General features: G+C 74.0%; 50 protein-coding genes (1 of these 50 only partly in view). 32 read left to right on the top strand and 18 right to left on the bottom strand.

Features of this window, described 5'->3' with window-relative positions; genetic code table 11:
- From ACFPZN_RS17650 to ACFPZN_RS17640, 3 genes are all read right to left on the bottom strand, one after another.
- Window positions 1-84, bottom strand: partial view of an SDR family oxidoreductase gene (locus tag ACFPZN_RS17650; protein WP_378283076.1) — the 5' end (the start) only. The gene continues 789 nt to the left of window position 1, outside the view; the window shows 84 of its 873 coding nt (coding positions 1-84); its start codon is at window positions 82-84; the stop codon falls past the left edge of the window.
- Window positions 85-147: 63 nt separating this feature from the next.
- On the bottom strand, window positions 148-2910 hold the full coding sequence (locus ACFPZN_RS17645) for an AAA family ATPase (RefSeq protein WP_378283075.1): 2763 nt from the start codon (window positions 2908-2910) through the stop codon (window positions 148-150).
- Window positions 2907-3572 carry a TetR/AcrR family transcriptional regulator gene (locus ACFPZN_RS17640; RefSeq protein WP_378283074.1) on the bottom strand — a complete coding sequence of 222 codons (666 nt, stop codon included), beginning with the start codon at window positions 3570-3572 and terminating at the stop codon, window positions 2907-2909. The genes ACFPZN_RS17645 and ACFPZN_RS17640 overlap by 4 nt, the downstream gene beginning before the upstream one ends.
- A 169-nt stretch (window positions 3573-3741) precedes the next feature.
- On the opposite strand from ACFPZN_RS17640, the gene ACFPZN_RS17635 reads away from it, so the two are divergent.
- The 20 genes from ACFPZN_RS17635 to ACFPZN_RS17540 all read left to right on the top strand — a co-directional run bounded on the left by ACFPZN_RS17635 (window position 3742) and on the right by ACFPZN_RS17540 (window position 26516).
- Entirely contained in the window at window positions 3742-4149 is a 408-nt protein-coding gene (locus ACFPZN_RS17635; protein WP_378283073.1) for an FAS1-like dehydratase domain-containing protein, read from the top strand.
- Entirely contained in the window at window positions 4146-4568 is a 423-nt protein-coding gene (locus ACFPZN_RS17630) for a MaoC/PaaZ C-terminal domain-containing protein (RefSeq protein WP_378283072.1), read from the top strand. The genes ACFPZN_RS17635 and ACFPZN_RS17630 overlap by 4 nt, the downstream gene beginning before the upstream one ends.
- Complete coding sequence (locus ACFPZN_RS17625; protein WP_378283071.1) at window positions 4565-5962, top strand: OB-fold domain-containing protein; 1398 nt, start codon at window positions 4565-4567, stop codon at window positions 5960-5962. The genes ACFPZN_RS17630 and ACFPZN_RS17625 overlap by 4 nt, the downstream gene beginning before the upstream one ends.
- 1 nt (window position 5963) lies before the next feature.
- The gene (locus tag ACFPZN_RS17620) at window positions 5964-7163 is read left to right on the top strand and encodes an acetyl-CoA acetyltransferase (protein ID WP_378283070.1); all 1200 of its coding nucleotides are present in this window, start codon (window positions 5964-5966) and stop codon (window positions 7161-7163) included.
- On the top strand, window positions 7160-8191 hold the full coding sequence (locus tag ACFPZN_RS17615) for an LLM class flavin-dependent oxidoreductase (RefSeq protein ID WP_378283069.1): 1032 nt from the start codon (window positions 7160-7162) through the stop codon (window positions 8189-8191). The genes ACFPZN_RS17620 and ACFPZN_RS17615 overlap by 4 nt, the downstream gene beginning before the upstream one ends.
- A complete protein-coding gene (locus ACFPZN_RS17610) occupies window positions 8188-9648 on the top strand; it encodes an amidase (protein WP_378283068.1) in 1461 nt (486 codons plus the stop codon). The genes ACFPZN_RS17615 and ACFPZN_RS17610 overlap by 4 nt, the downstream gene beginning before the upstream one ends.
- A complete protein-coding gene (locus tag ACFPZN_RS17605) occupies window positions 9645-10676 on the top strand; it encodes an LLM class flavin-dependent oxidoreductase (protein WP_378283067.1) in 1032 nt (343 codons plus the stop codon). Before ACFPZN_RS17610 ends, ACFPZN_RS17605 begins: the two co-directional genes overlap by 4 nt.
- 1 nt (window position 10677) lies before the next feature.
- Window positions 10678-12114 carry an aldehyde dehydrogenase family protein gene (locus ACFPZN_RS17600; RefSeq protein WP_378283066.1) on the top strand — a complete coding sequence of 479 codons (1437 nt, stop codon included), beginning with the start codon at window positions 10678-10680 and terminating at the stop codon, window positions 12112-12114.
- A gap of 68 nt (window positions 12115-12182) precedes the next feature.
- The gene (locus tag ACFPZN_RS17595) at window positions 12183-13160 is read left to right on the top strand and encodes an ABC transporter permease (RefSeq protein WP_378283065.1); all 978 of its coding nucleotides are present in this window, start codon (window positions 12183-12185) and stop codon (window positions 13158-13160) included.
- Window positions 13157-14068, top strand: a complete 912-nt coding sequence (locus ACFPZN_RS17590) for an ABC transporter permease (RefSeq protein WP_378283064.1) — start codon at window positions 13157-13159, stop codon at window positions 14066-14068. The genes ACFPZN_RS17595 and ACFPZN_RS17590 overlap by 4 nt, the downstream gene beginning before the upstream one ends.
- A complete protein-coding gene (locus ACFPZN_RS17585) occupies window positions 14065-15714 on the top strand; it encodes a dipeptide ABC transporter ATP-binding protein (RefSeq protein WP_378283063.1) in 1650 nt (549 codons plus the stop codon). Before ACFPZN_RS17590 ends, ACFPZN_RS17585 begins: the two co-directional genes overlap by 4 nt.
- Window positions 15715-15726: 12 nt before the next feature.
- Complete coding sequence (locus ACFPZN_RS17580; protein ID WP_378283062.1) at window positions 15727-17349, top strand: ABC transporter substrate-binding protein; 1623 nt, start codon at window positions 15727-15729, stop codon at window positions 17347-17349.
- The gene (locus ACFPZN_RS17575; RefSeq protein WP_378283061.1) at window positions 17337-18884 is read left to right on the top strand and encodes an AMP-binding protein; all 1548 of its coding nucleotides are present in this window, start codon (window positions 17337-17339) and stop codon (window positions 18882-18884) included. The genes ACFPZN_RS17580 and ACFPZN_RS17575 overlap by 13 nt, the downstream gene beginning before the upstream one ends.
- A complete protein-coding gene (locus ACFPZN_RS17570) occupies window positions 18881-19663 on the top strand; it encodes an SDR family NAD(P)-dependent oxidoreductase (protein WP_378283060.1) in 783 nt (260 codons plus the stop codon). Before ACFPZN_RS17575 ends, ACFPZN_RS17570 begins: the two co-directional genes overlap by 4 nt.
- Entirely contained in the window at window positions 19660-20583 is a 924-nt protein-coding gene (locus tag ACFPZN_RS17565; protein ID WP_378283059.1) for an SMP-30/gluconolactonase/LRE family protein, read from the top strand. The genes ACFPZN_RS17570 and ACFPZN_RS17565 overlap by 4 nt, the downstream gene beginning before the upstream one ends.
- Window positions 20584-20623: 40 nt before the next feature.
- Entirely contained in the window at window positions 20624-21109 is a 486-nt protein-coding gene (locus ACFPZN_RS17560; protein ID WP_378283058.1) for a cupin domain-containing protein, read from the top strand.
- Entirely contained in the window at window positions 21106-22173 is a 1068-nt protein-coding gene (locus ACFPZN_RS17555) for an LLM class flavin-dependent oxidoreductase (RefSeq protein WP_378283057.1), read from the top strand. The genes ACFPZN_RS17560 and ACFPZN_RS17555 overlap by 4 nt, the downstream gene beginning before the upstream one ends.
- On the top strand, window positions 22170-22928 hold the full coding sequence (cnbZ, locus tag ACFPZN_RS17550; RefSeq protein ID WP_378283056.1) for a 2-amino-5-chloromuconate deaminase CnbZ: 759 nt from the start codon (window positions 22170-22172) through the stop codon (window positions 22926-22928). The genes ACFPZN_RS17555 and cnbZ overlap by 4 nt, the downstream gene beginning before the upstream one ends.
- Window positions 22929-22959: 31 nt before the next feature.
- Window positions 22960-23853, top strand: coding sequence for an alpha/beta hydrolase (locus ACFPZN_RS17545; RefSeq protein WP_378283055.1), 894 nt, complete (start codon window positions 22960-22962; stop codon window positions 23851-23853).
- Window positions 23850-26516 (top strand): family 78 glycoside hydrolase catalytic domain, encoded by a 2667-nt coding sequence (locus tag ACFPZN_RS17540; RefSeq protein ID WP_378283054.1) that lies wholly within the window; start codon window positions 23850-23852, stop codon window positions 26514-26516. Before ACFPZN_RS17545 ends, ACFPZN_RS17540 begins: the two co-directional genes overlap by 4 nt.
- Window positions 26517-26542: 26 nt before the next feature.
- Here the strand turns inward: ACFPZN_RS17540 and ACFPZN_RS17535 are convergent, their stop codons facing one another.
- Both ACFPZN_RS17535 and ACFPZN_RS17530 read right to left on the bottom strand, forming a co-directional pair.
- Window positions 26543-28201: a thiamine pyrophosphate-binding protein gene (locus ACFPZN_RS17535; RefSeq protein WP_378283053.1), complete on the bottom strand. Its 1659-nt coding sequence runs from the start codon at window positions 28199-28201 to the stop codon at window positions 26543-26545.
- Window positions 28202-28286: 85 nt separating this feature from the next.
- The gene (locus ACFPZN_RS17530) at window positions 28287-28883 is read right to left on the bottom strand and encodes a TetR/AcrR family transcriptional regulator (protein ID WP_378283052.1); all 597 of its coding nucleotides are present in this window, start codon (window positions 28881-28883) and stop codon (window positions 28287-28289) included.
- 88 nt (window positions 28884-28971) lie between these two features.
- Here ACFPZN_RS17530 and ACFPZN_RS17525 point away from each other — a divergent pair, with 88 nt between their 5' ends.
- Entirely contained in the window at window positions 28972-29724 is a 753-nt protein-coding gene (locus ACFPZN_RS17525) for an SDR family NAD(P)-dependent oxidoreductase (protein ID WP_378283051.1), read from the top strand.
- Between the two features lie 21 nt (window positions 29725-29745).
- On the opposite strand, the gene ACFPZN_RS17520 is transcribed toward ACFPZN_RS17525, so the two are convergent.
- The 3 genes from ACFPZN_RS17520 to ACFPZN_RS17510 all read right to left on the bottom strand — a co-directional run bounded on the left by ACFPZN_RS17520 (window position 29746) and on the right by ACFPZN_RS17510 (window position 33485).
- Window positions 29746-31635 (bottom strand): potassium transporter Kup, encoded by a 1890-nt coding sequence (locus ACFPZN_RS17520; RefSeq protein ID WP_378283050.1) that lies wholly within the window; start codon window positions 31633-31635, stop codon window positions 29746-29748.
- A 66-nt stretch (window positions 31636-31701) separates the two neighbouring features.
- A complete protein-coding gene (locus ACFPZN_RS17515; RefSeq protein ID WP_378283049.1) occupies window positions 31702-32376 on the bottom strand; it encodes a response regulator in 675 nt (224 codons plus the stop codon).
- On the bottom strand, window positions 32373-33485 hold the full coding sequence (locus ACFPZN_RS17510) for a sensor histidine kinase (RefSeq protein ID WP_378283048.1): 1113 nt from the start codon (window positions 33483-33485) through the stop codon (window positions 32373-32375). Before ACFPZN_RS17510 ends, ACFPZN_RS17515 begins: the two co-directional genes overlap by 4 nt.
- Window positions 33486-33632: 147 nt before the next feature.
- Here ACFPZN_RS17510 and ACFPZN_RS17505 point away from each other — a divergent pair, with 147 nt between their 5' ends.
- The 6 genes from ACFPZN_RS17505 (at window position 33633) to ACFPZN_RS17480 (ending at window position 41317) form a co-directional block, all read left to right on the top strand.
- Window positions 33633-34553 (top strand): ABC transporter ATP-binding protein, encoded by a 921-nt coding sequence (locus ACFPZN_RS17505; RefSeq protein WP_378283047.1) that lies wholly within the window; start codon window positions 33633-33635, stop codon window positions 34551-34553.
- Window positions 34550-35311 carry an ABC transporter permease gene (locus ACFPZN_RS17500; protein ID WP_378283046.1) on the top strand — a complete coding sequence of 254 codons (762 nt, stop codon included), beginning with the start codon at window positions 34550-34552 and terminating at the stop codon, window positions 35309-35311. The genes ACFPZN_RS17505 and ACFPZN_RS17500 overlap by 4 nt, the downstream gene beginning before the upstream one ends.
- A gap of 101 nt (window positions 35312-35412) precedes the next feature.
- The gene (gene boxC / locus ACFPZN_RS17495; protein ID WP_378283045.1) at window positions 35413-37113 is read left to right on the top strand and encodes a 2,3-epoxybenzoyl-CoA dihydrolase; all 1701 of its coding nucleotides are present in this window, start codon (window positions 35413-35415) and stop codon (window positions 37111-37113) included.
- Between the two features lies 1 nt (window position 37114).
- Entirely contained in the window at window positions 37115-38533 is a 1419-nt protein-coding gene (boxB, locus tag ACFPZN_RS17490; protein ID WP_378283044.1) for a benzoyl-CoA 2,3-epoxidase subunit BoxB, read from the top strand.
- A gap of 16 nt (window positions 38534-38549) precedes the next feature.
- Complete coding sequence (locus tag ACFPZN_RS17485; RefSeq protein ID WP_378283043.1) at window positions 38550-40130, top strand: benzoate-CoA ligase family protein; 1581 nt, start codon at window positions 38550-38552, stop codon at window positions 40128-40130.
- Window positions 40127-41317 carry an aldehyde dehydrogenase family protein gene (locus ACFPZN_RS17480; protein WP_378283042.1) on the top strand — a complete coding sequence of 397 codons (1191 nt, stop codon included), beginning with the start codon at window positions 40127-40129 and terminating at the stop codon, window positions 41315-41317. Before ACFPZN_RS17485 ends, ACFPZN_RS17480 begins: the two co-directional genes overlap by 4 nt.
- 12 nt (window positions 41318-41329) lie before the next feature.
- Here ACFPZN_RS17480 and ACFPZN_RS17475 read toward each other — a convergent pair whose 3' ends face one another.
- The 4 genes from ACFPZN_RS17475 to ACFPZN_RS17460 all read right to left on the bottom strand — a co-directional run bounded on the left by ACFPZN_RS17475 (window position 41330) and on the right by ACFPZN_RS17460 (window position 44329).
- Entirely contained in the window at window positions 41330-42211 is an 882-nt protein-coding gene (locus tag ACFPZN_RS17475) for a PaaX family transcriptional regulator (protein ID WP_378283041.1), read from the bottom strand.
- Between the two features lie 191 nt (window positions 42212-42402).
- Entirely contained in the window at window positions 42403-43716 is a 1314-nt protein-coding gene (locus ACFPZN_RS17470) for an NYN domain-containing protein (RefSeq protein WP_378283040.1), read from the bottom strand.
- A gap of 212 nt (window positions 43717-43928) precedes the next feature.
- Entirely contained in the window at window positions 43929-44135 is a 207-nt protein-coding gene (locus ACFPZN_RS17465; RefSeq protein ID WP_378283039.1) for a hypothetical protein, read from the bottom strand.
- An 11-nt stretch (window positions 44136-44146) separates the two neighbouring features.
- Entirely contained in the window at window positions 44147-44329 is a 183-nt protein-coding gene (locus ACFPZN_RS17460) for a hypothetical protein (protein WP_378283038.1), read from the bottom strand.
- 87 nt (window positions 44330-44416) lie between these two features.
- Here ACFPZN_RS17460 and ACFPZN_RS17455 point away from each other — a divergent pair, with 87 nt between their 5' ends.
- Both ACFPZN_RS17455 and ACFPZN_RS17450 read left to right on the top strand, forming a co-directional pair.
- On the top strand, window positions 44417-44866 hold the full coding sequence (locus tag ACFPZN_RS17455) for a MarR family winged helix-turn-helix transcriptional regulator (RefSeq protein WP_378283037.1): 450 nt from the start codon (window positions 44417-44419) through the stop codon (window positions 44864-44866).
- Between the two features lie 71 nt (window positions 44867-44937).
- Window positions 44938-45672: a class I SAM-dependent methyltransferase gene (locus ACFPZN_RS17450; RefSeq protein WP_378283036.1), complete on the top strand. Its 735-nt coding sequence runs from the start codon at window positions 44938-44940 to the stop codon at window positions 45670-45672.
- Window positions 45673-45755: 83 nt separating this feature from the next.
- Here the strand turns inward: ACFPZN_RS17450 and ACFPZN_RS17445 are convergent, their stop codons facing one another.
- Both ACFPZN_RS17445 and ACFPZN_RS17440 read right to left on the bottom strand, forming a co-directional pair.
- A complete protein-coding gene (locus ACFPZN_RS17445; RefSeq protein ID WP_378283035.1) occupies window positions 45756-47270 on the bottom strand; it encodes a DUF11 domain-containing protein in 1515 nt (504 codons plus the stop codon).
- Window positions 47271-47395: 125 nt separating this feature from the next.
- A complete protein-coding gene (locus ACFPZN_RS17440; protein ID WP_378283034.1) occupies window positions 47396-49039 on the bottom strand; it encodes a prenyltransferase/squalene oxidase repeat-containing protein in 1644 nt (547 codons plus the stop codon).
- Between the two features lie 398 nt (window positions 49040-49437).
- Between ACFPZN_RS17440 and ACFPZN_RS17435 the strand changes: the two genes are divergently transcribed.
- Window positions 49438-49641: a hypothetical protein gene (locus ACFPZN_RS17435; protein WP_378283033.1), complete on the top strand. Its 204-nt coding sequence runs from the start codon at window positions 49438-49440 to the stop codon at window positions 49639-49641.
- Between the two features lie 102 nt (window positions 49642-49743).
- Entirely contained in the window at window positions 49744-51237 is a 1494-nt protein-coding gene (locus tag ACFPZN_RS17430; RefSeq protein ID WP_378283032.1) for an ABC1 kinase family protein, read from the top strand.
- A 93-nt stretch (window positions 51238-51330) separates the two neighbouring features.
- Here the strand turns inward: ACFPZN_RS17430 and ACFPZN_RS17425 are convergent, their stop codons facing one another.
- A complete protein-coding gene (locus tag ACFPZN_RS17425) occupies window positions 51331-51528 on the bottom strand; it encodes a DUF5988 family protein (protein ID WP_378283031.1) in 198 nt (65 codons plus the stop codon).
- A 317-nt stretch (window positions 51529-51845) separates the two neighbouring features.
- Here ACFPZN_RS17425 and ACFPZN_RS17420 point away from each other — a divergent pair, with 317 nt between their 5' ends.
- Complete coding sequence (locus ACFPZN_RS17420; RefSeq protein ID WP_378283030.1) at window positions 51846-52532, top strand: L,D-transpeptidase family protein; 687 nt, start codon at window positions 51846-51848, stop codon at window positions 52530-52532.
- 17 nt (window positions 52533-52549) lie between these two features.
- Here ACFPZN_RS17420 and ACFPZN_RS17415 read toward each other — a convergent pair whose 3' ends face one another.
- The 3 genes from ACFPZN_RS17415 to ACFPZN_RS17405 form a co-directional block, all read right to left on the bottom strand.
- Window positions 52550-53824 carry an oxygenase MpaB family protein gene (locus tag ACFPZN_RS17415; protein ID WP_378283029.1) on the bottom strand — a complete coding sequence of 425 codons (1275 nt, stop codon included), beginning with the start codon at window positions 53822-53824 and terminating at the stop codon, window positions 52550-52552.
- Window positions 53825-53903: 79 nt separating this feature from the next.
- Window positions 53904-54755 (bottom strand): hypothetical protein, encoded by an 852-nt coding sequence (locus ACFPZN_RS17410; protein WP_378283028.1) that lies wholly within the window; start codon window positions 54753-54755, stop codon window positions 53904-53906.
- A gap of 166 nt (window positions 54756-54921) precedes the next feature.
- The coding region (locus ACFPZN_RS17405) for a hydroxysqualene dehydroxylase (protein WP_378283027.1) at window positions 54922-56691 on the bottom strand (1770 nt) is incomplete at its 5' end.

Raw genomic sequence — 56691 nt, 5'->3', positions numbered from 1 at the left:
GCGCGCCAGCAGCAGCGCGTGCGCGCGGCCGAGCCCCCTGCCCCCGCCGGTGACGACGGCGACCAGACCATCAAGTGTTCCCATGCCGTCGAGCATGGTCGGAGCCGGCCGCCCGCTGACAGTGGGGAAAGCCCTACCCGGTAGCGGTCACGCGGCGCCGGTGCGGCCCGTGGGCTCGGCGTCGAGCATCCTCGCCAGCTCGACCCGGCTGCCGCAGCCGGTCCTGCTGTAGAGGCGGGTCAGGTAGGCCTCGACGGTCTTGACGCTCAGCCCCATCGCGGTCGCGATCTGCCGGTTCGGCTTGCCCAGCCGCACGAGTTCGGCGACCTGCCGCTCGGTGGCGGTGAGCCCGCCCGTCTTCTTCCGCGGCTTGGGCACCCGCAGGCCGCGCATGCGCAGCGCCGCGGCCGCGCGGCGGCGCCACGGCAGGGCGCCGAGACGGTGGAACTCGATCGCCGCCTCCCGCAGGTTCTCGGCGGGGTCCACCCCGGCCAGACCCAGGTACAGCCGGGCCCTGGCCTGCAGCGGCGCGAGCCGGTGCGCGTCGGCCAGTTCCAGCCCGGAGCGCAGCGGCGCCGTGTCACCGGTGGCGTGGCCGCGCTCCAGGAGCATGACGGCGCGGGTGTGGTGGTCCAGGGTGGACAGGCCCAGCCGGTCGATCTCGTCCAGCGCCGCGACCACCCCGCCGGGCTCGCCGTGCAGCGCCTCGGCCTCGGCGAGCCGGCACAGGACGCGCAGCAGGACGGTCCCGTGCAGCCCTCCGGCGGCCAGCCGGCGGCGCAGCCGGGACCGGGCCACGTCCGCGTCGCCGCTCAGCATCTCGATGTGCGCCAGCTCGGCGTCCAGCAGCCCGGCGGGCGCGCCGTCGTCCTGCGCCGCGCGCAGCACCTCCCGCGCGGCCGGCCAGGCGCCCCGCGACGACAGGACCGCCGCGTGGTGGAGCCGGAGCTGCTCCACGTAGGCGTTCATGCCGGCGGCGCGGAGCGGCCCCACGGCGGACTCGATCACCGTGACGGCCCTGTCCCAGTCGCCCAGGTGCACCGCGTTGCGGGCCTCCGCGACCACCAGGTCAGGGCGGTGGGCGGTCGCGCCCGTCAGCGCCGGCAGGTCCCGTGCCCGGTCGAGCGCCGCGGCGCACCGGCCCGTGTCGCCGAGCGTGGCGTAGCCGAACGCCAGCGCCGCGTACGCGCTCGCCCGCGCCGCCGGGGCGCCGTCCGCGGCGGCGGCCTCCAGCTCGGCGAGCAGCGTGACGATCTCGTCGCCGCGCGGCTCGACGCAACGCAGGTGCACCAGGTCGGCCAGGACGTGGATCCGCTCGCCGGCCGCGTCCCGGTCCGGCCCGGTCCGCCGCCGCAGGTGCGCGATCGCCTGCTCGGCAAGCGTGTCGGCACGGCCGGTGTCGCCGGTCGCCGCGTGGACGTAGGCGGCCTGCGACGTCAGCCGCGGGCTGCTGCGCTCGTGCAGCAGGGCCTGCTCCCGCGCCACCAGGCGCTTGGCCTCGGCGAGCAGGCCCTGCTTCATGAGCGCGCTGGCGAACAACGCCGCCAGCTTGGTGCGTTCGGTGCCGGGCGCGAGGTCGCCGAGCGCGTCCAGCCCGATCGCCGTCGCGGCACGGGGCTCGCCCGCCCGGATGAGCGCGCGGGCCGTGCGGACGGCCGTCCGGGCGTGCTCGGGGTCGCCCGGCGGGGTGAGCGCGAGCGCCCTGCGGAACCAGGGCAGCGCGCCGGCCGGGTCGTCGGCGCCCGCCCGCTCGCCCTCGGCGAGCAGCGCCGCGACGGCGTCGCGGTCGCCCACCCGCGCGATCTCCAGGAAGAGCCGCGCCACGTCGTGCCGCTGGTCCGGGTACTCCGGACGCGTCCGCAGCAGGTCGATCGCCGCGCGGTGCCAGCGCTCGCGGATCGCGGGACCGGTCTCGGCGCGCAGCGCCTCCCGCAGCACCCGGTGCCGGAAGCGGTACCGGCCGCCGCCGGCGGCCTCCAGGATCCCCTGGTCCACCAGGTCGTCGAAGCGGGCCTCGGCCTCGGCGTCCGCGACCCCCGCCAGCCGCGCGGTCAGCGGCGCGGTCGCGGCCGAGGTCGGGTCCAGGACGGCGAACGCCTGCGCGAACCGCTGTTCGGGCTCGCCCGGAGCGAAGAACCGGGCCAGCAGCGCCTTGCGCCGGGGGACCGAAGGCTCCGGCAGCTCCGGCGGCCCCTCGCCGCCGGGGCCCGCGGCCAGCAGCTCCTCGGTGACGCAGCGGAGCAGCGCCGGATTCCCCGCGGTGCCGGCGACGGCGGCCGCGATGAGCGGCTCCGGCGGCCCGCCCAGCGCGGCGGTGAGGTACTCGGCCACGGCACCGGCCGAGAGCCCCTCGACGGGCGCGATGGTGAGCAGGCCGGCCGCCGACAGGCGGTTGAGCACGGAGGTGATCCCGGTGGGGGAGTACGGCCGGGGCCGCGTCGCCGCCAGCATGCCGAGCGCCGGCCCGTGCGGGCCGCGCAGCGCCTCGCCGATCGCGGCGGCGCTCGCGTCGTCGAGCTGGTGCAGGTCGTCCACGACCAGGACGGCGGGGGCGCCGTCGGCCAGGTCCTGCAGCGCGTCGGCGGCGGCCGGGACCTCGCGGCCGGGCGGCGCCGCGAACGCCCGCCCGGCCTCCCGGAACCCGGCGACCAGCGCGCCCAGCGGGACGGGCCGCAGCAGCGGGTCGCAGCGCACCCGCAGCACGCGCAGGCCGCGCCGGGACGCCAGCGAGCTGGAACGATCCAGCAGGGCGGTCTTGCCGATCCCGGCCTCCCCGACGAGGGCCACGGCACCGCCCGACGACAGGCCGCCCTCCTCCAGCAGGCCGTCCAGCCACGCCAGCTCGGCCGCCCGGCCGACGAACAGGCCGTCCGGCGCGGCCGGCGGGGTCTTCGGTGCCTTCGATGTCATCGGAGGGTGCTCCTCTCGTCCGCCGGGAGCAGGAGGACCGCCATGGCCTGCCCGGCCAGCCGCCTCCGCAGCGCCTCGTCGGACATCGTGGTCCGCGCGCGGATCGCGTTGCGGCACATGCCGACCACCGAGGTCACCGCGAGCCGCGCGGCGGCCTCGGGCAGGTCGGGGCTGGCCTCGCGGAGCAGCGCGAGCATCCGTCCCCGGAACCGCCGGCTCGACGCCAGCACCCCGGCGCGCCCGCCGGTGTCCAGCGCGGGCATCGTGTCCTCGATCAGCAGCGCCAGGTGGCGGTGGCCGACGATGAAGGCGATGTAGGCCTCCACCAGCTCGGCCAGCGCCTCGCCCGGGGCGAGGTCCGGGTCGGTCCCGGCGTCGCCGGTCCGGCGGGCGAGCTGGTCGCAGCCGTCCTCGACGACGCTGGCCAGCAGCGCCCGCTTGGTGGGGAAGTGGCGGTAGACCGCCGGGCCCGTGACGCCCGCGGCCCGGCCGATGTCGTCCACGGTGGTGGCCGCGTAGCCCTTCTCGATGAACAGCCGCGCGGCGTGCCGCATCACCAGCCGGCGCCGGACGCCGTGCCTGCGCGCGGCGCTCTCCGGCACCTCGGCGGCGTCCTCGAACCACGCCCCGGCGGCGGCCCCGGCCGTCCCGGCGTCGGACATCGCGGCCTCCTTGCTCCCGGGAAACGTGAACGTAGCCTAACTCTTCGCCGCGCCGCAACGCTCCGGTCAGCGGAAAGGCCGCCGGCCGCCGGAAAAGCCAAGGGTCTTCCTTACTAGCGGGGGTCCGGACGCAGGGGGTCGAATCGGGGCAGACGAAGGGGTGGTACAGATGTTCGACGTCCTGATCGAGCGGGGGAAGATCCGCGAGTTCGCGCTCGCGACGCGGTCGTCCCACCCGGACTTCACGGGCCCGGCCGCGCTCGCCCCGCCCACGTTCCTGAACGCGGCGAGCCGGATCTGGGCCGACGAGCCGCTCGACATCGCCCGGGACCTCGGCTTCGACCCGGCCCGGACGCTGCACGGCGAGGAGGAGTTCGTCTTCCACGCCGCCCCGCCGCGGGCCGGGGACCGGCTGGGCGTCACCGTCCAGGTGACCGGCCGCGCCGAGAAGACCCGCCGGAACGGGGACCGGATGCGGCTCGCCGTCGTGGTCCGGGAGTTCCGCGACGCGGCGGGACGGCTGGTCGCCGAGCAGCGCAGCACGCTGGTCGAGACGGGCCCGGGGGAGCGGCCGTGAGCCTCGCCACCGGAGCGCCGGAGGCCGGCGCGGCCGGTCCCGAGCGCGTGTTCGGCCCGGTCACCCGCACCGACATCGTCCGGTACGCGGGCGCGTCCGGCGACTTCAACCCGCTGCACCACGACGAGGCCAGGGCCCGCGAGGCCGGGCTGCCCGCCGTGCTCTCGATCGGGATGTACCAGGGCGGCCTGCTCGGCACCTACGTCACCGACTGGCTCGGCACCGCCTTCCTGCACCGGTTCCGGCTGCGGTTCTCCGACCGGGTCTGGCCGGGCGACGTGCTGGCCTGCACCGGCACGGTCACCTCCGCGACGCCGGTGGACGGCGCCGTGCGCGTGGTCGCCGAGCTGCGCTGCGTCCGGCAGACCGGCGACGTCGCGGTGACCGCGGTCGCCGAGTACCTGTGGGGGAGGCCATGACCCGGATCGTCGCGCGCGGCGTCCACCTGCCCCTGCACCGGCTCGAGCGGGCGTCGATCGGTGCGGGACGCGGCACCCGGGCGGTGGCCTCCCACGACGAGGACACCACCTCGATGGCCGTCGCCGCCGCCCGGACGGCGCTGGCCGGTGCGGGCGGGCACCTCCCCGGCACCGTGCTGTTCTCCACGAGCGCGCCCGCCTACGCCGACCGGACCAACGCCACGGCCGTCCTGGCCGCGCTCGGCCTGGACGGCGACGCCGCCGCCTACGACTTCACCGGCTCGGTCCGGTCGGGGATCGGCGCGTTCCGGGCCGCCGCCGACGCGGCGGCCGTCGGGCGCACCACCCTGGCCGTCGCCTCCGACATCCGCACCGGGCTGCCCGGGTCGGCCGAGGAGCGCGACGGCGGCGACGCCGCGGCCGCGCTGGTCTTCGCGCCCGACGGGCCGTGCCTGGCCGAGGTCGTCGCGACCGCCGCCGTGAGCGCGGAGTTCCTGGACCGCTGGCGGACGCCCGGCGAGGCGGCCCCGCACGTGTGGGAGGAGCGCTTCGGCGCCGCCGTGTACGCGCCGCTGGCCGCGCGGGCCCTGGAGCAGGGGCTCAAGGCGGCCGGGCTGGACGGCGGCGACGTCGGCCACCTGCTGGTGACCGGGCCGCACGGCCGCGCCGTCGCCGCCGCCCGCAGGGCCGCGGGCGTCCGTCCGGAGGCGGTCGCCGACGACCGGTCCGGCGCGGTCGGCGTCACCGGGGCCGCGCACCCCTACCTCATGCTGGCCGACGCGGTCGAACGGGCCGCGCCCGGCGACGCGATCGTGCTGCTCGTCCTGGCCGACGGCGCCGACTGCGTGGTGCTGCGCGCCGGGGAGCTCGCGGGCTCGGCCCCGGGGCCGGCGGTCGCCGGCGCGCTGCCCGGCCGCCCGGTCGCGCACCAGGACATGCTCGTCTGGCGGGGGCTGCTGCGCCGCGAGCCGCCCCGCCGCCCCGACCCCGACCGCCCGGCGGCGCCGCCGTCCCACCGCGCCGCGGACTGGAAGTTCGCCTTCACCGCGGGCCGGTGCGAGGACTGCGGCGCCCGGCACCTGCCGCCGCAGCGCGTCTGCCGCCGCTGCCGCGCCGCCGACCGGATGGCGCCCGAGCCGCTCGCCGGCCGCCCCGGGACGATCACCACCTTCACCGTCGACCACCTGGCGTACTCGGTCGCGCCGCCGGTGGTGGTCGCGGTCGTCGACCTCGACGGCGGCGGCCGCCTGCAGTGCGAGCTGACCGACGCCGACGCGGAACGGGTGCGGGTCGGCGACCGGGTGGAGCTGACCTTCCGCCGGCTGCACACGACCGCCGACGGCGTCCACGACTACTTCTGGAAGGCGCGACCCGTTCGCGGAGAGGAGCACTGAGATGGCCTCACGGGGCATCCGGGACCGGGTGGCGATCGTCGGGATGGGCTGCACCCGGTTCGGCGAGCACTGGGACCGCGGCGTGGACGACCTGCTGATCGACGCCGCGCGGGAGGCGCTGGAGTCGGCCGGGATGACGCCGGACGAACCCGACGCGTACTGGCTGGGCACCGTCGGCTCGGGCCGGTCGATGACGCTGTCGCGCGCCCTCAAACTCGACTACCGGCCGGTCTCCCGGCTGGAGAACCTGTGCGCCACCGGCAGCGAGGCGTTCCGCAACGCCTGCTACGCCGTCGCCTCCGGCGCCTACGACGTGGCGATGGCGATCGGCGCGGAGAAGCTCAAGGACTCCGGCTACTCCGGGCTGGTCAGCCCGAAGCCGCCGAACGACGGCACCGAGATCGCGCTCACCGCGCCCTCGATGTTCAGCCTGCTGGTGCCCGCCTACCAGAACCGGTACGGCGTGGACGACGGGCCGATGCGCGACGTCCTGGCGCGGATCGCCTGGAAGAACCACGCCAACGGGGCCCTCAACCCGCGCGCGCAGTTCCGCAAGGAGGTGCCGGTCGAGGTCATCAAGAAGAGCCCCCGCGTGTCCGGCGCGCTCGGCGTCTACGACTGCTCGGGCGTCAGCGACGGCGCCGCGGCGGCGATCATCGTCCGGGCGGAGGACGCCTACCGCTACACCGACCGGCCGCTGTTCGTGAAGGCGCTGTCGTTCGTCGCCGGGCCCTCCACCGGGCCCATGGACGACACCTACGACTACACGACCTTCGACGAGGCCGTCCGGTCCGCCGCCGACGCCTACGCGCAGGCCGGGATCGAGGACCCGGCGGCCGAGCTGGCGCTGGCGGAGGTGCACGACTGCTTCACGCCGACCGAGCTGGTGCTCATGGAGGACTTCGGGTTCTCGCCCCGCGGCCAGGGATGGAAGGACGTGCTCGCCGGCCGGTTCGACCGCACGGGCGAGCTGCCCGTCAACCCCGACGGCGGTCTGAAGAGCTTCGGCCACCCGCTCGGCGCCAGCGGGCTGCGGATGCTGTTCGAGTGCTGGCTGCAGCTGGGCGGCCGGGCGCCGGCCGACCGGCAGGTCCCGACCGTCGCCGAGGGCCGCACGCTCGGCCTCACCCACAACCTCGGGGGCCAGCCCGGCGCGTGCGTCAGCTTCGTGTCGATCGTGGGAAGCGAGCCGTCGTCATGACCCTGCGCTTCGGGCTGTCCTACCTCTTCCGGCACCCGCCGGGCACCTCCGCGTCCGCCGTGTACGGGGCGAAGCTGGAGCAGATCCGGCTCGCCGAATCGCTCGGCCTCGACGACGTCTGGGTGGGCGAGCACCACTTCGTCGACGACGGCTGGCTGCCCTCGCCCCTCACCGCCGCCGCGGCGATCGCGGCGGCCACCGGGCGGATCGGCATCGGGACCAACGCGCTGCTGCCCGCCCTGCACCACCCGATCCGGCTCGCCGAGGACGCGGCCGTCGTCGACGACATCTCCGGCGGCCGGCTGCTGCTGGGCGTCGCGCTCGGCTACCGGGCCCGCGAGTTCGAGGTGCTCGGAATCCCCCACCGGGAACGCGCGGGGCGCCTGGAGGAGGCCGTCGGCATCCTGCGCCGCTGCTGGACCGAGGACCGCTTCACCCACGCCGGGCGCCACTACGCCTTCGCCGACGTCGCCTGCCGTCCCGTGCCGGCACAGCGGCCGATCCCGATCTGGGTCGGCGCGGCCGAGGCGCCGGCCGCGCTGCGCCGGGCCGCCGTCCTGGGCGACGGTTGGCTCAGCGGCGGCGCGCCCCGCCCGGAGGCCCGCGCCCGCTACCTGGAGATCCTCGCCGAGCTGGGCAAGGACGGGCCGAACCCGCCGATCGCCGCGTCCAGCAGGCCCTACATCTTCGTGACGCGCGACCCCGAACGCGACCGGCACGCGCTGCGCTCCGCCGCCGTGGAGCAGACCCGGACGGCCGAGCGCTGGTACGCCGAGGCGGGCCAGGCGCTGCCCGGGGGCCTGAGCGTCGAGCAGCTCACCGACCTGCTGTTCCTGGTGGACACGCCGGAGAACGTCACCGCGGCGATCCTGGAGTCGTACCGGCAGGGCGCCTACACCCACCACATCCACACGCCCAACATCCTCGGTGTGCCCGTCGAGCGCTGCACCGAGTCGGTGGAGCTGTTCGCGACCGAGGTCGTCCCGGCCGTGCGGGCCGGGCTCGCGGCCGAGGCGGTGGCCCCATGACCGCGACCGGAACCGATCCCTGGCTCGACGCCACCGCCCAGGCCGAGCTGGTCCGCGACGGCCGGGTGAGCCCGCGCGAGCTGGTCGAGGCCGCCGTCGAGCGGGTGCGCGCGACGCACGCCGACCTCAACGCCGTGATCCACGAGCGGTTCGACCGGGCGATCGAGGAGGCGTCCGGGCCGCTGCCGGACGGAGCGTTCCGCGGCGTCCCGATCGTGGTGAAGGACCTCTACACGCCCTCGGCCGGGGACCCCGCCCACAACGGCGCCCGGTTCCTGAAGGAGGCCGGGTGGCGCGCCGGCCACGACGGAGCGGTCGTGCGGCGGCTGCGCGCGGCGGGGTTCGTGCTGATCGGCCGGACCAACGTCCCGGAGTTCGGCTCCGGGGCCTCGACCGAACCGCTGGCCTACGGGCCGACCCGCAACCCGTGGGACCCGCGGCGCTCGCCCGGCGGATCGTCCGGCGGGTCGGCCGCGGCGGTGGCCGCGGGGCTGGTACCGGTCGCGCACGCCAACGACGGCGGCGGCTCGCTGCGCATGCCCGCGAGCATGTGCGGGCTCGTCGGCCTGAAGCCGACCCGCGCCCGGATCAGCCAGGCGCCCGCGGGCGCCGCCTGGGGCATCGGCGCGACCGCCGACGGGGTGCTCACCCGGTCGGTCCGGGACACGGCGGCGGTGCTGGACGTGCTGTCGGGCCCCGAGCCGGGCGACCCGTTCGCAGCGCCGGCCCTCGCCCGTCCGCTGGTCCGGGAGGTGGTCGCCGACCCCGGCCCGCTGCGCGTCGGCCTGCTCGACCACCCGCCGGTCGACGGCGTCCCGGCCGACCCGGTGACCGCGCAGGCGGTCAAGGACACCGGGGTCCTCCTCGAAAAGCTGGGCCACCGGGTCTCCTACGACCACCCGCCCGCGCTGGACGCCCCGGACTTCTCCGTGCGGTTCTTCAGCCTCACCGCGGCGTCGCTGGCCGCCGAGATGGCCGGGTGGGGCAGGCGCCTGGGCCGTCCGATCGCCGACGACGAGCTGGAGGTGCCCAACAACGCGCTCGTCCCGCTCGGCCGCGACATGTCGGCCGTGCAGTACGTGGAGACGGTGGAGTGGATGCACGCCTTCCAACGGCGGATGGCCGGCTGGTGGGCCCCGGGCGGGTTCGACGTGCTCGTCACCCCCGTCCTCAACGGCACCCCGCCGCCGCTCGGCTGGTTCGCCGACCCCGCCGAGGGGCGGCTGCGGGTGCGGGAGGTCCACCAGTACACCGCGCAGTTCAACGCGACGGGGCAGCCCGCGCTGTCCCTCCCGCTGTACGAGACGCCCGGCGGGCTGCCGGTCGGCGTGCAGTTCGTCGCGGCCTACGGGCGCGAGGACCTCCTCGTGCGCCTGGCCGCGCAGCTCGAACAGGCGCTTCCCTGGGCCGGGCGCCGTCCTGGCCCCCAGCTTCGACCCACGGAGGACGGGCGATGAGATTCGGCGTGCAGTACCTCTTCAGGAGGCCGGCCGGCGACGAGCGGTCCATGGCGCGGGTGTACGCGCAGGAACTGGAGCAGATCCGGTTCGCCGAGCAGCTCGGGTTCGACGACGTGTGGGTCGGCGAGCACCACTTCGTCGAGGACGGATGGCTGCCCTCCCCGCTGGCCGCCGCGGCGGCGATCGCGGCCGTCACCTCGCGGGTCGAGATCGGGACGAACGCGGCCATCCCCGCCCTGCACCACCCGATCCGGCTCGCCGAGGACTGCGCGGTCGTGGACGCGATCTCCGGCGGACGGCTGCTGCTGGGCGCCGCCCTCGGCTACCGGGCCCGCGAGTTCGACACCCTCGGCGTGCCGCACCGGCAGCGCGCCGGGCGGCTGGAGGAGACCGTCGAGATCCTGCGCCGGTGCTGGACCGAGGAGTCGTTCTCCTTCTCCGGCCGCTACTTCGCCTTCGAGGACGTGCGCTGCCGCCCGCGGCCCGACCGCGCCGCGATCCCGGTGTGGATCGCGGCGGCCGAGGCCGAGCGGTCGCTGCGCCGGGTCGCGCGGATCGGCGACGGCTGGCTGGCCAGCGGCGCCCCGCAGTGGCACGCCCGCAAGACCTACCTGGCCGCCCTGGACGAGCTGGGCAAGCCGGTGGACCGGCCCCCGATCGCCGCGTCCAGCAAGCCGTGGCTGTTCGCCACCCGCGACCCCGAACGCGACCGGGTGTGGCTGCGCCCGCTGGCACGGGCCATGATGGCCACCGCGCAGGCCTGGTACGACGAGGCCGGGCAGCAGTTCCCCGGCGGCTTCACCGGGGAGCAGCTCGCCGACCGGCTGCTGCTCGTCGACACCCCGGAGAACATCGTCGCGGAGATCCGCCGCGCCCACGCCGAGGGCTCCTTCACCCGGCACATCCACCAGCCGATCCTGCTGGGCGCGCCGCCCGACCGGGCCGCCGAGGCGCTGGAGCTGTTCGCCGCCGAGGTGCTGCCGCACGTGCGTTCGCTCGGCGAGCCCGCCGAAGAGGGCGAGTGAGATGACCGCCACCCTCCGGCACGACCGCCTGTTCATCGACGGCGCCTGGACCGGGCCGGGCACCGCCGAGACGATCGAGGTGATCGACTCCACCGACGAGCGGGCCATCGGCGCCGCGCCCGCCGCCACCGCCGCCGACGCCGAGCGCGCCGCACGCGCGGCCCGCGACGCCTTCACCGGCTGGGCCGCCACCACCGGGGAGGAACGCGCCCGGTCCCTGGAGGCCGCGGCCGAGCACCTCACCGGGCGCGCCGCCGAACTGGCCGAGCTCATCACCCGCGAGACCGGGATGCCGCTGGCGCACTCGCGGGCCGTCCAGGTCGAGCTGCCGATCGGCAACCTGCGCGAGGCGGCGCGGCTGGCCCGGGCCGGGGTCGCCGACGAGGAGATCGGCCACTCGCTGGTCGTCCGCGAGCCGGCCGGGGCCGTCGCCTGCGTCACGCCGTGGAACTTCCCGCTCCACCAGAGCATCGCCAAGGTCGCGTTCGCGCTGGCGGCGGGCTGCACCGTCGTGCTGAAACCGAGCGAGGTCGCGCCGCTGGACGCCTTCGTCCTCGCCGAGGCGCTCGACCGCGCCGGGCTCCCGCCGGGCGTGTTCAACCTCGTCACCGGGACCGGGCCCGAGGCGGGCGAGGCGCTGGCCGCCAGTCCCGACATCGACATGGTCTCCTTCACCGGCTCCACGGCCGCCGGGCGCCGCGTCGCGGCCCTCGGCGCCGGGACGGTGAAGCGGATCGCGCTGGAGCTCGGCGGCAAGTCCGCCAACATCCTGCTCGACGACCTGGACGGCGACGCCCTCGACGCGGCCGTGCTGAACGCGGTGCGCCGCGCCTACGGCAACTCCGGCCAGACCTGCGTGGCGCTCACCCGCCTGCTCGTCCCCGCGGCCCGCCTCGCCGAGATCGAGGAGCGGGTGACAGAGGTCGTGCGAGACCTGGTCGTCGGCGACCCGTTCGACGAGCGGACCGACCTCGGGCCGCTGGCCTCGGCCGCGCAGCGGGAGCGCGTCCAGGGCTGGATCCGCACCGGCGCCGGCGAGGGGGCGCGGCTCCTCACCGGCGGCCCCGGCGCGCCCGGCGGCCTCGACCGCGGCTTCTACGTGCGGCCCACCGTGTTCTCCGGCGTGCGGCCCGGGATGCGGATCGCCCAGGAGGAGATCTTCGGCCCGGTGCTGTCCATCCTGGCCTACCGCACCGAGGACGAGGCCGTCGAGATCGCCAACGGGGTCCGGTACGGGCTCTCGGGCGCGGTGTCCTCGGCCGACCCCGGCCGCGCCGAGCGCGTCGCCCGCCGCCTGCGCACCGGGCAGGTCGACGTCAACGGCGCCCCGTTCAACCCCCGCGCGCCGCTCGGCGGCTACAAGGAGTCCGGCATCGGCAGGGAGTACGGCCGGTACGGGTTCGAGGAGTTCCTGGAGATCAAGTCGATCCAGCGCTGATCCGATCGGCGCTGCGCGACGTCGTCGACCATCGGGCCGGGCCGCCGGCCCCGGGAGGGAGGCAGCCGATGCTTCGCTACATCTGCGGCCGCGTCTTGCAGGGAGCGTTCGTCCTGTGGGCGGCGTTCACCCTGTCGTTCTTCGTGCTGTACGCGCTGCCCTCCGACCCCGCCAAGGTCGTCGCGGGGCCCAACACCAACCTGACGCCCGAGCAGCTGGAGGCCGTCCGGCGCCAGTTCGGCTTCGACCGGCCGCTGCTCGTCCAGTACGCCGCCAAGCTCGGCGACGTCCTGCAGGGCGACCTCGGACGCTCGATGCAGAGCCGCCAGTCGGTCGGGAGCCTGCTCGGGGGCCAGCTGCCCGCGACGCTGCAGCTCGCGGCCGTCAGCCTGGCCGCCTCGGTCCTCGTCGGCGGCGCCATCGCGGTGCTGGCCACCTACGTGCGGGGACGCCGGCTCAAAGGGCTGCTGCTGACGCTGCCGCCGGTCGGGGTGGCGCTGCCGCCGTTCTGGGTCGGGCTGCTGCTCCTGCAGCTGTTCGCCTTCCACTGGCCCCTGCTGCCGCCCATCGGGAACAAGGGCTGGGAGAGCCTGGTGCTGCCCGCGGTGACGATGGCCGTACCGACGGGGGCGCTGCTGGCTCAGCTGCTGGCCAGGAGCCTGGAGACCACCCTGCGGGAGGGGTACGTCGCCACGGCCCACGCGAAGGGCGCGAGCAGGGCCCGCATCCATTTCCGGCACGCGCTGCGCAACGCCGCGCTGCCCACGGTGACGATGCTCGGCCTGCTGGTCGGCAACCTGCTCGCCGGAGCCGTCATCGTCGAGACCGTCTTCTCCCGGCAGGGGCTCGGCCGGGTGACGGTGGACGCGGTCACCAACCAGGACCTGCCCGTCGTCCAGGGGCTGGTGATCCTCGGCGCCCTGATCTTCGTGCTGGTGAACCTGGCCGTCGACCTCGTCTACCCGGTGCTGGACCCGAGGGTCGGCCAGGTCGGGCGGCCGGCCCGTCCCAAGATCGCGGCGCGGGTGGAGGTGGCGGCGCGATGAGCGAGCTGGAACTGCGCGAGGCCGGCGACCGGATCGCCACGCCCGCCGCGCCGCCCGAGCCGGTCGGCGCGCCCGCGCGGCGCGGCCGGCACCGCCTTCGGTGGCGGGCCCCGCGGCGGCCCGGGCCGGCGCTGGCGCTGTCGCTGGCCTGGCTGGCGCTGGTGCTGCTGGCCGTGCTGGTCCCGGCCGCGCTGACCTCGGCGGACCCGCTGGCCACCGAACCGGCCGCCAAGCTGTCGGTGCCGTCGGCCGACCACCTGTTCGGCACCGACCAGCTCGGCCGCGACCTGCTCTCGCGGGTCGTGCACGGCGCCGACCCCTCGCTGCGGGCCGCGTTCCTGGCCACCCTGCTCGGCCTGGTGGCCGGGGCGCTGCTCGGGCTGGTCGCCGGGTTCTTCCGCCGGCTGCCCGACACGATCATCATGCGGGCCGTCGACGTCATCCTGTCGATCCCGAACATGCTGGCCTCCCTGGCCCTGATCGCGCTGCTGGGCTCGGGGACCGCCCAGGTCGCCCTCGCCGTCGGCTTCGCCGGCATCGCCAACTGCGCGCGGGTGATGCGCGCCGAGGTGCTGAGGGTCCGGGAGAGCGTGTTCGTCGAGGCCGCGCGGGCCTCCGGGAACACCCTGCGCCGGGTGCTGCTGCGGCACGTCCTGCCCAACTCGATCGGGCCGGTGCTGGCGCTGGGCGCGCTCCAGTTCGGGGTGTCGATCCTGGCGGTGTCGTCGCTGAGCTTCCTCGGCTACGGGGTCCGGCCGCCCGATCCCGAATGGGGCTCGCTGATCTCCTCCGGCCGCGACTCGCTGGCGACCGCGTGGTGGCTGACGACCCTGCCCGGCGTCGTCGTCGTGCTGACCGTCCTGGCCGCCAACCGCGTGGCCCGCGCCCTGGGGGGAGAGGGCCGATGAGCGGCGCCCTGCTGGAGATCGAGAACCTGTCGGTCGACTACCGCCTGGCCGGCGGCTCGATCGTGCACGCCGTCCGGGACGTGTCGCTGAGCGTGGCGCCCGGTGAGACCGTCGCCGTCGTCGGCGAGTCCGGATCGGGCAAGACGACGACCGCGCACGCCGTCGTCGGGTTGCTGCCCGCGGCGTCCCGGATCGCGGGCGGGCACGTCCGGTACGCGGGCGAGGACCTGCTCGGGCTCTCCGCGCGGCGCTCCCGCGCCCTGCGCGGACGGGAAATCGGGCTCGTCCCGCAGGACCCGTCGACCTCGCTGAACCCGGTCAAGCGGATCGGCGACCAGGTCGCCGAAGTGCTGATCGTGCACGGACTGGCAGGGCGGCGGGAGGCGCGGGAGAAGGCCGTGGCGGCACTGGCCGACGCGGGACTGCCCGATCCCGAGGTGCGGGCCATGCAATATCCGCACGAGCTGTCCGGCGGCATGCGGCAGCGGGTCCTGATCGCGATCGCCGTCGTCGCCGAGCCGCGCCTCATCGTCGCCGACGAGCCCACCAGCGCGCTGGACGTGACCGTGCAGCGCAGGATCCTCGACCACATCGCCGAGCTGTCGGAGGCGTCCGGCAGCGGCGTCCTGCTGATCACCCACGATCTGGGCGTCGCCGCCGAGCGGGCCCAGCGCGTGGTGGTGATGTCCGGCGGCCGGGCCGTGGAGGAGGGCGCGGCGCGCGACGTGCTGAGCGACCCGCGGCACGACTACACGCGGCGGCTCATCGCCGCGGCGCCCAGCCTGCGCGTCCGGCCGGCCCGCGTCACCGAGCCGGAGCCCGCCGAGCCCGCCGGACCGGGCGGGCCCGTTGAGGCCGCTCGCGACGACCACGTCGTCGTCGAGGGCCTCGTCAAGCGGTTCCGGGCGCCGCGGGCCGCCGGCGGCGGCGAGATCACCGCGGTCGACGGGGTCGGCTTCGCGATCCCGCGCGGCCGCACGTTCGCGCTGGTCGGCGAGTCCGGATCGGGCAAGACCACGACGGCGCGGATGGTGCTGCGGCTCGCCGACCCCACCGCGGGACGGATCGTCCTGGGCGGCGAGGACGTCACCGCCGCGCGCGGCCGCCGGCTGCGCGCGCTGCGCCGCCGGATGCAGGTCGTCTACCAGAACCCCTACGTCTCGCTGAACCCCCGGCTGACCGTCGGCGGGATCATCACCGACCCGCTGGAGGCGTTCGGGGTGGGCACCCGCCGCGAGCGGCGCGCCCGCGCCGCCGAATTGCTCGACGCGGTGGCCCTCCCCGCCGGCGCGTTCGACCGCAGGCCCGCCGAGCTGTCGGGCGGCCAGCGGCAGCGGGTCGCGATCGCGCGGGCGCTGGCGCTGGAACCGGAGCTGATCGTCTGCGACGAGCCGGTGTCGGCGCTGGACGTCTCCGTCCAGGCCCAGATCCTCGACCTGCTGCGGACGCTGCAGGACGAGCTCGGCCTGACCTACCTGTTCATCTCGCACGATCTCGCGGTGGTCTCGCTCGTCGCCCACCGGGTGGGCGTCATGCGGCGCGGCCGGCTGGTGGAGTCCGGCCCGGCCGGCCGCGTCCTGGACGACCCGCGCGACCCCTACACGCAGGAACTGCTGGCCGCCATCCCAGGCCGGCCGAGGAACTAAAGGAGTCGGGACATGCACACCAGACGCGGGCCCCGGGGCGCGCTCGCCGCCGTTCCGGTGGCGCTGGCGCTCCTGCTCACCGCATGCGGAGGCGGCGGCGCGGAGGAGGGCGGCTCCGGCGACGGCGGGACCCCCAAGCCGGGCGGCAGGCTCCGCCTGGCCCTCACCACGGACCCGATCACGCTCAACCCGCGCGGCAAGACCTCCGGCAACGAGGCCATGTACGTGCTGCGCCAGATGTACGACTCGCTGGTCGAGCAGAACCCCGACACCGGCGCGTTCGAGCCCTGGCTGGCCGAGTCCTGGAAGATCAGCAAGGACGCGCGGACGTTCACCTTCACGCTGCGGCAGGGCGTCACCTTCTCCGACGGCAGCCCCCTCACCGCCCAGGTCGCCAAGGACAACTTCGACGACATCCTGGCCAACTCCGCCCAGGAGAGCCCGCAGATCGTCACCGCGTTCGCCGCCTACAAGGGCTCCAGGGCGGTGGACGCGCGCACCGTCGAGGTCACCTTCACGACGCCGAACGCGCCGTTCCTGGCGGGGGCGTCCTCGCCCCAGTTCGCGATGATCTCTCCGGCGGCGCTGAAGCGGAAGTTCGAGGAGCGCGGCGACCAGGTCGCCGGGACCGGGCCGTTCGTCCTGAAGTCGTACCGCAAGAACGCCGGCGTGCTGCTGGCCAAGCGGCCCGGGTACGCGTGGGCGCCCAGGAGCCGCGCGCACGCGGGCGACGCCTACCTCGACGAGGTCGAGTTCCCGGTCATCCCCGAGGCCGGGGTCCGCACCGGCAGCCTGGCCACCGAGGACGTCGACGCCATGGCCGGGCTGCTGCCCGCCGACGTGAAGACGGTGCGGCGCGGCGGCGCCCGGATCGTGTCGCGGCCCAAGCCGGGCACCGTGTACGGGCTGATGCCGCTGGTCAACGTCCCCCCGCTGGACGACGTGGCGGTGCGGCGCGCACTGGCCCACGGGATCGACGGCAAGGAGGTCGTCGACACCGTCCTCAGCCCCGAGTTCAAGCCCGCGACCGGCGCGGTCACCTCCACCACCCCCGGCTACACCGACCTGCGCGGCACCTTCGCCTTCGACCCGCGCAAGGCCGAGGCCGCGCTGGACGCGGCCGGGTGGCGCAGGGGCGCCGACGGGATCCGCGCCAAGGACGGCAAGCGGCTGAGCCTGCCCGTCGGCTGGTTCACCCAGTTCAGCGGCAGCCAGCAGGCCCTCGAACTGATCAAGGCGCAGCTCGCGAAGATCGGGGTCGAGATCACGCTGGTGAAGAAGACGCCGGCGGAGATCGTCGCGGGGCTGGCCGCGTCCGAGTTCGGCTTCTTCTGGTACAACATCGCCGGCGCGGACGGCGACGTCCTCCGGCAGGTCTACACCGACGCCCCGCCGAACTACCTGCACCGCGACGACCCGCGGCTCCAGGAGCTGCTGGGCAGGCAGGCGGCGATCCAGGATCCGGCCGAGCGCGCCAAGGTGCTCGCCGACATCCAGCGGCACATCCACGACCAGGCGCTGGTGCTGCCCGTCTTCGAGGAGACCACGCTGATCGCGACCGCGCCGTCGGTGCACGGCCTGCGGCTCGACGCGGGCGCGATGCTCGGCTCGCTGTACGGCGCGTGGCTGTCCTGATGGCCCGCCCCTTCGAGGACGTCGCGGGGCTCGTCGACACGCTCGCGGCGGCGGAGCCGGACCGGACGGTCCTGGTGTGGGCGCCGTTCGACGGCCCGTCCCGGAGCTGGACGGCCCGCGCGCTCGCCGACGAGACCCGCCGCTGCGCGGCCGGGCTGGCGGATCGGGGCGTGCGGGCCGGGGACCGGGTCGGGATCCATCTCGGCAACCGCCCCGAGTTCGTCGTCGCGTGGCTGGCCTGCGCCCGGCTGGGGGCGGCGGCGGTCACCAGCAACACGCGGCTGCCCGCCCACGAGCTGCGGTACGTGCTCGCCGACAGCGCGCCGGCGGCGGTCATCACCCAGCCGGAGCACGCCGGGACGGTCGTGCGGGCGGCGCCGCGGGGCGGGGTGCTGGTCACGACCGGCGGGGGAGGGCCGCGCGGGGCGGTCCCGTTCGAGGAGCTGCTGAGCGGCCCGCCGCTGCCGCCCGGGGAGCCGGTCGACCCGACGACCCCGTGCGGCGTCCAGTACACCTCCGGCACGACGTCGCGGCCCAAGGGCGTGGTGTGGACGCACGCCAACGCGCTGTGGGCGGCGACGTCGGGCGCGCGGGTCCTCGGGCTCGGGCCGGACGACGTTCAGATGGTCTACCTGCCGCTGTTCCACACCAACGCGCTGGCGCTGTCGTTCCTGCCGGCGCTGGCGGCGGGCGCGACGACCGTGCTGCTGCCGCGCTTCTCGGCGAGCCGTTTCTGGGACGCCGCGCGCGAGCACGGCTGCACCACCGCCAGCATGACCGGCTTCGCGCTGCGCGCCCTGGCCGCGCGCCCGGACCCGGCCGGCGGCCACCGGTTCCGGCTCTGGGCGGCGGGCGCCGGAGACCAGCCCCTGGTCGCCGAGCGCTGGGGGATCCGGCTGATCGGCTGGTACGGGTCGACCGAGACGGTCGCGGTGTGCCTGGCGGGCGACCCGGACCGCCCGGGGCCGCCGGGGTCGATGGGCAGGCCCGTGCCGGGCTACGAGGTCGCCGTCCGCCGCCCGGACGGCACCGCCGCCGGGCCTGGCGAGAGCGGGCGCCTGTGGGTGCGGGGCGCGCGGGGCGTCACCACGTTCCTGGAGTACCTGGACGATCCCCTGGCCACGGCCGCCGCCTTCGACGCGGACGGCTGGTACGACACCGGCGACGAGGCAGCCGCGGACGCCGCCGGATGGTTCTTCTTCCGCGGGCGCGCCAAGGACATGCTCAAGGTCGGCGGCGAGAACGTCGCGGCCGTCGAGATCGAGACCGTCGTGGCGGGCGTGGACGGCGTCGCCGAGTGCGCCGTCGTCGCCGGCCCCGACCCGATGCTCGACGAGGTCCCGGTCGCGTTCGTCGTCGCCTCCGGCCGGGTCCCGGACCTGGCCGGGCGGATCCGGCTGGCCTGCGATCGCGCGCTGGCCGACTTCAAGCGCCCGCGCGAGATCCACCTGGTGGACGCGCTGCCCAAGGGCACGCTCGGCAAGGTCCTCAAGAACGAGCTGCGGGCACGGCTGAGAAAGGAGCCGGCACGATGACCGGAGAGCACGTGGGCAGGACGGCGCTGGTGACGGGCGCGGGCGGCGGCATCGGCCGGGCGGTGGCGCTGCGGCTGGCCGCCGAGGGCGCCGCGGTCGCGATCGTCGACGTGGACGGCGCCGCGGCCGAGAAGACGCGCGCCGAGGTGGCCGAAGCGGGCGGCACCGCCGCCGCGTACACCGCCGACGTGTCCGTTGACGCCGACTGCGCGCGCGGCGTGGCCGCGGCGGCCGACCGGTTCGGGGGCATCGACGTGCTGGTGAACAACGCCGCGATCCTGACCCCGGGCGGCTCGGTGGCCGACCTGCCCGAGGAGGACTGGGATCGGGTGCTGGCCGTCTCGCTCAAGAGCGTGTATCTGATGAGCCGCCACACGATCCCGCACCTGCGGCGCCGCGGCGGCGGCGCCATCGTCAACCTGGCCTCGGTGCACGCGTTCGCCACCGTCCCCGGGGCCGCGGCCTACGCGGCGGCCAAGGGCGGCGTCGTGGCGCTGACCCGGCAGATGGCGCTGGACCTGGCGGCCGACGGCGTCCGCGTCGTCGCCGTCGCGCCCGGCGCGGTCGACACCGCCATGCTGCGCGAGGGCGGCACCGTGACCGACGCGGACTTGGAGCGGGCCGGGTTCCCGCTGGACCGCCGCCGGGCCGGCCGGGTCGGCGGGCCGGAGGAGATCGCCGCCGTGGTGGCGTTCGCGGCCTCGGAGCGGGCCTCGTTCGTCACCGGCACGACGATCACCGCCGACGGCGGCCTCCTGGCGAACTTGGTGCAGCGGTGAGCGGGGGCGCGGAGGTGAAGTACGCGGGCCCGGAGACGCTGACCGTCGTGACCGGCGGCCACTCCTTCCTCGAAGGACCGCGCTGGCACGACGGAGCGCTGTACGTGTCCGACTTCTACACGCACCGGGTCTTGAGGATCGCGCTCGGGGCCACCGGCTCCGCCGGGCCCGTCGAGACGGTCGCCGAGATCGAGGGCAGGCCGTCCGGGCTCGGCTGGGACGCCGAGGGCCGCCTGCTGGTCGTCTCGATGCTGGACCGCACGCTCTACCGGGTGTCCGGCGGCGTCCCGGAGCCCGTCGCGGACCTGGGCGCGCTCGCGACCGGCCCCTGCAACGACATGCTGGTGGACGGGCAGGGCCGCGCCTACGTGGGCAACTTCGGCGGCGACGGCGAGGCGGACTCGCCCCTGGTCGACGCCGTCCTGGCCCGGGTGGACCCCGACGGGACTGTCACCGCCGCCGCCGACGGGCTGCGCTTCCCCAACGGCGTCGCGCTGACCCCCGGCGGCACGCTGCTGGTGGCCGAGACCTACGGGGCCAGGATCACCGCCTTCGACGTCGCGCCCGACGGTGCGCTGACGGGCCGCCGCGTCTGGGCGGACCTGTCCCGGGACGGCCTGGCGGCCACGGCCCGCGGCATGATCGCGACCGGGGCGGTCCTGCCGGACGGCATCGCGCTGGACTCCGAGGGCGCCCTGTGGGTGGCCGACGCGGCCGGTTCGGGCGCGGTCCGGGTCCGCGAGGGCGGCGAGATTACCGAGCGGGTCGGCACCGGCGACCTCACCGCGTTCTCGGTGGCGCTGGGCGGGCCGGACGGCCGCACGCTGTTCCTGTGCGCCTCGCCGCGCCTGTTCGAGACCGACTACCCGAACGACCACCGGTCGGCGGTGCTGTCCCGCCGGGTCGACGTGCCCGCATGAGAACGATGACCGATGAACCGATGAACCGAGGAGGACGGCCATGGCGCAGGCGCGGATCGTCAGGGGCGGCGAGGGGCGGGCCTACGGCGACGCCCCCTGGCTGTTCAAGGCGACCGGAGACGACACCGGCGGCCGGTTCGACTTCATGGTCGGCGAGGTGGCCTACCTGTCGGGGCCGTCGCTGCACACCCACGACGAGCAGCACGACACCTTCTACGTCCTGGACGGGGTGCTGACCGTGCAGGCCGGGGAGGAGGTCTTCGAGCTGCGGCCCGGCGACTTCGTCACGTTCCCGCCGGGCGTCCCGCACACCTTCGACAACGTCCGCGAGGACCAGGGCCCGGTCCGGGCGATCAACGTCATGACGCCGGGCGGGCTGCACGAGTTCTTCGCCGCGGCCGCCGATCCCGCGCTCGGGGAGGCGGACCTGGCGGAGACGGCCCGGCGGTTCGGCACCAGGGCCGGCCCGACGCTCGGCGTCCGGCTCGGCCTCGCCGAGGATCCGACCACGGGGGGAGCCCGATGAAGTTCATCACGCTGCCGCACCTGTCCGGCGAGCGCAAGCCGCCCAACGAGCGGCTGGTGGAGCAGGTGGACAACGCCGTGCTCGCCGAGGAGTTCGGGTTCGACGGCTACGGCATCGGGGAGCGGCACGAGCGGCCGTTCGAGGAGTCCTCGCCGCCGGTGCTGCTGAGCAACATCGCGGCCCGCACGTCCGACATCAGGCTGTTCACCACGGTGGCCACGCTGAGCCTGCACGACCCGGTCCGCGCCTACGAGGACTACGCGACGCTCGACCACCTGGCCGGCGGCCGCCTCGAACTGATCATCGGGAAGGGGAACGGCACCGTCCAGGAGAGCCTGTTCGGCGTCCCCGCCGACCAGGTGCGCGACCGGCACCGGGAGAACTACGAGCTGTTCCGGCGGCTGTGGCGGGAGGACCGGGTGACGTGGGAGGGCCGGTTCCGGCCCCCGCTGCGGGACGCCGAGGTGCTGCCGCGCCCCCTGCGGCCGGTGCGGATCTGGCACGGCAGCGCGACCAGCACCGAATCGGTCGAGCTGGCGGCCCGCTTCGGCGACCCGCTGTTCGCCTCCAACGGCGGGCGCCCGATCGAGCCGTTCGCCGAGCTGATCCGGCACTACCGGGAGCGGTGGGAGTTCCACGGCCACGATCCCGCCGACGCCCTGGTCGGCGCCGGGACGGCCGGGTACTACGGGGCCCGGAACAGCCAGGACGCGATCGAGCGGTACCGCCCGGTGTTCGAGTCCCGGCTGGCCGTCAACAACGAGTACGGGCACTTCCTGACCTTCACCTCCTTCGAGGACTTCGTCGAGCGGAGCTCCGCGCTGATCGGCAGCCCGCAGCAGATCATTGAGAAGGTGCACCGCTACCACGAGGCCTTCGGGCACGAGGTCCTGCACATCCATGTCGACGGCGACGTCCTGGACCGCAAGGAGTACTTCGAGACGCTGGAGCTGTTCCAGAGCGAGATCGCGCCGGTGCTGCGCAGGGAGCTGCCGAGCCGGCCGTTCCCTCCGCTGCCAGGACCGGCCTGGCCGGAGACGTTCTTCTCGGAGGCGCGCCGATGACGGCCCGGACGGAGAACCCCGCGGGCGGCTACGCCTACGTGCCCGGGCTCAGCTTCGCGAGCCAGGGGGTCGCGGCGCTGCCGGGATTCACGATCGTGCGCGCCGTCCTGCCACGGCCGCTGCCGCTGGCCGCCGGGTTCGCGGCCGTCGAGCGGCGGCTCGCGGACGAGGGCCGCCCGCCGGCCGCGCTGTGCGGCCTGGAACTGCGGATGCCCGGCGCCCTGACGCGGCAGGGCTTCGTCGACTTCAACGCCGCCTACGTCGGCCGGCTGGACGCATGGGGCCTGCTCCGGGACGGGGTGCCGCCGCTGGCCAGGACGAACGTCATCCCCGTCGGCGACCCGCCGCCCGAGCCCGCGGTGCACGCCTTCTCCTACACCGTCCCCGGCGGCGGGCCGGGCGGGACCTACGTGGTGTCCGGGGTCGCCGAGGTGCCGCTGGGGTCGGACTTCCCCACGGGGATCGTGCGGCCGGGCGAGCGCGACGCGGACGCGCTCGGGGAGAAGGCGACCGTGATCATCGGTGAGATCCGGCGCTGCCTGGACGCCCTGGGCGTCCGGTGGGAGCCGTCGGACCCGGTGACCCTGTACTCGCCGCACGCGGTCGCGGCGGAGGTGGCGCACGAGCGGCTCGCCGCGGTGGCCGGGGTGCGGCCGCGGTCCGGCGTCGCGTGGCAGCGCACCTGGCCGCCGGTGACCGGGCTGGAACTGGAACTGGACGTCCGGCGCGTCGGCGCCGACCTCTACCTTCCTTGACTTTTCGTCGTTTCTCACGAGGGGATGTGGCATGGCCATGAGCGAGGCGGCGGAACGGGCCGTCGCACTGTTCCGCCAGGCGGGCGCGGACCCGGAGGGGTCCACGATCGAGGATCTGCGCGACCGCGACGAACGGCTCTGGGCGCGGTTCATACCGGACGACGCCATCGTGGAACCCGTCGACGCGGGCGGGGTCCCGTCGCTGTGGGTGAGCGTCCCGGGCGGCGACCCCGGGCGCGTCGTGGTGTGGTTCCACGGCGGCGGCTTCACCGTCGGGTCGGCGGCGAGCCGCACCGCACTCGGCGCCGACATCGCCAGGGCCGCGGGCTGCCGGGTGCTGCTGCCCGGCTACCGGCTTTCGCCCGAGCACGCGTTCCCCGCGCCGGTCGAAGACGCCCTCGCCGCCTACCGCTGGGTGAGCGACCTGGTGGGCGCGGGCAACGTGGTGCTCGGCGGCGACTCGGCGGGCGGCGGCCTGGCCGTGGTGACGATGCTCGCGGCGCGCGAGCAGGGGCTGCCGCTCCCGGCGGGCGCGGTACCCGTCTCGGCCGCGATGGACTGGACGTTCTCCGCCGAGTCCCACCGGACGAGCCTGCACCTGGAACCCGTCGTCACCGGCGGGATGTACCGGAAGGTCGCCGACGACTACCTGCGCGGCCACGACCCCCGGGACCCGCTGGTCTCCCCGCTGTTCGGCGACCTGCGCGGGCTGCCCCCGGCACTGCTCCTGGTCGGCGGCGACGAGACGCTGCTGGACGACTCGCGGAACTTCGCGGCGGCGGCCCGCGAGGCCGGGTGCGAGGTCGACCTGAAGGTGTACGAGGGGATGTTCCACTACTGGCACCTGTTCGCGTCGTTCCTGCCGGAGGGACGGGACGCCGTGGCGGCGATCGCGGCGTTCACGCAGGCCAGGACCGGCCGGTGACGGGCCCGGACGGCCTGCGGGTCGAGCATCTGGTGGACCCGCTGGGGCTGACGGAACGGGCTCCCCGGCTCAGCTGGCGGCTGCCCGGCGGCGCCCGGGAGCAGGTGGCCTACCGCGTCCGCGGCGAGACGGGCGGCCGGGCCTGGGACACCGGGCGGGTCGCGTCCGACCGCAGCCTGTTCGTCCCCTACGGCGGGCCGCCGCTCGCCTCCCGGCAGCGCGTGACCTGGGCGGTGAAGGTGTGGACGGACGCGGGCGAGAGCCCGTGGTCCCCGCAGGCGTCCTGGGAGACGGGCCTGCTGGACGCCGCCGACTGGGAGGCGTCGTGGATCCGCCCCGCCGAGCCCGGCGGCGTCCCTCCGGCCGGCTCGCGGCCCGCCTACCACCTGGCCGGGGAGACGGTCGTCGAGCGGCCGGTGGCGCGGGCGCGGGTGTACGCCACCGCGCACGGCGTCTACGAGCTGTTCGTCAACGGCGCCCGCGTCGGGGACGCCGACCTCGCCCCCGGCTTCACCGCCTACGCCACCCGGACGCAGGTGCAGGCCCACGACGTCACCGCGCTCGCCGGGCCGGGCCGGGTCGTCCTCACGGCGGTGCTCAGCGACGGCTGGTACCGCGGCCGGACGTCCTTCCACCGGCTGCCCGACGGGTTCGGCGACCGCACCGCCTTCCTCGCCCAGCTCCACCTCGACCACGACGACGGCACCACGACGGTGTTCGGGACGGGCCCGGACTGGCGCTCGGCGACCGGCCCCATCACCGCCGCCGACCTCTTCGACGGCCAGGAGACCGACCTGCGGGCCGAGCCCGCGGACTGGTCGCCGGTCGTCGCCGAGCACCGGCCGACGCTCCTGGTGTCCTCGCCCGCCCCGCCGGTCCGGCCGCTGGAGGAACTGCGGCCGGTGGCCGTCACCCGGCCCGCGCCCGGCCGGACGATCGTCGACTTCGGGCAGAACCTCAACGGCCGGGTGCGGCTGTCGGCGCTCGGGCCGCGCGGGACCTCGCTGCTGCTGACCCATGCCGAGGCCCTCACCCCCTCCGGCGACGTCGACACCTCCAGCGCCGAGACCGCGCTGCCCTGGTACGAGGCGCCGCGCGGCCCCCAGGGCGACCGCGTGATCTCGGCCGGGCGGCCCGGGGAGGCGTTCGAGCCGCGCCACACCCGGCACGGCTTCCGGTACCTGCGCGTCGACGGCCCCGAGATCGGGCCCGGCGACGTCACGGCCGTGGTGCTCGGCTCGGACCTGCCGCGCACCGGCTGGTTCCGGTGCAGCGACGACCGGGTGAACCAGCTGTACGAGATCGCGTTCTGGACCTTCCGCAACCAGCAGTGCGACGTCCCGCAGACCGAGATCACCCGGGAGTGCGCCGGATGGACGGACTGGGGCTTCAACCTCCCGGCCGCCCGGCTCCTGCACGACGTGTCGGGCCTGACGGTCAAGTGGCTGCGGGACCTGGCCTCCGACCAGTGGCCGGACGGGACCGTCCGCAACTACGCTCCCGATCCGCTGGGCCCGCGCAGCCTCACCGCCCGGTTCGCGATCCCGCACGGCCAGGCGGGCTGGGGCGACGCGGCCGTGGCCGTGCCGTGGGAACTGTGGCGCGGCTACGGCGACGAGCGGGTGCTGGCGGAGCAGTTCGCGTCCATGACGGCGTGGGTCGACCGCGTGGCCCGCGAGGCCCGCGACCGGCGGCACCCGTCGCGGGCGGCGGCCCGCCCCCAACCGGCGCCGCACGAGGAGTTCCTCTGGGACACCGGCTACCACTTCGGCGAGCACCTCGAGCCGGGGAAGGGCAACGCCGACACCGGCGACCCCGCCCTCACCGTGGGGCCCGACCTCGACGCGTTCATGAAGGAGGCCGTGGAGCGGGCGCAGGAGAAGGACCCCGCCGTGTTCGCGACCGCCTACTTCTACCGGTCGGCCGATCTGCTCGCCCGGATCGCGGGCGTCCTCGGCCGGGACGCGGACGCGGTGAAGTACCGCGCGCTCGCGGACCGGGTGCGCGCCGCCTGGCAGGCCGAGTTCACCGGCCCCGACGGCGTCCCGCTCGACGACGCCCAAGCCACCCACGTCCGCGCCCTGGCCTTCGGCCTGGTCTCCGAGGAGGCGCGCGAGCGCGCCGCGCGCCGTCTCGTGGAGCTGATCCGCGCAGCGGGAAACCATCCCGGCACCGGCCTCCCGGCGACGCCGCTGCTGCTGCCCGTCCTCGCCGCGACGGGTCATGCCGACGTCGCCTACGACCTGCTCCTCCAGGAGACCTCGCCGTCCTGGCTCACGGTGATCGAGCGCGGCGGCACCACGTTCTGGGAGGAATGGGACGGGATCGCCGCCGACGGCTCGACCCACCAGTCGCTGAGCCTGCCCACCCGCGCGACCCTGGTCGAGTTCCTGCACGCCCATGTCGCCGGGATCCGGCCGGTCGGCCCGGGCTACCGCCGCTTCCTGGTCGCCCCGCAGCCGGGCGGCGGCCTGACCTGGGCGGACGCCCGGTTCGACGCGCCCTACGGGCGGATCCGGTCGGCGTGGCGGATCGAGGACGGCGCCTTCTCGCTCACGGTGACCGTGCCGCCGGGGACCACGGCGGAGATCGTCCTGCCGGACGGCAGACGCGCCGAGGCCGCCGCCGGCACCCACGCCTTCGGCCCCGGGAGCCGCCCGTGAGCGAGGTCATCGACGTCGGCCGCTGATCACGACCGGTTCCCGGCGGCCTCGGTGTGCACGGTCGGCGCCACGACCGCCGGGTCGGTACGGGCGTCGACCACCGCGGGCCGTCCCGAGGCCAGCGCCGCCGCCAGCGCCCCCGCGACCTGGTCCGCCTTCTCCACCACCTGCCCGTGGCAGCCGAACGAGGCGGCCACCGCCGCCAGGTCGACCGGCTCGAAGCGCCAGTTCCTCTCCTCGGGAGTGCCCTCCCTCCAGAGGACGGCCTCCTGGTTCATGCCCGCGTTGTCGTTGACGACCACGACGATGTTCACCCCGTAGCGCCGGGCCGTCTCCAGCTCCGCCACGTGGTAGTAGAAGCCGGCGTCGCCGGTCAGGCAGACCACGGGACGCTCGGGCGCCGCGCACTTGGCGCCGATGGCCGCGGGCAGCGCCCAGCCCAGGGACCCGGCCGCGCGGATGAACGCGTGCCCCGGCCCGAGGTGGAGGTGGCGCGCCGACCAGGCCCCGGCGTGCCCGGTGTCGGCGACCACGATCGCGTCGCCGGGCAGCGCGTCCGACACCGCCCGCCACAGGCTTTCGGGCCGGAGCGAGGGATGGTCCCCGGCCTCGACGGCGCCGGCGCGCTCCCGCCACCGGGCGCGCAACCGCGACACCCGTGCCCGCCAGGGCTCCGGGGTCCGCGCCGACATCCGGCCGTCGAGCTGCTCCAGAACGGTCCTGGCGTCGCCCACCAGGGGGATCACGCCGCGCCGGCCCCGCCCGGCCTCCTCCGGATCGATGTCGATGTGGGCCACCGGGCACCCGGCGGCGGGCAGCGTGAAGTTCCTGGTCGTCATGCTGCCCAGCGAGCTGCCCACCACCAGTACCGCGTCCGCCTCGGCGAGCGCGGTGTTGGCCTCGTCGCGCGCGTAGCTGCCGACGACCCCCGCCCACAGCGGATGCTGCTCGGGAAGGACGCCCAGGCCGTTCAGCGACGCCACCGCGGGCAGCCCCCACCGGTCGGCGAACCCGGCGAGCACGGCCTCGGCCCCCGAACGCTTGACGCCCCCGCCGATCAGGACGAGCGGGCGGCGCGCCTCCGCCAGGAGCGCGGCGGCCTTCCGCACGGCCTCCGGCTCGGCCGGGGCGCGGACGGCGGGGGCGCGGGTGTACCGCGCGTCGAGGACGGCCTCGCCGTCGGCCGCCTCGCCGCCCACCGCATCGCCCACCGCACCGGCCAGCTCCAGGTGCACGGGCCGGGGGACGCCGCTGGTGGCCGCCCGGTACGCCTGGCGGACCAGGTCGGGAAGCCGCTCGCCCCGATCGATCACCGCGTTGAACTTGGTGAGCCGGTCGAACACGGGCATGTCGTCGTGCTCCTGGTACACGTTCCGGTGGCGGGTCTCCGCCCGCGGCCCGCCGGTGAACGCGATGACGGGGGTCCGCGCCAGGTAGGCGTCCCGGAGCCCGGCGGCGAGGTTCGTCCCGCCGATCGCCTGCGCGCCGCACAGGCCCGGCCGGCCGCTGACCCGCGCGTACCCGTCGGCCATGTAGGCCGCGGCCTTCTCACCGTGGGTCACCACCGGCGTCACGCCCAGCTCGATCAGCCGGCTCATGGCGTGGTGCGCGAACACCGGGACGTGGAAGAAGTGGGTGGCGCCGCTGTCGGCGATCATCGCGGCCAGGGCTTCTTGAGGCGTCATTGTTCCCACCCTGGAGATGCCCGCCGACCTGGGCAAGAAGGCACTTTTTCCTGCCCTGGGCACCCGCCGATAACCGTGGCGGGGTTCAGCCCCCGGCGGTGCGGAGGTAGGCGAGGCCGGCGTCGAGCGCGGCCTCGAGGTGGGCCGTGCTGCCGGTGGACATCTGGATCACCACGCCGCCCTGGATGCCCGCCAGCAGCGCCGCCGCGGTCCTGTCCGGGGGCAGGGTCCGGGAGACCTCGCCCGCGGACTGCATGTGGCGGACCCCGGCCGCGATCTCGTCCTGCCACTGCCGCATCAGCTCGGTCGTCACGGCCTGGGCCGCCGGTGTGACGCTGCCGAGCTGGGAGGTCAGGACGTGCAGCGGGCAGCGCCGGCCCTGACTGCGGTAGCGGTCCACGACCGCGTCCCGCCAGGCCGTCCAGGCGTCCCAGGAGGTCAGATCGCCCAGGTAGGGCTGCTGGTCGTCCAGCACCTTGCCGGCCTCGAACCGCGCCACGGCCAGCAGCAGCTCCTCCCGGCCGCCGGGGAAGTAGTGGAAGAGCTGGCTCTTGCTGGTCCGGGTCCGGGCCCGGATGTCGTCCAGCGTGGTGTCGACGACGCCGTTCTCGCGGATCTGCGCGGCCGCGCCCTCGACGATCCGCCGGCGGGTGGCCTCGCCCTTCGGGGTCAGGGTCCGCATGCGCACCTCCCAGGATTGGACTTGCCGGTCCAATTTTAGCGACGCATCCTGAACGCCGAACCACCCGACACCGGATGAGGAGTCCCACGTGACCTCGAACCTGAACGGCCGTACCGCCCTGGTGACCGGCTCGACCGACGGCATCGGCGCGGCGGTCGCCCGCACCCTGGCCGCCGCGGGCGCCCACGTCGTGATCAGCGGCCGCGACACCGCCCGCGGCGAGAAGGTGGCCGCCGGCATCGCCGAGCGGGGCGGGCGCGCCGACTTCGTCCGCGCCGACCTGTCCACCGGCGCGGGCGTCCGCGACCTGGCCGCCGCAGCCCACCGGCTGGCCGGAGGGCCCCTGGACATCCTGGTCAACAACGCCGCGATGCTCCTGAACCCGACGCCGACCGCCGACGTCGCCGAGGAGGTGATCGACGGGGCCCTGGCGGTCAACGTCAAGGCCGCGTTCCTGCTGACCGGCCTCACCGCCCCCGCCATGGCCGAACGGGGCGGCGGCGCGATCGTCAACCTCGGATCGATCTCCGGGCTGTTCGGCTCGGGCGGCTCCGCGCTCTACAGCACCACCAAGGCGGCGATCCACTCGCTCACCAAGTCCTGGGCCGACGAGTACGGGCCCTCCGGCGTCCGGGTCAACACGGTCGCCCCCGGCCCCACGTTCACCGACAAGGTCGCGGAAATGGCCGACCACCTCGCGCCGCTGATCGCCACCCTCCCGTCCCGGCGTCCCAGCACCCCCGAGGAGGTGGCCAAGGCGGTGCTGTTCCTCGTCGGCGACGACGCCGCCAACATCCACGGCGCCACCCTCTCGGTCGACGGCGGCCGCTCCGCCATCTGACCGGCGGAGGGCGGCCCGCGCTCAGAGGTCGACCTGGGTGCCCATCACGACCGTGCGCGACTCGGGCAGGGAGAAGTACTCGACGGGGCTGGGGGCGTTGTGCGCCAGCGCGAGGAACAGCTTCTTGCGCCACCGGGTCATGCCGGGCTCGCGGCTCAGCCGCAGCGTCATCCGCGACACGAAGTAGGAGGCCCGGTCGGGGTCGATGTCGAGTTCGGGATCCAGCCGCGTGGCCGCCAGGCGCAGCGCCGCCGGGAGATCCTGGTGCTCCTTGAAGCCGTACCGGGCGGTCAGGTGGACGATGCCGTCGTCCCGGTAACCGAGGTCGTCGGCGCTGATCCGCCCTTCGGCCGGGATGTAGGGCACGTTCTCCGACACCATCGAGACGATCACGACGTGCCGGTGCACGACGCGGTTGTGCTCGAAGTTGGCGCGCAGCGCGAGGGGGGCCGTGGCCTTGGTGGGATGCGGGAACACCGCCGTCCCCGGCACGCGGACGGCCTCGCTCCCGCGGAGTCCCTCGACGAACTCGGGCAGCGGGCCCTCCTGGGCCGTCCGGCGGGCCGTGACGACCTGGCGACCGCGCTGCCAGGTCGTCATCACCGTGAACACCGCGATCCCGATCAGCAGCGGCAGCCAGCCGCCGTGCGCGATCTTGGTCAGGTTCGCCGCGAAGTAGGTCAGCTCCGCGCCGCCGATCACGACCCCGAACACCGCCAGCCGCCAGGCCGGCCACCGCCACCGCACCCGCGCGATCACCAGGAACAGCGCCGTGGTGATCAGGAACGTGCTGGTGACGCTCACCCCGTAGGCCGTCGCCAGGCGCTCGGAGGAGGGGAAGCCCAGCATCACCGCCAGCACGCCCGCGAACAGGATCCAGTTGACCGCGGGCACGTACACCTGCCCGGCCGCCCGCGGCGAGGTGTGCCGGATGCGCAGGTGCGGCAGGAGGCCCAGCCGCACCGCCTGGCGCGACACCGAGAACGCCCCGGAGATCACGGCCTGGGAGGCGATCACCGTGGCCGCGGTGGCCAGCACCACCATGGGCAGCCGGGCCCACCCCGGGAAGAGGAGGAAGAACGGGCTGGCCCGGTTGGCGGGGTCGTCGAGGATCAGCGCGCCCTGGCCGAGGTAGTTCAGCGTGAGCGCGGGGAACACCAGGCCGAACCAGGCGCGGCGGATGGGGCCCTTGCCGAAGTGGCCCAGGTCCGCGTACAGCGCCTCGGCCCCCGTGATCGCCAGGACCACGGCGCCCATGGCCACGAAGGCGACATAGGGATGCTCCAGGACGAACCCGGCGGCGTAGGTGGGCGACAGGCCCGCCAGCACGCCGGGCCGCCGGACCACCCCGCCCAGCCCCGCCAGCGCCAGCGCCGCGAACCACACCACCATGATCGGCCCGAACAGGTTCCCGACCCGGTGCGTGCCCCAGCGCTGCGCCGCGAACAGCGCCGTCAGGATCACCGCCGCGACCGGCACCACCATGTGCGACAGGCCCGGGGCGCTCACCTCCAGGCCCTCGACCGCCGACAGCACCGAGATCGCCGGCGTGATCACGCTGTCGCCGTAGAACAGCGACGCGCCGAGCACGCCCAGCGCCATCAGGGCCGCCCGGCCGCGGACGTCGCCGAGCACCCTGCGCACCAGGGCGGCCAGGGCCATGACCCCGCCCTCGCCGTCGTTGTCGGCGCGCAGGACGAAGGTCACGTACTTCACCGAGACGATCATGGTGATCGTCCAGAACACCAGCGAGATGACACCGTAGACGTCGGCGCCGGTGGGCCGGACCGCGCCCTGGTCGATCGAGAACACCGTCTGCAGGGCGTACAGCGGGCTGGTGCCGATGTCGCCGTAGACGACGCCCAGCGCCACCAGCAGCATGGTGGCGCGGCCGCGCCTGCGTTCGGTCATGGCCGGTACCTAACCGAATGGACGCCGTGCAAGCCTGCCCACGCCGGCCCGCGCCGGGAGCTCCGGTCAGGGCCCGGGGCCGGGCGGCCGGTCGGTAAGCAGTCCGTGGTGCAGGGCCCTGAGGACGGCGAGGGTCCGGTCGCGGACGCCGAGCTTGGTGAGCAGGCTGGACACGTGGTTCTTCACGGTGCCCTCGGCCAGGTGCAGCGCGGCGGCGATCTCGCGGTTGGCGTACCCGCCGGCCAGGAGCCACAGCACCTCCTGCTCGCGCTCGGTCAGCGGCTGCGGCGCCGGGAGCCCGTCGATCCCGCCCGGGTCGGGGAGGCGCCGCGCGGCGCGCAGCAGCCGTTCGGTGAGGGCGGGCCGGATGAACGTGCCGCCCCGCGCCAGGGTGCGGATGGCGTCGATGACCTGGTCGAGCGTGACGTCCTTGAGCAGGTAGCCGTGCGCGCCCGCGCGCAGCGCCCGCAGCACCAGCTCGTCGTCGTCGAACGTGGTCAGCACGAGCGTGGGGACCATGATGCCGCGCTCGCGCATGGCGGTGAGCGTGGCGATGCCGTCCCGCCGGGGCATCCGGAGATCCAGCAGCAGGACGTCCGGCGGCGCGGCCTCGACCACGGCGAGGGCCTCGTCGCCGTCGGAGGCCTCGGCGGCCACGGTGACCTCGGGGGACAGCTCCAGCAGATGCCGGATCCCCTGGCGGACCAGCGTCTGGTCGTCGACGACGCACACCCGGATCACGGCGCCGGCACCCTGGCGCTGAGCGTGAAACCCGACCGGGTGTCGAAGGCCACCGTCCCGCCGAGCTGCCCGATGCGCTCGCGCACGCCGGTCAGCCCGTGGCCGAGGCGCAGGACCGAGGCGCCGCGCCCGTCGTCGCGGGCGGTGAGCACGATCTCCCCGGTGCCGGAACGGCCCACCTCGATCCACAGGTTCTCGGCGTCCCCGTGCCGGATGGTGTTGGTGACCGCCTCCTGGACGCAGCGGATCAGCGCGGCCGTGCACGCCTCGTCGGCGTCGACGGCGGCGTCGACGTCCAGGTGCACGCGAGGGCGCGGCAGGTCCGCGACGATCGCCGCGAGGGCGCGGCCCAGGTCGGGGGTGCCGGCGCGCAGCTCGCCGACCGCGGTGCGGACGTCGCCGAGCAGCTCCTTGGCCAGGCCGCGGGCGCGTTCCACGTGCGCGCGGGCCGGCGGTTCGCTGCGGTGCGCGGCCACCTCCAGTTCGAGGGCGAGCGCGGTGAGCTGGTGGCCGAGGAGGTCGTGCAGCTCGCGGGCGATCCGCAGCCGCTCTCCGGCGCGGCTGGACTCGGCCAGCAGCGCGGAGGTCGCCCGCAACTCGGCGTTGGCCACCGCGAGGCGGCGCCGCGCGGCCGTCTCCCGCTGCTCGCTGCGCACCGCCCACACCGTGCAGACCTGCAGCGTTCCGTAGATCAGCCCGGTCAGCGCCACCTCCGCGAACGTGCCGTCCAGGAGCACCGCCGCGGTCGCGGCCACCGCGCTGTTGGCCGCCACCACCGCGACGGTGACGCGCCGCGAGGCCAGGTGCGCCGCGAGCCCGGCGACGAACACCAGCAGGATCGACGTCCAGCCCGCCCGCGGCGCGGTCAGCACGGTCGCGGCCCCCGCCACCGCGACCGCGACCGGCAGCGGCGCCCCGCGCGGCACGTCGTCCCGGAACGTCAGCGTGAGCAGGCCGAGGAATCCGAGGTAGCAGCACCACCAGAGCCAGGGCGGCCCGATGGTGGGCCGGTCGCCGGCGAGCTGGGCGAGCAGGACGGGCGTGCCGATCAGCAGGCACACCGCCAGCAGGCTCGCGGCACCCCAGCGTTCCAGGTGGGAGTCGGCCATGACTGGAAGGGTACGGCCCGCGCCGGGCCGGGCGACCGTGCCGGAAGTCATGGGTGCGGGTCCTGACGTCCGGCACGCGCCCCCGCGCCCGGTCGCCGCCTAGCGTTGCGGACCGCCGATGGCGATCCGGACCGGGAAGGGGACGCGATGGCGGTGATCGAGGTGGACGGGCTGCGCAAACGGTACGGGGAGACCCTTGCCGTCGACGGGGTCTCGTTCGGTGTCGACCAGGGGGAGATCTTCGGCATCCTCGGGCCGAACGGCGCGGGCAAGACCACGATCGTGGAGTGCGTCGAAGGGGTGCGGCGCCCCGACGCCGGCCGGATCAGCGTCCTCGGGCTGGACCCGTGGCGCGACCGGGCGAAGCTCAGGAGGGTGCTCGGGGCGCAGATGCAGGGCGGGGCGCTGCCGGAGAAGCTGCGGGTCGGCGAGGCCCTCGCGCTGTACCGGTCGTTCTACGCCGACGGCGCCGACCCGGAGGGGCTCCTGGCCGATCTGGGGCTGACGGCCAAGCGCGACACCGCCTACGAGGACCTGTCGGGCGGGCAGGCGCAGCGGCTGTCGATCGCGCTCGCGCTCATCGGCAGGCCGCGGATCGCGGTGCTGGACGAGCTGACGACCGGCCTGGACCCGCAGGCGCGCCGCGACACCTGGGAACTGGTCGAGCAGATCCGCGACACCGGCGTGACGGTGCTGCTGGTCACCCATTTCATGGCCGAGGCCCAGCGGCTGTGCGACCGGGTCGCGATCGTCGACCGGGGGCGGCTGGTCGCGCTGGACACGCCGGGCGGCCTGATCGCGGGGCTGGACGCGCCGCGGCGGGTGCGGTTCCGGGCGGCCGCGCCGTTCGACCACGCGGTGCTGACCGGGCTCGACGAGGTCGCCGAGGTCGGTGCCGAACGCGGCGAGACCGTGGTCACCGGGACCGGCGACCTGCTGCACGCGGTGAGTTCGGCGCTGGTGCGCCACGGCGTCGTGGCGACCGAGACGCGGCTGGAGCACGCCACCCTCGACGACGCCTTCCTGGCCCTGACCGGCCGGCCCTTCGAACACCGGGAGAAGGAGTGAGCGAGTACCGGCTGCCCCCGCGCGCGTGGGCGCTGCTGACCTGGACCGAGGGCAAGCTGGTGGTCCGCGACACCGCCGGGCTGATCGTGCCGCTCGGGCTGCCCGTGCTGATCATGGTGATGAACGGGGCGGGCTCCGACGGCGAGGGCAGCGAGCACTTCCGCGGGCTGCCCGCCCTGGACGCCTACGTCGTGCCGATGACGCTGGTGATGGTGGTGGCGCTGATCGGCATCGTCAACATGCCGGCGGCCCTGGCCGCCTACCGCCGGACGGGCGTGCTGCGGCGGCTGTCGGTGACGCCCGCGCATCCGGCGCTGGTGCTGGTCGCCCAGGTGGTGGTCAGCCTCGCGCAGACGCTGGTCGGCGTGGCCCTCGCCCTGCTGGTGGCCCGGCTGGGGTTCCAGGTGTCGATGCCGCGCGGGGCGCTCTCCGCGATCGGCGTGTTCGCCCTGGTGACGGTGGCGATGTACGCGCTGGGCATGGTGGTGGCCGCGCTCGCGCCGACGCCGAACTCGGCCGTGGCCGTGGGGCTGGTGCTGTTCTTCGCCACGATGGCCGTCGGCGGCGGCTTCGGACCGCGCGAGAACCTGCCCGACTGGCTTTCCAGGATCGGCGAGTACCTGCCCTATGGGGCGGGTCTGGAGGCGTTGAGCGCGTGCTGGACGGGGGTGCCGCCGGGCGCGGCGCACCTGGGCGCCCTGGCGGCCTCCGCCGTCCTGGCCGCGGCGGTGGCCGCCAGGACCTTCCGCTGGAACTGACCGCGCCCGCGCGGCCGCATCGCCTATTACTCCACAAAGCCTTGACGTTCCACTAGAAGTTTGTTGAGTATTGGTGGCATCGAGACACCGGAGGGACTTCGATGACCACCTTGGCGAGCGATCCGGCCGCGCGGCAGCGGAGCGCGCGTGTCGACTTCCGGACGGACCCGCCCCGCTACCGCCACTGGCGGCTGGCGGTCGACGGTTCCGTCGCCACGCTCACGATGGACGTCGACGAACAGGGCGGTCTGGTGCCGGGGTACGAGCTGAAGCTCAACTCCTACGACCTGGGCGTGGACATCGAGCTGTACGACGCCGTCCAGCGGCTGCGGTTCGAGCATCCGGGCGTGCGGGCGGTGGTGGTGACCAGCGGCAAGGAGAAGATCTTCTGCGCCGGAGCCAACATCCGGATGCTGGCCGGATCGCCGCACGCGTGGAAGGTGAACTTCTGCAAGTTCACCAACGAGACCCGCAACTGCATCGAGGACGCGACCGCCAACTCGGGCCAGACCTACCTGGCGGCGCTGAACGGCACCGCGTCCGGCGGCGGGTACGAGCTGGCGCTGGCGTGCGAGCACATCGTGCTGGTGGACGACCGCTCCTCCGCGGTGTCGCTGCCCGAACTGCCGCTGCTGGGCGTGCTCCCCGGGACGGGCGGGCTGACCCGGGTGGTGGACAAGCGCGGTGTGCGCCGCGACCTGGCGGACTACTTCGCCACCAAGGCCGAGGGGATCGGCGGGAAGAAGGCCGTGGCCTGGCGCCTGGTCGACGAGGTCGTCCCCCGGAGCGCCTGGGAGACGACCGTGGGGGAGCGCGCCGCCGCGCTCGCCGAGCGCTCCGACCGTCCCGCGGGCGCGCGGGGCGTCGCGCTGACGCCGCTGGCCAAGACCCGGACCGACGACCGCATCGGCTACCGCCACGTCAGCGCGGCCCTGGACCACGCCCGGGGCGCGGTGGAGATCACCGTGCGCGGCCCCGAAGGCGACGCCCCCGCCGACGCCGCCGGCATCCATGCCCAGGGGGCGGACTTCTGGACGCTGGCGGTCGCCCGCGAGCTCGACGATCTCATCCTCGATCTGCGCACCAACGAGCTCGAACTCGGCAGCTGGGTGTTCCGCACGGCCGGGGACGCCGAGCGGGTGCTGGCCCATGACGCGCTGCTGTGCGAGAGCCGGGACGACTGGCTGGCGCGGGAGATCGTCCTCTACCTCAAGCGGACGCTCAAGCGGCTGGACGTCACCAGCCGCAGCCTGATCGCGCTGGTCGAGCCGGGCGGCTGCTTCGCCGGGTCGCTGCTGGAGATCGCGCTGGCCGCCGACCGCACCTTCCACCTGGCCGGGGTGTTCGAGGACGTCGATCCCGGCGCCGATCCCGCCAGGCTCGTCCTCGGGCCGATGAACCTGGGCCCGCTGCCCATGGGCAACGGCCTCACCCGCCTGGCCACCCGCTTCCTGGGCGACGCCGGGGCGCTGGCCGCCGCCGAGGCGGCGCGGGGCCGTCCGCTGGAGGCCGAGGAGGCCGAGCGGCTCGGGCTGGTGACCTTCGCGCCCGATGACATCGACTGGGAGGAAGAGGTCCGGATCGCGATCGAGGAGCGGGCCGGTTTCAGCCCCGACGCCCTCACAGGGCTGGAGGCCAACGTGCGGTTCGCGGGCCCCGAGACGCTGGAGACCAAGATCTTCGGCCGGCTCACCGCCTGGCAGAACTGGATCTTCAACCGTCCCAACGCCTCCGGGCCCGACGGCGCGCTGCGCCGCTACGGGACCGGGCGGCGCGCCGACTTCGACCGGAAGCGAGTCTGAGATGAGCATCGCCGCCGACTACTCGGAGAAGATTCCCAACAACGTCGACCTGCGCGAGGACCGCCGCCTCCAGCGGGCCCTGGAGTCGTGGCAGCCCAACTTCCTGTCCTGGTGGGAGTCGATGGGCCCGGCGCTGCCCACCCAGGACGTCTACCTGCGCACCGCCGTCAACGTCGGCCGCGAGGGCTGGGCGCACTTCGGTCACGTCGCCATGACGGACTACCGGTGGGGCATCTTCCTGGCCGAGCGGAACCAGGAACGGCGCATCGCGTTCGGGCAGCACAAGGGCGAGCCGGCCTGGCAGCAGGTGCCCGGCGAGTACCGCGCCGATCTGCGGCGCCTGATCGTGATCCAGGGCGACACCGAGCCCGCGAGCGTGGAGCAGCAGCGCAATCTGGGCGCGACCGCGCCGAGCCTGTACGACCTGCGCAACCTGTTCCAGGTGAACGTGGAGGAGGGCCGTCACCTGTGGGCGATGGTCTACCTCCTGCACGGCTACTTCGGGCGCGAGGGGCGCGAGGAGGCCGAGGAGCTGCTGCACCGCAACTCCGGCAGTGAGGAGTCGCCGCGGATCCTGGGCGCCTTCAACGAGGAGACGCCCGACTGGCTGTCGTTCTTCATGTTCACCTACTTCACCGACCGGGACGGCAAGTACCAGCTCGGCACGCTCAAGGAGTCCGGGTTCGACCCGCTGAGCCGCACCTGCGAGTTCATGCTCAAGGAAGAGGCCCACCACATGATGGTGGGCACCACCGGCATCGACCGGGTGGTGGAGCGCACCGTCCAGCTCATGCGCGAGCACGACACCGACGACGTCGCCGCGCACGGCGGCATCCCGCTCGACACCGTCCAGAAGTACCTCAACTTCCACTACTCGGTCTCCCTCGACCTGTTCGGCGGCGAGACCTCCACCAACGTGGCGAACTACTACACGGCCGGGCTGAAGGGCCGCTGGATGGAGGAGCGCCGCAAGGACGACCACCGGCTCATCGACGACGCGATCCTGGTGGACGCCCTGGTCGACGGGCGGATCGCCCGGACCGAGGTGGCCGCCCTGGTCGGTCTCAACTCCGACCTGCGCCGCGAGTACATCGCCGACTGCCAGAGCGGCGTCAACCGGTGGAACCGGATCCTGGAGGCGGGGGGCGTCGCGCGGCGGCTGCGGCTCCCGCACGTCGCCTTCAACCGCCAGGTCGGCGCGTTCGCCGGAATCCAGGCCTCGCCCGACGGGGAGATCCTGCCCGAGGGGGAGTGGGAGCGGCGCAAGGGCGGGTGGCTGCCCACCGAGGTCGACAAGACCCACGTCCGCTCCCTGATGCGGCCGGTGTACGAACGCGGCAAGATCGCCGCCTGGATCGCCCCGCCCCGCCAGGGCATCAACGGGCAGCCGTTCGACTACGACTACGTCCACCTCGCCTGAGCCGGGACGGCAGCACATGAGCGAACCGTTCAACGCGTGCCGTTACCTGCTCGACCGCCACGTCGACCGCGGCGACGGCGGCCGCGCCGCGCTCACCGGCCCGGGCGGCGACCTCACCTACGCGGAGCTGCACGACCGCGTCCGGCGCACGGCGGCCGGGCTGTGCGGCATCGGGCTGGCGCCCGAGCAGCGGCTGCTGATGTTCATGGCCGACTCCGCGGACTTCGTCACCGTCTTCCTGGCGGCGATGCGGATCGGCGCCGTACCGGTCCCGGTGTCCACGATGACGCGCGCGGACGGCCTGGCCGAGCTGCTGCGCGACTCGCGGGCCACGCTGCTGGCGGTGACCGCGGACTTCGCCGCCACCGCGGCCGAGGCGGCCGCCACCGCCCCCGAGCTGGCCGGGGTCCTGGCCGGTGACGGCGTCTCGATCACGACCGGCCCGCCGGTGCACGCGCTCGCGGACCTCGCCGAGGCCGGCCTTGCCACGGGGGACCCGGCGGGGGAGCCGTACGCCACCACGGCCGACTCGCCCGCGTTCTGGCTCTACACCTCGGGCACCACCGGCACGCCGAAGGCCGCGATGCACCGGCACGGCTCCATCAGGGTGGTGTGCGAGACCTACGGCGAGCAGGTCCTCGGCATCCGTCCCGAGGACCGGTGCCTGTCGGCGGCCAAGGCGTTCTTCGCCTACGGCCTGGGCAACACGGTGCTGTTCCCGCTGGCGGCGGGTGCTTCGACCATCCTGGAGCCCGAGCCGTCCCGGCCGCGGGAACTGGCCGAACGCGCACGGGCCCACGGCGCGACCCTGTTCTTCGCCGGGCCCACGTTCTTCGCGACCATGCTCCGCGCGGACCTGCCCCGCGACGCGCTGGCCGGGACACGGCTGGCCGCCTCGGCCGGCGAACCGCTCCCGGCCGAGCTGTACCGGCGGTGGACCGGGCACTTCGGCATCGATGTCCTCGACGGCATCGGGATGACCGAGATGCTGCACATCTTCCTGTCCAACCGGGAAGGGCGCGTCCGTCCCGGCACCACGGGGCTGCCGGTGCCCGGCTACGAGCTGCGCATCCTGGACGAGGAGGGCCGCGAGGTCGCCGCCGGCACCCCCGGCACCCTGTTCGTGCGGGGCGAGTCCACCGCGACCGGCTACTGGTCGCGCTACGCCGCCTCCCGCCAGGTGTTCCAGGGCGAATGGCTGCGCACCGGCGACACCTACGTCCGGGACGCCGACGGGTACTACACCTGCCTCGGCCGCACCGGCGACATGCTCAAGGCCGGCGGCATCTGGGTCTCGCCCGCCGAGGTGGAGGCCCGGCTGCTGGCGCACGCGGCCGTCGACCAGGCCGCGGTGGTGGCCGCCACCGACGCCGACGGGCTGGAGAAACCGGTCGCCTACGTGGTGGCGGCGCCCGGCGCCCGGGTCACCGAGGAGGAGCTGATCGCGTTCTGCCGGGCCGGGCTGCCCTCGTTCAAGCGGCCGCGGCGGGTGGTGTTCACCGAGCGGCTCCCCACCACCGCGACCGGCAAGATCCGGCGGGTCGAGCTGCGCGCCCTCGCCGCCGCCACGGCCTTCCTCGAGCGGAGAAACCGATGACGCCTGTACTGCGGAGCTTCACCCACGACACCTGGCAGGACGGCGGCGGCCCCGCCCGGCCCCTCCTGGACGCCGCCACCGGCGAGACCGTGGCCCTCCTCCCGGAGACCGGCCCCGACCCCGCCACGATGCTCGGCCACGCCCGCCGGGTCGGCGGGCCGGCGCTGGGCGCGCTCACCTTCACCGAGCGGGCGGCGATCCTCAAGGCGCTGGCCAAGCACCTGTCCGGCCACCTGGAGGAGTTCGCCCAGCTCAGCACCCGCACGGGCGCGACCCGCCGGGACACCGCCGTGGACGTGGACGGCGGCATCGGCACCCTCGCCGTCCACGCGAGCAAGGCGGCGCGCGAACTGCCCGACGCCGCCGTCCTGCCGGACGGCGCGACCGAACCCCTCGGGCGCGGCGGGACGTTCGCCGGACGCCACGTGCTGGTCCCCAGGCAGGGCGTCGCGGTGCAGATCAACGCCTACAACTTCCCCGTCTGGGGCATGCTGGAGAAGTTCGCCCCGGCCTTCCTGGACGCGCTCACCGCCCAGGACACCCTCGCGTTCGTCCCGTCCGCCCTGGCCGACGCCGTGTGCGGCGCGGTCTCCGAGCGGCTGGAGCGGATCGTCGTCGACCCGTGCCGGGACGGCACCGACATGGGCCCGCTGGCCGGCCTGGACCGGCGCGACGAGGTGCGCGCGGCCGTCGCCCGGCTGTCGGCTGAGGCCAAGCTGGTGTGCGGCGACCCCGGCCGGGTCGAGGTCGCGGGCGCCGACCCCGAACGCGGCGCCTCCATCGCACCGATCCTGCTCCGCTGCGACGACCCGTCGACCGCCGCGCCGCACGAGGTGGAGGCGTTCGGGCCGGTCAGCACGCTGCTGCCGTACGACGACCTGGACGAGGTGATCGGCGCCGCGGCCCTGGGCGGCGGCAGCCTGGCGGGCTCGATCGTCACGGCCGACCCGGAGGCGGCGCGGACCCTGGTGCGGGGCCTGGCCCCCTGGCACGGGCGCCTGCTGGTCCTGAACCGGGACGACGCGGCCGAGTCGACCGGGCACGGGGTCGCGATGCCGCAGATGCTGCACGGCGGACCGGGCCGCGCCGGCGGCGGCGAGGAACTGGGCGGCCTGCGCGCACTCGACCACTACCTGCGGCGCACCGCCGTGCAGGGGCACCCCGACTTCCTGGACGGACTGGCCTGAGAACGGCCCCGCTCAGCCTTCGGTGACCAGCTCCGCCCAGCGCGTCCGGGCGGCGTCCTGCCATTGCCGGTGCAGGTCGTTGAAGACGTTGGCGGCGCGGACCCCGATCCAGTGCGGGGGGAGCAGTTCCAGCGGCAGTTGCGGGTCGAGCCGGGGGAAGCGCCGCCACTCGTGCACCAGGCGGATCTGGGCGAGCAGCACCGGGTCGCCCGGGCCCGGGCGGAGCCCGGCGAACTCCCGCACGAAGTCCTCGTAGGCCGCGGCCAGATCGTCCAGGTGCCAGGCCTGCTCCACCATGGCGCGCTCGGATCCGATACCGATGAACGGGCCGCAGAACGACAGCACCGCCGACTCCAGGCCGAGGCCTTCCACCACCTGCTTGGCCTCGGCCTCGCGGGAGGCGTGCGGGCTGATCCACACTCCTGGCACCGGGCTGCCCAGCCCCGCCCACGTGAGCCCGTTGCGGAGCTGGTGGCGCAGCTCGCGCCTGGACTCGGGGACACTGGCCATCAGCACCAGCCAGCGCCCGTCCCACGACTCGCGCTCCCGCCCGAAGGAGTAGATCCGCTCCGCGCCCTCGCTCAGCATCGCCCGCCCCGGGCCGGTCAGGGCCCACCGCACCCGGCGCCCGGCACGCTCGGAGACGATCCAGCCCTTGGCGGCCATCCGGGTCAGCGCCTGCCGGGCCGACTTCTCCTCGACCTCGAGACCGGAGAGCACGTGCAGCAGCGTCGAGGTCCACACCGGCTCGCCGTGCGGCAGCACGTACTCGCCGAACACGCTCAGGAGCAGGGACTGGGCGCTGCTCGAGCCGGCCTGCTGCCGCCGCGTCATCGACGGCGCCGCCGGGCTCCGCTCCTCACCGGGCATGGACGGGGAGAGCTCCTTCCGCACGACAGCACTCCATGCTACAAGATCGCCACGATACGGTGGCCCTCCGTAGCAGGTGGTGTCCGCCACGGCCGGCCCGATGTCCGCGGCGGCCCGAGATCACTCGGAGGCGGGTGCCGCCGGAATTCTCCGGTCACTTTCCCGCATCCGATGATCGGACGAAAAGAGAGAATGTCTTTATCGGTTCGCCGAGGTCATGGGGCGGGCGCGTCCTCCGAGGGCGCCGTCTCGGGTAGCTCCGCCCCGAGCCACGCCTTGACCTCGGCCGTTTCCTGATCCGTCAGCGCTATCTCGTCACCGTCGGCCAAATGGAGGAGGTTGTTCACGAACGCCGCGGCGATCTCCTCCGCGGTCGGCGGCGGCTGGCGGTACAGAGGGCATCCGCCGAAACTGGTGCCCCGGACGACGAACACGGCGACTCCACGGCTCACGTTGAATCCCTGCTCGTGCAGGCGGTCCCGCGCCCAGCTCGTGCACTCGGTCAGATTGAATCTGTGCGAATTGGCGTAGTCGGACAGCGTCCGGTAGATCGGCGGCCACCACTCCTGCGCCAGCCGGGGCAGATTGAGCCTTTCGGCCAGCCGGTCGATGGGCTCGGGAACGGCGAGGTGCTGCGCCGTCGTTCCCGCGGATTCCGGGGCAGTGTGCCGGCGCTGGTTCCACAGTTCGTGCTGCGACAGCTGCAGATCGGGAAGATCGAGGCTCTTCAGCGCCCGGACGAAACTGCCGTGGCCGAACCAGTTGGAGGCGCTGATGACTTCGCCCAGCTGGGCCCGCAGCTGGCCCGCCAGGGTGGCCATGTTCAAGGGGGCGGACGCGCCGTCGTATTCCGCGACCACCAGCGCGCGGAACGATTCGTACGCCTCGCCGTGGTCGGCCGGCGACAGGCCGGCCCGGCCGCCGCCGTCCCCGACATCGCCGTAGTCGACGTCGCCCGCGTCGTCGTCGAAGTCGACCGATTCCCCCTGGACCAGCGCCAGCAGCTGCTGGGTGTTGAGCGTCCGGTCGGCGATCGAGGCGAAGGCCTCGGCCGTGACCACCGAGGACACGATCATGGTGCGCCGGTCGGCGCTGCGCAGCCGCTGCAGCAGCGGCGTCATATCGGAATCGCCGGAGGCGATGACGAACTCGTCGTAACCGGTGCCGGCCGAAAGGGCGTCGAGCGCGTCCATGACGATCCTGATGTCGGCGCCGTTCTTCGTCGAACTGTAACGCGGGCAGTCGACCACCTCGAAGCCCGCGCGGACGAACGCCGTTCTGAACTGGGAGAAATAAAGCCGGGTCGACTCGCCCGCGGAATCGCGGTGGTTCATCGCTCCGGCCGGATTCAGATAACAGCGAAGGATCAGCCAGCGTCGCGCGTCGCCGTCGGTGAGGGGCGTCGCCAGCCGGCGGAGCCACGTCCCCGGACTGCTGGCGAACTGAATGGCCACCTCCGGATCCAGCTTGAAAAGCCCGCTGAAGACATTATCGAAGTCCAGATAGAGTGCGGACCGAATGTGCCCCATGGAGAGAAGATACCCCATGGGCCATCGCGGAAATCAACTGCGCGCGTCCGTATCCGGCCCGGCCCGCGAAAAGCGCGCGGCGATCGTAGATCACCCCGATCCGCGCGTTCGGGCGGAGGGCTGATCGATTCCGGCTGTTCCGCGCGCGAGTTCTCGCAGGTTGAGCGACCTGCCCTCGCGTCCCGCCCTCGGGAGAAGGCCGTTCGTCCCGCTCAGAACGTGATGACGGCGAACAGGATTCCGCCGATGACGTGGGCCAGGACGGTCACCGCCGCGACGGCGATGAGCACGTTCCTGGCCGTGGGGTGATCGAACTGGGAGCCCGGCCGGGTGCGCTGGGCCGAGCGGTGCAGCGCCTCCTGCTCCCTCTGCTCCAGGGACGGCAGGAAGGACGGTCGTCTGATGACGGGCATGGGCATGCCGGATCTCCTCAGTGCGCCAGGACGGCCAGCAGGACGCCGCCGACGACGTGTGCGGCGACGGTCACCGCCACGAGCGTGATGAACAGGTACTTGGCGGTGGGGTGGCCGAACTGGCCGCCCCGGTCCCGTCCCGGTGGGAGCTCGGCCTGCCGCCGGGCGATGCGCTCCTCCAACGGGGGTCTGCGGAACATGGCGCCTCCGTTGCCTCACCAATGGTTGGCCCACAAATCATTGCCGTACTATCTTTATAGCGCAGGGGCAATCCGGATGGAGGATCGGTGGCCGGTGATCTGAGCGACGTTCCCAACCCGCTCGCGCTGGAGAACCAGGTGTGCTTCGCCCTGGTGGTGGCCTCGCGCACCGTGCTCGCGCACTACCGGCCGATCCTGGAGCCCATGGGCCTGACGCATCCGCAGTACCTGGTGATGCTGGCGCTCTGGGAGCACCGGCAGCTGTCGGTCAAGGAGCTCAGTGACCTGCTCCAGCTCGATCCGGGCACGCTGTCCCCGCTGCTCAAACGCCTGGAGGCCGCGGATCTCATCCGGCGCGAGCGCGACAGGCGCGACGAGCGGCTGCTGGCCGTCACCGTCACGCCCGCCGGCCGGGCCCTGCGCGAGCAGGCCGAGAAGATCCCCGCCACCATCATGGAACGCCTCGGCATGAGCCTGGACGAGCTCCAGGACCTGCACCGCACGCTCACCCGCGTCATCGCCGCCGCGACCCCCTAGAGCGGAAGCGACAGGGAAAACCGCCCTTCGATGACCGAGGGGACGGGACTTGACCTCATATACTACTCCACGTGATCGATTCATCACCCTTCGGGTTCGGCGACCCCCTCGCCACGCGCTACACGGAAATCGAACGCGTGGTGTCCCCCTACCGCGAACAAGTGGAGTACCCCTCACTGATGCGAGCCCTCGGTCAGGTGCGGGGAGCATCGGCACTCGACCTCGGGTGCGGCTTCGGACCCTTCACCCGGTTGCTGCGCCGGCAGGGTGCGGCCCAGGTGCTGGGGGTGGACGCCTCCAGCGAAGCGGTTCAGGCCGCCCGGCGGCTCGAGCGGCAACACCCGATCGGCGTGCGCTACCAGGTCCACGACATCGCGGCCCTGCCGCTGCTGGGCACGTTCGACGTCATCACCGCCGCCAACGTCCTGCACTACGCCGACCGGCGCGAGACCTTGAGGCGCATGTGCGAGTGCGCCTTCACCAACCTCGCCCCGGGAGGCCGCCTCCTCGCCCTGGTGGCCAATCCGTACCTGCGGCCGGGGGAACCGCAGTTCAACGGGTTCGTTCTGCACCGCCCCGCACAGCCGCCGGACGGGTACGCCTTCGACGTCACGCTCCCCGTCACCCCGCCGGTGAAGCTGACCGTCCACCACTGGAGCTGCGAGGCCTACGAGGAGGTGCTGGGCGAGTGCGGGTTCACCGATCTGACCTGGGAACCGATGGTGGGCCTCCCCGAGGACGGCCCTCACAGGCCGGTCAGCCTCCTGATCGGCGCGCACCGTCCCCTCGGCCGGCCCGACCGGTGACGAACGGCGGCGACTGAGCCCGCTTCGCGGACCACCTCGGCCCTGAGCGCCGTTCAGGGCCGAGGTGACCGTGTCCCTCCACCTCAGGGCTGCTCGGTCAGCTCGGTGAGCTGCCGGCTGAGCTCGCTGACCTGCCAGGTCAGCTCCCTGATGAGCCGCTTGTGGTGCTTGCGCTTCTTGCGCTTCTTCCCGGACGGCAGGAAGGACAGGGAGATGTCCGGCGGGCCCGCCAGGTGGGCGCCCGGCTGCGCCCACCGATCCTCCCGGCCTTCGCGGGAGCAGCCGGGCCAGGGGGCGTCCGCGCTCGTCAGGGCCGCGACGCAGGTGGCCTGGCCGGGGTGGTCCTGACCGGCCGGCACGAGCACCAGACGGAACGCGCCGCCCGACTTCAGCTGATCGGCGACGCAGACGCCTTCCGGATCTGTGGTGCACACGGCGGGGGCCGGCGTCTCGGCACCGCCCTCCTCGGGGAGGGCGTCGGGGAGGTCGGCGGCCTCGTCGGGAGTCTCCACAAGGGGCTCGACGGCCGCCGTCTCGACGGCGGCGGTGTCGGAGATGGAGGTCAGCTGCTCGACGGCCTCTCCGGCGGTGTTGTCGTAGGTGGCGGTGGCCTGGTGGGCGGGCGTGCCGCCGGCGCCGTCGCGTTCGACGCGGATCTGGAACTCCACGGTGACACCGTCGGGCAGGTCGACCGTGGAGGGCAGGGCGCCGCCAAGGTCGGCGGTGGCGTCCAGCCCGACCGGCAGGGTGAGCAGGTGGCTCTCCGGGTCGTAGCGGCCGGCGGCTCCGTCGCCGGGTCCGCCGGTGACCTTCAGCGAGCCGGGCACAAAGCTCGTGCCCGGCGGGACGGCCTCGCGCAGGATCAGGTTCTCGGCCGGGACGCCGCCGTGGTTCTTCAGGTTGACGGTGCAGGTGATGGTGTCCCCGACACCGGCGCCGGTCAGCGGTTCGGCGGTCGCGGTCACCACCACGCACGGCGCCGTCCCGAACACGACGTCGTCCAGGAAGTTGCCGACGGTGGGATCGCCGGTGGCCGTGGCACCGGCCTCGAAGGCGAACCGGGTCACCGTCTGGCCCCTGGGCACCGTGTAGGCGCCGGTGTGCCGGCCCCACGCGGCGGTGCCGTCGGTGAAGGTCCAGGTCTTGTTGGGCCTGGATCCCGGCCGCCCGATCTTCAGCGACATCGTGTCGTCGCCGCTGCGGCCGCGGTGGCGCAGGCTCCAGTACAGCGTGGTGCCGGGCGTGGTCTCCAGGTCCTGGTACAGCGTGGAGGACTCGTTGGCGTTGAGCTCGGCGAACTGCTCGCCGTGCGCGGCCTCCGTGCCGCTGCGCCGGTGCCAGATCTCGATGAGGCGGTCGGACGCGGTGGTCTGCCAGCCGGGCACCGACCTGGCGCCGGGCTGGGAGGCGTCCGGCACCCGGTTCTCGATGCCGCTGGTGACCCTGGGCTCTTCGAAGCTGCCGTTGACGAGGGCGACCTGCGTGGGGACGTCCTGCGGCGCGGGGGACTGCGGTGCCGGGCCGCCGATCGGCTCGCCGGCGGGGAGGGAGGGCAGGAGGGCGGCGACCACGGCAGGGTCGGCGTCATGGGGGGTCATGTGATCCTTTCAGCCGTGTGGGGGAGACCACCCATCCCTATCATGACCCAGAGTAATGGAGATATGGCTAAGGGTGATTGACAGATCTCCCGGTCGAGGGTCCTTGCCGCCGGACGGCGCGGGCCTCACGCGAGTGATGCCGTCCTCGTCGCATCGTGGGCCCGATCACCGGGCTGCGGACGGGTGCGGAGCCGGTGCCTCGCCGCCACGATCACCGCGTCGATGATGGCGGTGGGGGCGCACAGCTCCTTGCCGCGCCACAGCGGCGGGTGGTCGCCGCCCGCGGAGGTGAGGCGCTGCAGGGCGGTCGCGCCCCGCACGAGCGGCGCCGGGGACACGTGGTGAGGCGCCGCCATGATGGTCTGCAGGGCACAGGCGGTCTCTTCGGCCGTTCCGTTCCAGATGCCCCAGGAGCCGTCGGGGCGCTGGGTGCTGTGGACCCATTGGACCGCGCGGGCCACGGCGGCGTTCCCGCTGGCGTCGCCGTAGCGTCCCAGGGCGACGGCGGCGCAGTGGGTGGCGTAGTAGGGCGAGGCGTGCCAGGGGTCGTCCCAGTGCCCGTCACGGTTCTGGCGGCTGTACAGCCACCGGGCGACCTTGGCGATGGTCGGCGCGTACCGCGGGCGCTGCTGCGGGTGGAGCGCGATGTGCGACCCGACCGCCTCCAGGACGTGGGCGTTCGTGACGGTCGACGGCAGGGGCTCGCCAGGCCAGCGCTGGAAATGGGTCGCGGTCTCGAACCCCTCCAGAAGTTCGAGGGGGGTGCGCGCATGGAGCGCGTTGAGCGCGTACAGCATGGTGCTGGTGGTCTCGCAGTCGCCGGGCAGCCCGAGAGCCAGACCGGTGGCGCCGCGGGCGATCGACCGCCGCAGCGCGTCGCGCACGGTCGGAGGTACGGCCCCGGCCAGGCCACCGCGGGCCAGCGCCGCCACCACCTGGGCCTGGTCGAACTCGGCGGCCGTCCACAGGCTGGAGACGGGGCCGCCGTGCCGGCGGGCGACGTGGTCGAGACGGTGCGCGCAGCGCGGGGCGCGGGCGTCACCGCCCCGGCGGGCGATCCACGCGGCGGTGGCCGCCGGTGAGCCGGCGACCAGCCCGTCGCCCGGGGACGGGAGGTGCACGCCGTCGCCCATCTCACCGGACGCCTCCAGGAGGTGGCCGGCCATGGCCTGCGTTCCGGGGATCCGGGGAGGCGCCGCCTGCCTCGGGGCGGGCGTCGTGGAAGCAGGGTCCGGGTGCGGTGCGGGCAGCGGAGGCTGGCGCCTGAGGCGCCGGTGCGCGGCCTGGGGGCGGTCGCAACGGCACAGGCGCCGGTTGATCTCGCCGATCAGGTACGGCACGAGGGTGTCGGCCCCCAGGGTGTCGGGCAGGCGCGCGGACGCGGAGCCGCCGAGCAGGTGGTGGAGCGCCTGAAGCCCTCGCTCGGCGGCCGTCGCCAGGAGGTCGGCGGCATCGGTCCGCCTCTCGGCGCGGATGGACGGCCGGTCCTGGGCGCAGGCCAGACGCAGGAGCGCCTCGGTGGCGCTGAGCGTGGGGACCAGCGCGTAGAGCCCGGGACCGCCCCAGGTGCCGTCCCGCTGCTGCCGGGCCATCAGGTAGTCGATCCGCGCGTGATGGCCCCACAGCCACGGTGCCAGGCGCACCAGGCGGGCCGTCTCGTAGATCGACAGGGACAGGTGCCCGCCCGGGCCGGAGGTGATCCGGGCGAGCAGCCGGTCGGCGCCGATGGCCCCGGCCGGCGGGTTCCAGGCCGACACGGCGGCGCTCACCACACTCCTCGACCACGTCGCACCGTCTCGGTGCACGGCCCGGGACGCACGGGCCGTGACGCGCGTTCGCGCCGACCCTAGCCCGGGCCGCTCTCCCCGGGCAGTCCATTGGACGCTGTCCGATAGGACAACTGTTCATGGCTTCCGGAGACTCAGTCTAAAAACGCTGATACCGGACCTTTCGATTAAATGGGGCGCTCGAGTCGGCGGCGTACCGGCCTTTGCGGTCTTCCCTTTTTTGGGATCCAGCTGACGCTCACTTTCCGGGTCATTGACAATCGAGGGTGAATCACATGCATACTCCTTTGCGAAAGCACGCGACGGTGGGCGGGGATCCGCGAAAAGGTGATCTCTGTGTCCCGAAGTCAAGATCCGTACCATCCCCGGAAGGTGGCATCATGGCCAGAAGGTCCGTCTTCGACGACATGATCGTGCGCGGCGAGAAACTCGGCAAGGCGAATTCCAGGGCGCTGCGCAAGAGCCTGAGGGTCAAGAAGAAGAAGGGCGGGAAGAAGCGGGCGAAGCGTAACGAGCGCCACATCCGGGAACTGGCCGGGCAGGTCGCCGCGCTCAGCCACCAGATCTCCGAGTTGCGGAAGTAGCCAGTCAACGAAGACCGCACCGATGTCGGCTGACGAGCCGGCCCGGGCAACGGGTGGGGAGAGCGCGTGCCCGCAGGCAGGGCCGGCCGTACAGCCAAGATAGTGTCCCGGACGGTCGCCGCCGAGGCGGCCCGCGGCTTCCGGGCGCGCCTCGGCGCGCCCCAGGGTTCCAGTGAACTGCGCCAGCAGGAGCGGGCGAAGGCCATCCGGTCGATGCTGGAGGACCTGGGGCCGATCTACATAAAATTCGGGCAGATGATGGCGACCCGGCCCGATTTCGTCCCGCCCTACGTGATGGACGAACTCGCCAATCTCAACGACTGGGCGCGCGTCGAGCCCTTCTCGGTGTTCGAGCCGGTGATCGAGGCTGAATTCGGACCGCACTGGCGGTCGCGCTTCCGCCAGATCCACACCGCGGAGCCGCTCGGCGCCGCCTCGGTCGCCCAGGTCTACCGCGCCGTCTGGTCCGACGGGCGGCCCTGCGTGCTCAAGGTGCAGCGCCCCGGCAGCTCCGCGGCGATGCTGGGCGACATGGCGGTGCTCCGCAAGATCGCGGGCCTCGTGCACAAGGCCGCCCCGCACTTCTGCGAGGTCGTCGACATCAAGTCGATGCTCGAGGTGCTGTTCACCGCCATGGAGTCCGAGGTGGACTTCACCCGCGAGGCCCGCAACATGAAGGACGCGCGCAAGGCCGCCAAGCGGTTCAAGAGGCTGAAGATCCCCAAGGTCATCGACGCGGCGCCCCGGGTCCTGGTGCAGACGCTCGTCGACGGGACCGCGGTCAACCGGCTCAAGGACGACGAGCTGTCGGACGGCCAGCGCAAGAAGATCGCCTATGACCTGATCGGCTTCATGTACCGCGGGTTCTTCGTCGACCGCGCCTTCCACGCGGACCCGCACCCGGGCAACATCCTCGTCGACGGCGACGGACGGGCGCATCTGATCGACTGGGGGATGTACGGCAAGATCGACCGGACCACGAGCCTGACCATGCTCAGCTCCGTCCTGGCGGTCGGCCGCGGCGACGGGGCGACCATGGCGAGGAACTGGATCAGGATCGGCGCGCTGACGCCGTGGAGCGACAGCGCGCGCTTCGTCAACGACGTGTCCCAGACCATTCCCTACTGGGCGAACGCGTCGCTGAGCGATCTGAATTTCGGGGTGGCCCTGATGTCGCTCGCCCGCTTCGCCACGGAGCGGGGAATCCAGGTCAGTCCCGTCATCTCGTTGCTGGGCAAGTCGATGGGGAACATCGAGGGCTCGGTGCGGTGCATCTATCCCAAGCTCAAACTCGATAAAGCGCTGCAGAAGATCATGCAGGACATCATCCAGGACCTCCTGAAAGACGTGTTCAGCGGTGACCAGGGCATCCAGATGCTGCTCGACCTGCTCTACTCGTTGAACACCTCTCCGGGGCAGCTGCAGAGCGTCCTCGGCGACGTGACCAACCGCCAGATCGGCATCAACGCCCGGACCAATCTGGGCGACCCGGTCAGGCCAGGGCAGAAGCAGCGCCTCCACCACACCCTTCCCCTGCGCTCCACGGTCACCGCGGCGGCGGCCGAAGCCCTCATCAGGCGAACCCTGGGCAACTGAACTCCGCCGAGGCTCCGGACGCGTGTGCGGGTGGCCCGGGGCCGGCCGGGTGCGTTCGCGCGCCTCCCCCGCCGTCCCCGGGCCGGGCCTCCGCTACTCGGCGATCGCGGTGCGGTACGACCAGCGGTAGACCTGCAGCTCGCGGCCGTCACGGGTCTTGTGGGCGGGGGTGGCTTCAAAGTGCTCGTAGCCGTTCAGCCGGTGGACGACGACCTTCGGGGCGTCGCGTTGGGTGAGTACGTACCGCTGCGGGAGGTCGGCCGGACCTCCCTCGAGAACCACTTCGTGCATCGGGGCGATTCCATCGTGGCGAGACGGTGGCATGGCGTGTCCCCTCTGTCAGGCCGGGCTGACGACGTGTCGCAGCGCGCCGGATCAACTACAGTCCGTAATAATTCAGGGTGCCGTCATGTTCCGTAAAGGCGCCGGCGAGGACCACCACGATGGCGCCGCCGACAGCCCGGGATATCGGTGGCGCCGCCCCAGGAACCGCTCGACGACCCGCTCGACGACGACATTCGCGGCACGATGATCAGGGGGTACGGCAGATGGCCGTTCGAGCCCGAAGGCTCCGGGGAAGGCTGCTCCCGGCCGCGTGCACTGCGGCGATGCTGGCCGCGGCGGTCGTCCACGCCCCGCGCGCCTCCGCCAGGGAGCCCGCTGGGGAGCACCCGTGCCGGTCGCTCAACCTCGGGGAGTCGCGCTACCGGCCGGGCAGCGCGCGGCACGTCGTCTTCGCCGTCGCCGACGGCTACGGGACCGCCGAGGTGGCCATCACCGAGTGCGCCAGGATCGGCCCCTTCTGGCGGACCGTCCTGAGCACCTCCGGGCACGTCGGCAGGAACGGTTTCGCCGAGCCGGGCGCCAAGCGGGAGGGGGACGGCAAATCGCCCACCGGTTCGTACAGCATGACCGAGGCGTTCGGTGAGGGAGACCCCCGCACCCGCCTTCCGTACCGGACGCTGCGGGAGAGCGGCGACTGCTGGGGCTCCACCATCGGCGACGACCGCTACAACCGCTACTACCGGGGCACCTGCCTGCCCGCCGACGAGAACCTCTCGCAGTACATGAAGGATGGCCCGTACAGGCAGGCCGTGGTGATCGACCACAACAGGCCGCCGGAGTCGCCGATCGTCCACGGGCACGGATCGGCGATCTTCATGCACATCGGCACGGGCATTCCGACCTCGGGCTGCGTCTCGCTGGCCCGGCCCGAACTGGAAGCCCTCATGAGGACGCTGCGCCCGCACGACCGCATCATCATGGGCCCGCGCGAGGCCCTGTTCCGCCGGTGACCGGACCGGGCGCGGGCTCAGAGGGCTCCGGGGTCGGCGGCGGCGCGTTCGACGGTTCCGCCGCCCCGGGACGGGTGGAGGGCGTCGTGGCGGCGGTGGGTCACGTCGCCGTGCTGCTCGCGGATCATGCGGCGGGCCAGGGCGACGCGCCCGCGGTGCCCGAGGCGTTCGCTCAGCCGGGTGGCGCCGGGGATCGCACCGCGGAGCGTCTCCACGGCGAACACGACGGCGGAGACCGTGGCGACGGCGGCCTGGTAGCGCCTGTTGTCGGGGGCTCCGAGGAAGTCCGCGTTGCGCTTGCCGAGGATCAACCGGCTGTAGGACATCAGGTACGTGGTCAGGACGCGGCGGGCGACGGGCGACCGTTTCAAGGCGGGCGGCAGCAGCAACGGAGCGGCGGCGTTCATCAACGAGTCGGCGAGCGACTGGGAATCCTGGTCGGGCATGTACTCGGTGGCGGCCTCCAGCCACAGCAACCGCCAGGCGTCGGCCTCGGTGGCGGGCAACAGATCGGGGTGGACGCCCATGAGATGCCCCACGTACCGCCACAGGTGCAGGACGGCGGCACGGTCGGCGCGGGAGAACCTCAACCCGAGAGCGCGCGAGGCCAGCAGCATGACCAGCGAGAACAGCAGCAGGGTTCCGGTGAGCTGGATCTGGTTGATCGGGGAGTCCCAGGCGTCGTGGTCCCAGTCGTCGCGGTCGTGCATTGCCGCTCTGACCTGGGCGTGCATGACGCGGACGCGCAAGGTGTTCGTGAAACCGGCCTGGAAGCGCCCCATGCCGCCGGGCGTGGTCACGTCCACCCACCAGCTCGCCGTCTCGGCCAGCCGCCGCGGCGCCATGGTGTTCAGGTCACCGGTGCGCACGAGGGTCTTGTTGGCGCGCGACGCCAGGTAGCCGCCGTACAGGGACGCGCACGGCATGACCATCGTCAGCCCGAGCAGGCCGGTGCGGCAGACGGCGCGGGCGCCGCGGTCGAGCAGGTCGGGGTCCACCCAGTAGGGGACGGCGTCCACCTCGGCGAACAGCTCCACCAGCTCGCGCGGCGGGTCGTCGATGCCGTCCCGCAGCGCGCGTTCGAAGAGCCGGCGTCCGCTCCGGCCGGGCATCCTGGCGATCATTTCGGCGACCGCGGCGGCGAGCGGATCGCCGGCGTGGGCGAACGAGCGGAAGGCCGCCAGCTGCGAAGGGGGCGCGCGGATGTCACCGGGGGCCAGCAGCCGCAGCGTGAGGTTCCACGGCGGCCTGGTCATCCAGCCGGGATGGGCGAGACGTTCTTCGCGGGACATGCCTTCCTCCAAACGTGTACCGCCAGAGCGCGGTCGTGTGCGGTCGGGGCGCGCCGGCGGGCAACGCGGTGGGGCGCGGTCATGGCCGCCGGTGCGGGTCGGTGAGCAGGCGGGGGCGGCGCAGGGCGGGGTGTTCGTGGTGCGGGACGGCGGCGACGGTCAGGACCAGCAGTGCGAGACCGGCCGCGATGTACGCCCTGTGCTCCTCCGGCCAGGGGTGCCGGTAGAGGACGGTGGACAGCAGGAGGAGGTAGGTCTTGGCCGTCGCGGTGGCGACCAGGCCGATGATGACCAGGCGGCTGCGTTGCAGCGCGATCTGGAGTTGCCCGAGGGCGAGCGGCGTGGTGATGGCGAACACATAGAGATAGGGGGCGGTGAGCAGGGCGCGCGGGTCTGAGACGAGGTCGGCCGCTCCTTCGAGCATGAGCTCGGCGGTTCCGGTGAGCAGGCCCACGTTGATGGCCAGCGCGACCCCGGTCAGCGGCCTGGCGTGCGCGCCCTTGCGGGACAGGTCGCACGCCAGGAACGCGGCGAACGGCACCAGCAGCGACGGCAGCGCGACGGCGACGACCAGGGGCGCCGGCACGGCGTCCCCCGCGCCGGCCCCCGCCTCTGCGGCCGTCCCCGCCGCGGTGGTGGCGGGAGCGCCGCCGGCGGCCTCGCTGAAGAGCGCGACCGCGGCGGCCAGGAGCGTGACGCAGCCCCATTCGCGGAGGGTGAGCCGCTCGCCCATGATCGGCACGGCGAGGACGAACAGCAGCACCAGCCCGGCCAGGAACATGGACTGGGCCTGGACGGGGGAGAGGCCGGTGAGCGCGGCGGTCTGGACGCCGGCGCCGACGGCGAGGACGGCGGCTCCGGCGATCCAGGCACGGCTGCCGAGCAGGGTGCGGGCCAGCTGCCAGGGGCGGTTTCCGGCGAGGTCGGGCATGTCGGCGGCGGCGAGCTTGAAGGAGAACTGCCCGCCGAAGTAGATGGCGGTCGACAGTGCGGCCAGGGCCTGGAAATGCAGCGACAGAGCCGCGCGGTCGGGGTCGTGCGGCTCGACGCCGGTCAGAGCCGGGCGGTCAGGGGCGGGCGGTCGGGAGGATCGGCGGTCAGGACGGCTTCACCGGGTCCCACAGGTCGAAGAAGTTGGCCTCGCCGCGGTCGAAGCGGCGGTCGTCCTCCTCGTAGAAGCCCTTGAACTCGTTGGGCAGGTAGAGCTTCTTGAGGGTGGCGCGGCTGCCGCCGACGCCGGCGGCGTCCAGGATGGCGTTGGCGGCCTTGCGCCCGGCCTCGTTGGCGGCCTCCATGGTCGCCAGGTTGATGTCGGCGCGGACGTAGTCGGAGGCCAGGAACAGGTTGGGCAGCGCCGTGATGGACTCGGGGCGGTAGTTCCACGACCTGGGCCTGTTGATGAGCAGCGGCTCGTCGTTGGCGACCTGCGGGGTGCCGTTGCCGGTGATGGCCGGGTCGAGGAAGTAGGAGTGGATGTTGGCGTCGTTCAGCACGACCGGGCCCCACGGGATGGCCTTGCGCAGCTGGGCGACGACCTCCTTGAAGATCTGCTCGGTCGTGCACTCGCGCGCGGGCTTGCCGTAGAGGATGCCGGGCACGTCCCAGGCGGAGATGTCGATCGAGAGGCACTCGTTGACGTCGCCCTTGCCGTAGGTCGTGCCGAACTTCTTCTTCCAGAACTGGGCCTGGCTGATCGAGGTGAGCGCCCAGGGCTGGCCGGCGTAGGCGACGTGCCCGCGGGCCAGGTTGATCGGCTGCCGCAGGTAGATCATCAGGCCGTTCATCCAGTCGGTCGTCAGCTCGCGCAGCGACCTCAGGGAGGGGTCGGCCGCCAGCACGTTGTCATTGAGCAGCGGGACGGCGCGCTCGACCGGGACCGCCAGCACGTAGTGGTCGGCCTCGATGGCGCCGTTGCCGCCGGCGCCGCTGACCTGCGCCCCGGTGATGCGCCTGTCGGCGACCGAGAGCCCGGTGAGCGCGGCGTCACCCTGGAAGATCACCCCGAGCGAGCGCAGGTGGTTCATCCAGGGGTCGATGAGCGCCTCGTTGGTGGGGGCGTTCAGGAGGCGGTCGGGGGCCTTGTAGCCGCCCAGGCCCAGCGTGCTGTAGACCCAGGCCTCGGCCATCAGGCCCATGGTGTGGGCGTTGGCCTTGTCGGGCTTGGCCGCGACCAGGGTGCCGGTGAACATGTCGACCAGCAGCTCGCGGTAGCCCTTGGACATCTTCGCGGAGTTGACGAACTCGGCGAAGCTGAGGTTCTCCCACTGCTTGAGCCGCCGCTTGGGGCCGCTGGTGACGAACGCGATCATCTTCTGCAGGAAGTAGCCGACCTCCCAGGCGGGGACGGTCCCGATCACGTTGATCGCGGTGTTGAGGAAGGCCAGCAGCGACTCGGGGCTGAGGGTGCCCTCGATGCTGCCGGCGGCGGGCAGGGTGAACTTGGTGCCGTTGTAGAAGGCGGCGACCTCCTTGCCGTCGACCAGGTTCCCGGCGGCGTTCCCGCCACCGGGCAGCGGGATGCGGCTCATGGTCTCGGGCAGGTTCTGGTAGAAGCCGGGGAAGAACCGGAAGCCGTGCTCGGCGGGCAGGTCCTGGCGGCCGCCCGACCCGCTGTTGGGCACGGGCATGCTGCGGCACTTGCCGCCCCAGGCCTTGCGCTCGTAGACCGTGACCTGGAAGCCGCGCTCGACCAGTTCGTGGGCGACGGTCAGGCCGCCCATGCCGCCGCCGAACACCGCCACCCGGCGGCCGGCGGCGAACCTGCGGGTGCGGCCGGCGCGGGGGGCGGTCGCCGGAGTGGCGGCCGCCGCCTGGCCGCCGCCCGGGCCGGCCGCCGCGGCGATCGCTCCGGCGGCGGCGACGGCGCC

The sequence above is a fragment of the Actinomadura rugatobispora genome (genome assembly GCF_042656285.1).
Taxonomy (GTDB): Bacteria; Actinomycetota; Actinomycetes; order Streptosporangiales; family Streptosporangiaceae; genus Spirillospora; species Spirillospora rugatobispora.
This window is presented reverse-complemented; position numbering and strand designations above follow the sequence as displayed.

Coding starts and splice junctions, on each gene's coding strand:
- ACFPZN_RS17645 (WP_378283075.1), bottom strand. CDS start 2,910: ATGACATCGAAGGCACCGAAGACCCCGCCGGCCGCGCCGGACGGCCTG.
- ACFPZN_RS17640 (WP_378283074.1), bottom strand. CDS start 3,572: ATGTCCGACGCCGGGACGGCCGGGGCCGCCGCCGGGGCGTGGTTCGAG.
- ACFPZN_RS17635 (WP_378283073.1), top strand. CDS start 3,742: ATGTTCGACGTCCTGATCGAGCGGGGGAAGATCCGCGAGTTCGCGCTC.
- ACFPZN_RS17625 (WP_378283071.1), top strand. CDS start 4,565: ATGACCCGGATCGTCGCGCGCGGCGTCCACCTGCCCCTGCACCGGCTC.
- ACFPZN_RS17620 (WP_378283070.1), top strand. CDS start 5,964: ATGGCCTCACGGGGCATCCGGGACCGGGTGGCGATCGTCGGGATGGGC.
- ACFPZN_RS17615 (WP_378283069.1), top strand. CDS start 7,160: ATGACCCTGCGCTTCGGGCTGTCCTACCTCTTCCGGCACCCGCCGGGC.
- ACFPZN_RS17610 (WP_378283068.1), top strand. CDS start 8,188: ATGACCGCGACCGGAACCGATCCCTGGCTCGACGCCACCGCCCAGGCC.
- ACFPZN_RS17605 (WP_378283067.1), top strand. CDS start 9,645: ATGAGATTCGGCGTGCAGTACCTCTTCAGGAGGCCGGCCGGCGACGAG.
- ACFPZN_RS17600 (WP_378283066.1), top strand. CDS start 10,678: ATGACCGCCACCCTCCGGCACGACCGCCTGTTCATCGACGGCGCCTGG.
- ACFPZN_RS17595 (WP_378283065.1), top strand. CDS start 12,183: ATGCTTCGCTACATCTGCGGCCGCGTCTTGCAGGGAGCGTTCGTCCTG.
- ACFPZN_RS17590 (WP_378283064.1), top strand. CDS start 13,157: ATGAGCGAGCTGGAACTGCGCGAGGCCGGCGACCGGATCGCCACGCCC.
- ACFPZN_RS17585 (WP_378283063.1), top strand. CDS start 14,065: ATGAGCGGCGCCCTGCTGGAGATCGAGAACCTGTCGGTCGACTACCGC.
- ACFPZN_RS17580 (WP_378283062.1), top strand. CDS start 15,727: ATGCACACCAGACGCGGGCCCCGGGGCGCGCTCGCCGCCGTTCCGGTG.
- ACFPZN_RS17570 (WP_378283060.1), top strand. CDS start 18,881: ATGACCGGAGAGCACGTGGGCAGGACGGCGCTGGTGACGGGCGCGGGC.
- ACFPZN_RS17560 (WP_378283058.1), top strand. CDS start 20,624: ATGGCGCAGGCGCGGATCGTCAGGGGCGGCGAGGGGCGGGCCTACGGC.
- ACFPZN_RS17555 (WP_378283057.1), top strand. CDS start 21,106: ATGAAGTTCATCACGCTGCCGCACCTGTCCGGCGAGCGCAAGCCGCCC.
- cnbZ (WP_378283056.1), top strand. CDS start 22,170: ATGACGGCCCGGACGGAGAACCCCGCGGGCGGCTACGCCTACGTGCCC.
- ACFPZN_RS17545 (WP_378283055.1), top strand. CDS start 22,960: ATGGCCATGAGCGAGGCGGCGGAACGGGCCGTCGCACTGTTCCGCCAG.
- ACFPZN_RS17535 (WP_378283053.1), bottom strand. CDS start 28,201: ATGACGCCTCAAGAAGCCCTGGCCGCGATGATCGCCGACAGCGGCGCC.
- ACFPZN_RS17530 (WP_378283052.1), bottom strand. CDS start 28,883: ATGCGGACCCTGACCCCGAAGGGCGAGGCCACCCGCCGGCGGATCGTC.
- ACFPZN_RS17520 (WP_378283050.1), bottom strand. CDS start 31,635: ATGACCGAACGCAGGCGCGGCCGCGCCACCATGCTGCTGGTGGCGCTG.
- ACFPZN_RS17510 (WP_378283048.1), bottom strand. CDS start 33,485: ATGGCCGACTCCCACCTGGAACGCTGGGGTGCCGCGAGCCTGCTGGCG.
- ACFPZN_RS17505 (WP_378283047.1), top strand. CDS start 33,633: ATGGCGGTGATCGAGGTGGACGGGCTGCGCAAACGGTACGGGGAGACC.
- boxC (WP_378283045.1), top strand. CDS start 35,413: ATGACCACCTTGGCGAGCGATCCGGCCGCGCGGCAGCGGAGCGCGCGT.
- boxB (WP_378283044.1), top strand. CDS start 37,115: ATGAGCATCGCCGCCGACTACTCGGAGAAGATTCCCAACAACGTCGAC.
- ACFPZN_RS17485 (WP_378283043.1), top strand. CDS start 38,550: ATGAGCGAACCGTTCAACGCGTGCCGTTACCTGCTCGACCGCCACGTC.
- ACFPZN_RS17480 (WP_378283042.1), top strand. CDS start 40,127: ATGACGCCTGTACTGCGGAGCTTCACCCACGACACCTGGCAGGACGGC.
- ACFPZN_RS17470 (WP_378283040.1), bottom strand. CDS start 43,716: ATGGGGCACATTCGGTCCGCACTCTATCTGGACTTCGATAATGTCTTC.
- ACFPZN_RS17465 (WP_378283039.1), bottom strand. CDS start 44,135: ATGCCCATGCCCGTCATCAGACGACCGTCCTTCCTGCCGTCCCTGGAG.
- ACFPZN_RS17460 (WP_378283038.1), bottom strand. CDS start 44,329: ATGTTCCGCAGACCCCCGTTGGAGGAGCGCATCGCCCGGCGGCAGGCC.
- ACFPZN_RS17445 (WP_378283035.1), bottom strand. CDS start 47,270: ATGACCCCCCATGACGCCGACCCTGCCGTGGTCGCCGCCCTCCTGCCC.
- ACFPZN_RS17435 (WP_378283033.1), top strand. CDS start 49,438: ATGGCCAGAAGGTCCGTCTTCGACGACATGATCGTGCGCGGCGAGAAA.
- ACFPZN_RS17425 (WP_378283031.1), bottom strand. CDS start 51,528: ATGCACGAAGTGGTTCTCGAGGGAGGTCCGGCCGACCTCCCGCAGCGG.
- ACFPZN_RS17420 (WP_378283030.1), top strand. CDS start 51,846: ATGCTGGCCGCGGCGGTCGTCCACGCCCCGCGCGCCTCCGCCAGGGAG.
- ACFPZN_RS17415 (WP_378283029.1), bottom strand. CDS start 53,824: ATGTCCCGCGAAGAACGTCTCGCCCATCCCGGCTGGATGACCAGGCCG.
- ACFPZN_RS17410 (WP_378283028.1), bottom strand. CDS start 54,755: ATGCCCGACCTCGCCGGAAACCGCCCCTGGCAGCTGGCCCGCACCCTG.